Origin of the sequence: Salegentibacter tibetensis, assembly GCF_020164485.1 — a bacterium.
GTDB classification, from domain to species: domain Bacteria; phylum Bacteroidota; class Bacteroidia; order Flavobacteriales; family Flavobacteriaceae; genus Salegentibacter; species Salegentibacter tibetensis.
The window spans coordinates 1-51,449 of sequence record NZ_JAIQZA010000030.1 but is presented as its reverse complement, the minus strand read 5'-3'; the positions used below and the strand labels follow the sequence as shown (position 1 = coordinate 51,449).

Below are 51,449 nucleotides of genomic sequence, written 5' to 3'. Positions count from 1 at the left end.
AAGAATTTAGCCGAATTAAACCAGTTTCCCGGTTTGTACTTCCTCTCATTTCCGGTTAAGGTTTGCGCTAGGGTTTCGCCCATCATTCGCCCGGCATACCAAACGGCTTCAATAGGTTTTCGATGTGCTGGAGGCTGCTTTAGCTGCGTACAATCGCCAATGGCATAAACATCTTTAATGTTGGTTTGTAAAAATTCATTTACCAAAATTCCTTTGTCGGTTTCCAGGGCAGAGTTTTTAAGCAAATCTATATTAGGCCTTACCCCGGCGCAAAGCCCCACGAGTTGGCATTCAATTTCTTTTCCAGAATTGGTGATTACCGATTTTACCCTTCCGTTTTCATCTCCAATTATTTTAACGAGTTCAGTTTCATGGTGCACAGTGACCCCATGAGATCGCACATGTTGAGAAATTAGTTTAGCATCCTTTAGCGGCAAAACATTATGCCAAAAAGCTTCTTCCCGGATAAGGAAAGTGACATCAATATTTCGGGTATTGAGCATTTCGGCGAGTTCCACACCAATTAGTCCGCCGCCAATAATCACCGCTTTTTTACAGTTTTGGGTATTTTCTTCCAGCAATTCCAGATCCTGTTTGGAAACCAATCCCTGCACACCTTTTAGATCCTGACCTTCCCAACCGAATTTATTATAAACAGAACCCGTTGCTAAAACCAGTTTATCATAATTCATAGTTTCTTTCGAAGAAAAATGAAGTGTTTTTTCTTCAAAATCTATGTTTGAAACCCAGGCTTTTTTAAGTTCGATACGGTTTTTCTCCCAAAACCAGTCTTCATAGGGTTTAAGATGTTCCCATTTCATGTGGCCCATATACACATACATCAGGGCAGTTCGGGAAAAGAAATAATCGCTTTCCGCAGAAATCACGGTAATTTTTGCATTGGCATTTTTCCTGATATGCCGTGCGCAGGTAATTCCTGAAATCCCGTTGCCTATAATAACGATGTGTTTCTTATTTTGTATATTCAAAATAGTTTTTAAAGTTTTACTGGGCAAACGCCTAAAATGGCTGTGATAAATTTGAAGGTATAGTTTCTGTGATTTCAATACTCCAAACTTTTCAGACCCCCTAGTCAGGATCTACTTTTTCTGATTATCTAAGTGTACCAAATAGAGATAAAATTTAGGAGGAGAAAACTAATCGGCATTTAAATACCCAGGAATAACATTCCTTATAACTTGATTATTGCTCATTTAAACGCCAATCATAGTCCATATAATTAATATCTATATTCTCAGCAATTTGAACATCGCTATAATTATTAATAAAAGCAATCAAGTCCCCATTTGGAAAATCTTTTTTATACCAGTCAAAAATTTTTGACAACTCTACCTGTTCTTTACTGATGTTGTTCTTATCAGAATTAATAAAGTCATCCGTTACTTTGTGAAGTTGTTTTTCTAATTCAGCAGCTGTATAAGCTTCATTAAGTAACCTTGGACAAGAGAATGAAGCACAATTTATCGCAAAATGAATTCGTGGCTCCTCCATTTTTCTTAAAATACTATGCTCTATAGTTCCCAGGGAAACCTTTTTATCCCCAACTTGAATAAAATCCTGCCGCCAGGGCTTTTTAATATCTTTAATGCTTGTAACAGGATAATTTTCAACAATTAGTAAAACAGTGCCTGCATTATATAAATTAATATAATAGGCGAGTTGCTCCTCAAGGGGCCAGGATTCCTGAGGTCGATTTTCAGACAAATAAGAAAGATATTTTTCTAATTCTTCTTTCTCTTTCACAAAACCTTTGTAATTAACATCTCCATCATCCGCTACATATTTTTTTAATAAATTATCCCAGCTTGTATGATCTAAAATAGGATCTAACGTAGTTTCAAGTTCACTGCTTTTTTCATCCCAGTGTAAACCGCCATCGTTCAGGCCGGCCATTCCAAGCAAACCGGAATTTCCAAATTTTAAGAAGCCAGCAAATATCAATACTAAACCAAGAAAAGAAAAAACGAAATATTTCATTTTTGTTGTCATTTTTTAAATGATAAAAGTATGTTAGATTATGACAGAATCCCATCTATTTTTCAAAATGAGTTTCTCCAAAAACAAGAAGATTCTCCTATCTATTATTTACAAATTAACATTATAAGTAAGACCAAGATTAAAATTATTGGAAATGGCGATATTCTTTCCGTCTACAACCGTGCTAAAACCGGCACTAGCACCAAATGCTTCTCCGAAGGGAACATAAGCGGTAAGTCCTAAACGGGTGAAATCGACCTCAGTTTCTGGAAATTGACCAGCAAAATTAGGGTCATTTATTGAAATTCCGTCTACTGAAGATTGATAATCTGCCCAGCCTTCTATATAAAATTTAGACGACGCGTACCCTATCTTACCTAATAATAAAAACGCATTGGGCACGTCAAAATTGTTCCCGTTATTGATATCCAGGTTATCATCGGCCTCGCCCCTAAAACTATACCCGGAAATTGCACTTGTAAAAAACCCTGTACTATGTTGATAATGAAGCCCTGCATGAAGGTCTGTGGAAAAAGCCCCCGAACCTATAGATAGAATACCATTTGGCTCATACCCAAGAGGGAAATTAAAGCCCAAAGCGGTAACAATGTCCAAATTACTGTTTTCCAAATCAAAACTGGCAGGCCTGTATTTGGCGAATAAGCCCAAGTCCTGAAAATCCTTTTGTTCGGTGGTGTTATTAAAAGGATCCGGTTGTCCTTCTCCCTGGGCACTAACATAAGGCAAATTCATTATTAGTGTTAAATCATTAGTCAAACCGTATTTACCATACAAACTGTAAATATTCTGTTTTACCTCGTTATGGGCCGGGACCGGCGACATTTTTTCTTCACCAACGTAAAATTCATCATAATTTGAACTGGTATAACTGGCTGTTAAGGAAAGTTCATTTTTTGGGCTAAAGAAACCATCTACAGGGCCCTGCGCGTATGTACTGCTAAAAAAGGCGAAAACGATCAAAAGAAAAAAATAATTTTTCATAATGGTTATGTTTTTAAATAAAATTTTTTCCAAATCTAAATAATGAAATGAAAATTAAATGTCATAAAAATGACGTTTTCCGGTGTTTTTATATTCTTGGGAAGAGTAATGTCCGATCAAAGAAAATAGACCCCTCTGCTACAAGAGAAAAGGAAAAAGACTATTTTTAACCATTGAATCGTTTTTTTGAAAACGAGTTTTGCCATGCATGAAGGAACCTCAAAAGCATTCTTACAAAAATTGTATGAAAAATGTAAAACATCTGAATTGACTTTCAATTTTCCTATTTCGTGAAATCAAAATAATATAAAAACTCGAGTTTAATTAGTTAATCATTTTCTGAGAAAAATGGATGATCTTTCTGAAAGGTGGTAAAACAATATAAAAGAAATTATTCAGTAACGTTATTTATTAGCACATTTGTTGAATGAGGTCTAACATAAATAAAACAGCCTTAATTGTTTTTTCACTTTCTGCGGAAAAAGAAATCCATAGAAAGAACATTTTTGGTAAAAGGCACCATAAAGAAAATTCTGCGTTTTTTCGCCAACTTATTTTACAAACCAAACATCTTGCTGATAAAAGTGGAGTTGAAGTATTTTGGGTAGACGAAACCAAACAACAAGGTTCCAATTTTGCCTCACGTTTTGCCAATGCTTTTCAGGAACTTTTTGATTTAGGTTACCAAAATGTACTATCTATAGGGAATGATTGCCCGGAACTAACTATAGAAATTTTACAAGATGCTATTACCCAATTACAGTCAAAAAAATTAGTGGTTGGCCCTGCTTGGGATGGTGGTATTTATTTACTTGGTCTAAATCGTGCTATTTTTGACCAGGAACAATTTTTGAATTTACCCTGGCAGTCTTCAAGCCTTTATAGCAACATAATAGAACAGGCGGCTTTAGGAAGTGTTTTATTCCATAAATTAGAAACACTTAATGACCTAGATTCCGGCCAGGACGTTTGTGTCTTTGCCAAAGAATACAAGTTCACCTATTTAGGTAAGTTTATACGCCTACTGAAATCTTTACTAAACAAGGTTTTCCCCACCTTAGACAATATTTTTTTATCAAAATTAAGATATATCCCCCTTAATTTAAGGGCACCGCCCCAAATTTATTCTCTCCTTATTAAATCTTAAACTATAATTTTCTCAAGATTTCAAGAAAATTACACCTTTTGTTTATATTAAAAAATTATCATGAAAATAATAATAATAGCTGCATTCCAGCTATTTGCAGGTATGGCTCTATGCCAAACAATAAATTATACTTCTACTGTAATAGATAATGAAAAACAACCTGTTGCTTTTGCTACTGTGCAGGAACTAGGGTCTGAGAACTATACTACTACCGATAAAAATGGGGAATTTAGTCTTGAGACAAATTCAAATAACTTTACTCTCAGAATATCTTCTATAGGTTTTGAGTCTACTGAAATAAAGATTACTAGTGGGGTTTTCCCGGAAGAAATTATAGTTCAACGCTCATCTGAATCTCTGGATGAAGTGGTAGTAACCGCCTTGGGAATTAAAAAAGAAAAACAAGCCTTAGTTTCAGCGGTATCCAAGGTTAATGCAGAACAATTAATTAATGTTCCGCAAACTAACCTGATAAATAGTTTAGCAGGTCAGGTACCGGGAGTTCAAATTACAAATGGCTCTAGTGGGGTAGGATCTTCTTCCCGCATTGTTATTAGGGGTGAAAATTCTCTTAGTGGAAGTAACCAGCCACTTTTTGTAGTAGATGGTGTGCCAATAAGCAACGAACAGATAACGAGTGATTTAGTAAATAATGGAGCACTGCAGGAGGTAGATTTTGGTAATGGTGGCTCAGAGATTAGCCCCGATGATATTGCTTCAATATCTATTTTAAAAGGTGCTGGTTCGGCTGCACTTTATGGAGCACGGGCAGCTAATGGCGTGGTTCTTATCAGCACAAAAAGAGGTGATAGAGAAAAAGGCTTTGGAGTCAGTATCAACAGTAATTTTACCGTAGAAACCCTACTTACACTTCCCGAATATCAAAATAAATATGGTTTAGGCTCCAATGGGGAATATGCTTTTCAAAATGGTGTTGGTGGTGGAGTTAATGATGGTGGCATTAGCAGCTATGGTCCGCAGCTTGATGCAGGTTTTATGATTCCACAATTTGATAGCCCTTCTGTAGATATAAATGGAAACCCGGTGCGTGGTGGCGATATCATTGCACGTACTTTACCTGACGGAAGTTTGACAGAAATCACACCTACTCCCTGGATCTCCAGACCAGACAATGTGCGCGATTTTTTTAAAACCGGTATCACCTACCAAAACAATATCTCCATAAACAATAGTGGAGAAAGTGGTAGTGCTAGACTTTCGTATAGCAACTTGCGTAATGAAGGAATACTTCCCAACACCGATTTAAAAAGGGATGGTATTGCGGTGAGTTTAGATCAAAATTTAAGCGAAAAACTAAGGGTAACTACTTTTGTGAACTATATTAATACCCGTAGTGGGAACCGTCCTAATTTAGGGTATGGTTATGAGAACGTATTATACGGTTTTAACTGGACAGGGCGACAAACCAATATTGCCGCCCTTAAGGATTACTGGCAGGCGGGACAAACAGGAAGGCAACATTTTGACATAAATTATTTATGGCTTACTAATCCATATTTAACACTTTTTGAAAACACCAATAGTTTCGAGAAAAACCGGGTTTTAGGAAACGTTTCTGTAACCTATGATTTGTCAGAAAATTTGAGTTTTAAAGTGCGTACTGGTATGGATATGTATAACGATGATCGTGAATTTAGACGTTCGGTAAGCACAAATGCAAATCCGTTTGGTTCGTATCGGGAAGATAACATTAGGTTTACCGAAATGAATACCGACTTTTTAGTAACCTATAAAAATGAAATTAATAAGAGATTAGATTATACATTAACCATCGGCGCAAACCGCTTTGACCAAAAAATTCACTATGCTTTTGCTGAAGCTTCTCAACTCGCCTTACCGGAGATTTATACATTGGCTAACTCTAGAGCACCGTTAAAAGGAAGCAGCGAAAATTTCAACAAACGTATTAATAGTGTATATGGTACCGCAAATTTGGGTTTCGAAAATGAACTATATATAGATCTTACTTATCGCAATGATTGGAGTAGCACCCTACCTAAGAAGAACAATTCTTTTGGTTATTACTCTGCAGGCTTTAGTTATGTGGCTTCAAATGGTTTTAACTTACCCGAAGACATTTCATTTTTAAAATTCAGATTGAGTGCTGCTTCAGTGGGTAATGACACCGATCCCTTTCAAAGCAGGCAAATCTTTCAATTTAATGGTAATTATGGTTCAAATTTTAGAGTAACTAATGAGAATGTTCTTAAAAATATAAACTTGAAACCAGAACGGCTTAACGCCTACGAAGGTGGTCTTGAAGCCTGGTTTTTAAAAGGAAGGATACAGTTTGAAGCTTCTGTTTATCAGAATCTAAGTAAGGATCAAATTATTTCCAGACCAATTTCTAATGCCAGTGGTTTTGGGAGATTTAATGAAAATGGAGGAAAAGTTAGAACTCGTGGCCTGGAATTAATGTTAAGTGCTTCTCCAATAAAAACTTCAGCGCTTACCTGGAATACTTCGGTGAACTTTAGCACTTTTAGAAGTGTAGTTACCGAACTTCCCGAGGGAGTAGACCAGTTTGTAACTGCTACGGCAAATATTTTTAATGGTGGCTCTAACACCGTTTTATATATCGCTCGTGAGAATGGGCGTGTGGGAGATATGTATGGTACGGGCTTTGTCCAGGTAGATGGTCAGGATCTGTATGACACCAACGGATTACCGGTACAAGATGGCGATTTACGGCTGCTGGGCAATTACAACCCAGATTTCTCTATGGGGTTCAGCAATAGTTTTTCCTATAAAAACTTTGATTTAAATTTTCTTTTTGACTGGCGCCAGGGTGGTACCATTGTATCGCGAATTAAAGCTCTAGGTAGTACCTCTGGAGTTTTAAAAGAAACCTTATTAGGGCGTGAAGGAGGCGGACCAAATACGCAATTTGTGGACGGGAACGGGATTATAGGTGATGGTGTTGTTAACATTGGAACCGACGAAAACCCTCAATATACCCAAAACACTACTCCTGTGCCTGCAAGCACTTTTAATAATGCCTACTATGACCGTGGGAACGAAGCAAGTGCCTTATACGATGCTTCTTATATAAAATTAAGGCAGGTGAGTATCTATTATACCTTCTCGAAAAAAACTGCAAAATATATAGGAGTAGAAAATCTAAAGCTGGGGTTAATAGGCAGTAATTTATTGTTGTTTACTGAAAACCCGCATTTCGATCCGGAGCTGAATGCTTTCCAGGAACGTAATATTGTGTATGGCGTAGACGATTTTTCTTATCCCTCAACAAGAAGTTTTGGTGTTAGTCTGAAAACAAATTTTTAAGAAGTCAGGAATGAAAAATATACAATTCATTATTGCCATTATTGTTATGCTGCACTTAGCAGGTTGCGACAATGATTTTGAGGAAATTAATGATAATCCTAATGCTCCTCAAGAAGTAAGTCCTGAATTTTTACTGACCAATGTAATTGCTTCAGAACTTAATGAACATACATATAATCAAGGTTTACGGCGAAATAACTATTTAGCACAATTCAATGCCGATGTAGAATTTGAACGTATAGATCGTTACGAATTAGGCAGTAATAGTAATTATTGGAATTTGATATATAGCCTTTTAGCCGACCTGGAATCGATGAAAAGTTTATCGGGTTACAATGAAGCCTACGATGGCGTAGCTCAAATCATGCGAAGTTATCTATTTTCCCAACTTACCGATATCTGGGGCGATGTTCCTTATACCGAAGCCATCCAATTTGGCGAACTTAATTTCACTCCTGTTTATGATACCCAGGAAAGTATTTATACCGACCCCGAAACCGGTATTTTAGCTAATTTAGAGCGTGCCGCTTCACAACTTGAAAATACAAATGAAAGTATAAGGGGAGATATTATGTTTGGTAATAATTTGGAGAAATGGATACGCTTTGCCAATTCCCTGCAGGTTCGTTTTCATTTACGCATTAGCAAGCGTATTACAGATTTTAGCAAATTGCAGGATCTTGCAGACTCTGGAAGTTTGATACAGTCTAATGCAGATAATGCGGTACTACCCTACTTAGACGCTGCACCGAACCAGTTTCCTTTATTTAGTGCTTCTACAGGAATTTATCGGGGCTTAAAAATGAGTAAAACTGTAGAAGATATTTTAAAGACCTGGGAAGATCCCCGAATCAGTGTCTTCTACCAACCTACTCCAGAAAGTATTCTTGCCGGAAACCCTCAATTTAAAGGTTTACCTAACGGACTAAGTACCCAAACAATTAGTGAAAGAAATATTGAGCTCAATGATCTTTCCATTATGTCTAATCGTTTTAGAGAAATACCTGACGGGGTTGACGCTCAAATAATGTTGTATTCAGAAGTACAATTTGCTTTAGCTGAAGCAGTGGAACGAGGGTTTATAAACGGGAATGCAGATACTTACTATAGAAATGCTATTCAGGCGCATTTCGATTATTATTCGGTACAAATCCCTGCTGATTATTTTTCACAGGAATCGGTGGCTTTAACCGAAAACAGCGAGGATAATCTTGAAAAAATACTAACCCAAAAATGGCTAAGTTTATTTATGATAGGTCACGAAGCCTGGTTTAATATTAGGCGTACCGGAATTCCGGAAATAAGTCCCGGGCCAGATAACTTTAATGACGATAAATATCCTGTACGTTACCTCTACCCCGAATCGGAACAAGCTGTAAATAATACCAATTACCAGGAAGCAGTGGATCGAATGGGCGGCGATAATATTAATATAAAAAACTGGTGGGAAATGGATTAACAATTGCAAAAGGCTAACAAATTGCGTCGAACTTTTAATTGAGGTAAACTACCTCGGCGCACGCTCACGAGGCATTCATTGAGAACCATTGTTTAATTTTCGAGGCAAGCCTCGGAGCATTTAAATCTCGATAATCGAGTATAGTTCTCGAACTAAATCCAAAAAAAATAAATATTGCTAAACTATGATTAATAAAACCAAAATATTCCTAAGTATAATTCTTATCGGAATAATTGCTGCGTGTGGCTCTGATTCAAAAGAAGACGATGATTCGCCTAAAATTGCCAAATTGGAAACCATTTCAACGAAAGATTTTGGGAAGACGACTGAAAGCGCTGCTTTGGATTACAAAGAAACCCCTCAAAGTTTTTTTCCAACAAACAATGATGCAAAAAATTCTAAAAAAAATATTTGGGTAGATGCAGACCTCGCTGTGGGTATGAAAAGATACCATCGTGATGGGTATAGCGATGTAGATGATGCCTACGCCCTTTTACAACTTTTTAAAGCAGAAAATATAAACATAAAAGGAATAAGTGCTGTTTTTGGAAATACTAAAATTGATGATGCCTACCGCCTAAACAAGGAAATGGTAAGCGAATTTGCTCCTTACGAAATTCCGGTTTATAAAGGAGCAATCGACAAAATTAACCTGGAGAATGTAGAAACTAACGAAGCGGTTGAAGCTTTGGCGAAAGCTTTAAAGAAGGAATCATTGACCATCCTGGCAATAGGACCAGCGACCAACATTGGAACCTTATTGTTAATCTATCCAGAACTTAAATCGCAAATTAAAGAAGTTGTCCTGGTTGCGGGAAGAAGAACTGACACTTCTTATTTTGAAATAGGAAAACCTACAGCCCATCATGCGCCAGATCTTAATTTTGACCTTGATAACGCTGCATTTAGAATTTTGTTTGAAAGCGGAGTTAAAGTTGTTCTTTGTCCGTTTGAAATTTCAAATAAAGTCTGGGTAACAGGTGAAGATTTAGAAAGGATGAAAAAAGGAGATTCTGCTACAAGCTGGCTGGCAAAAAAATCTAAACCCTGGCTACAGCAGTGGGAAAAAGTTGGCGAAAATGGGTTTAACCCTTTTGATCTATTAGCAAGTCATTATCTCATAGCACCTGAAGATATAATTTCAGAAGAGCTAAATGCTCATTTAGAGATTCACGAAAACGATATGCTACTGGATACACCTGAAAATAATTTCAAGCAATATTTAATAATTAATTCAGAAAATGGTTTTCCAGTAACATACTGTTATGACGTTGCAGAAGACTACCACGAAAAGATGATGAAAAGTCTAATTAATAACCAGTAAAAGCTTCGATTTTTAAAAAATATGGTCCATTTAACAGCTAATATAAAAACAGTAGAAAAATACCTGGAGGCTCGGTCCTGGTTAGAAACAGGTGAAAAAGTAACTGCAATAGAAGTCCCAGGCGATGGAAATATGAATTTCACCCTTCGCGTAAAAACCAATAGAAGAAGTTTTATAATAAAACAAAGTCGGGATTATGTCGAGAAATATCCGCAAGTAGAAGCCCCGATTACACGATCTTTAAGAGAAGCTAAATTTTACGAGCTCGTTTCTGGCTACAGCAGTTTAAAAAAACAGATGCCTAATCTCCTGAAGATTGATAACCAGAACTATGTTTTATATCTTGAAGATCTAGGTAACGCTACCGACTATACTTTTTTATATAAAAACGGACAGGTTTTAAATGAGGATGAATTATTTAAGATTATAAGCTTTGCTGCCGATTTACATACTAATCTCACCCGTGAAAATTCAGAAATTAACCTGCCCAACCGGAAAATGCGGGAATTAAATCACAAACATATTTTCATATATCCTTTTTTAGAAGAAAACGGTCTGGATTTAGATGCCGTACTGCCAGGTCTGCAGAGCATAGCAGCGCCTTATAAAAACAATGATGATCTTAAAGGTAAAATTGAGAAATTAGGAGAACGCTATTTACAGGACGGAAACAGCCTTTTGCACGGTGATTATTTTCCGGGGAGTTGGATAAAAACAAAAGGCGGAATTAAAATTATTGATCCGGAATTCTGCTTTTTCGGAGAACCGGAATTTGAAATTGGGGTTACTATCGCGCACTTAAAAATGGCCAACCAGCCTGAAGAAATTGTTAGTAAAGCCTTTAGATATTACACCGAAAAGGCTCTGCTAAATAAAGAATTGTGTCAGCAATTCACGGCGATTGAGATATTTAGAAGAATTCTGGGATTAGCCCAGTTACCTTTAGCCATAAATTTACAAAAACGAAAAGATCTGCTAACCCAATCATTTGAAATATTGAGCACGGCCGATTATTAATACTTTGCGTCAGCAATTTCCCGCTAATAAAAATTCAATACCTATGAAAGAGAAAACCTATGATTTAATCGTAATTGGAGCGGGTTCAGGTGGTCTGGGCGCTGCATTGGGAATGCAGCAATTGGGAATGGATGTTTTGCTTATAGATCGCAACGCTAAAAGTATTGGTGGAGAGTGTTTAAACACCGGGTGCGTTCCCAGTAAAGCCTTAATTCACTTAGGAAAACAATTGCATCAGGCAAAACTGTCTACAGCATTGGGCTTAGAGATTTCCGGAAAAGTGGATATTAAAAAAATAAAGGCTTACATAAAAGGAAAACAAGATGTTATAAAGGAGCACGAAAACATTGATTACCTTAAAGAAAAAGGGCTGGATATAGCTTTGGGTGAGGCATCATTTAATTCGGAAAATTCAGTAAAACTTAATAATAAGATATTCAAAGGAAGAAATATTGTTATTGCTACAGGGTCTTCTCCTAGAATAATTAATATTCCTGGCACTGATGATATTCCAATATTTACTAACGACTCTATTTTTGAGATCAATTTTATTCCAAAGAATTTTGTCTTTATAGGTGCTGGCCCAGTAAGTTTAGAATTAGGCCAGGCTTTTTCAAGATTAGGTTCTAAAGTATACATTATAGACCGTGGAGAACATATTTTAAAAAAGGAAGATTCCAAAATTTCCACCATTCTTAAAAATAGACTTAAAAAAGAAGGCATTCAATTTTTTTTCAATGCTGAAGTAGCGAAAGTCGAAGGAAAATATGCTATTCTCAAAAAGAGTATTGGTGAAGAAGAAAGCATTCCTGTTGATGCTATTTTTATGGGTCTGGGACGCATTTTAAATTTTGATTCCCTCGCACTTGAAAAAGGGGGAATAAAAACAGAAAAAGGAAAAATAATAATTAACAAAAAACTCCAAACTACCAATAAAAGGGTTTTTGTAAGTGGAGATGCAGCAGATAATCTTAAATTTTCCCACGCTGCCGAGATGCATAATATGCTTTTAATAAATAATTTTATTTCTCCACTTAAAAAGAAGCTGGACTTTAAACATTTTCCCTGGGTAACTTTTACCGATCCCGAAGTAGCGACTTTTGGTTTTAATGAAAATCAATTAAAAAAGCAGAATATTAAATACATACGTTTAGAATCCAATTTTAAGGAAGATGATCGTGCTATTACTGATGATTACGAGTATGGGCAGTTAATCGTATTTATAGAGAAAAAGCGCTTTAACCTTGGGAATGCCAAAATTTTAGGGGGTAGTATGATTGCTCCAAATGCCGGGGAAATCATACAAGAATTGATACTTGCCAACACAGCGGGAATTAAACTGAATGATTTTATGAACAAAATCTATCCTTATCCTACCGCAGCTAACATTCATAAATCACTATTTAGACAAAGTCTCGTAGAACAGTTAAAACCCTGGATGAAAACAATCATTAAAAAATGGTACAGGTTCAAAACATAAAAATAAGTATAATCATCCCATGTTTGAATGAAGCCAGTTTTTTAGAAAAAACAATTGGAAATTGCCTAAAGCTCCAGGGTAATTTTGAAATAATTGTTGTTGATGGCGGAAGCGGCGATAATACGGTTGGTATTGCCAGGAGTTTTTCAATTGTAAAGATTTTTACGTCCAAAAAAGGCAGAGCCAGCCAATTGAATTTTGGCGCCAAAGAAGCTGAAGGAGAAGTTTTATTGTTTTTGCACGCTGATACGTTCCTGCCGGAAAACACCTATAGCTTAATAACAGAACAGCTTGAGAAATCCAAACATATAGGAGGTAGCTTTAGGCTAAGAATTGATAAATTACATCCCTTACTTAATTTGTATAGCTGGTGTAGCCGTTTTAGCCTGGAATTTTTCACCTATGGCGATCATGCAATTTTTGTAAAACAAGAAATATTTAAATCAATTGGCGGCTTTAAAACAATTTCATTTATGGAAGATATTGAAATTCAACGTCGACTTAGAAAAAGAGGCAAATTCAAAAAAGTAAAAGATTACGTTCTTACGTCGGGAAGAAGATTTGAAAAAAATGGAACTTTCAAACAATTAGCGCTTGATGTATTTTTAGTGTGCCTCTACAACCTATCTATACATCCAAACCATTTGAAACGATTTTATAGCGATCACGGTTAATCTTCTGAATTTCTCTCTTATCTCGGAAGCATTTGCCTGGATTTTTGAATAATTTCTTCAAGTTTCGCCACTATTTCCATCGGTTTCTCTTCCTGTAAAAAGTGACGTGAACTTAGTTGATGAATTTCAGACAGTCCCGCTACTTTTTTAATTTCCTGCCCATGGTGATCAAGTGTAAGAAACGGATCATCGGCGCCCCAAACTGCCTGTACAGGATAAGGTACATTTTGTACTGCCCTATAGCATAGACTTCTAAATTCTTCTGAATCATCAAAATTTTTCATCAGTTTTAAGAATGCATCCCCTCCGTCACCACGCTTTAAAATATCTATATAAGCGTAAATCTCATTCTTAGGAATTTCCGAACTATCATTCACCCCCATTTTATTAAACATGATTTGCCAGGTAAGATGTTTTAGGGTTGCCAGTTCTATATCACCTAACACAGGTTTTTCAAAAGGTCGCATTGGCCATGGTTTTTTAAAGTTTACCACATCTATCCAAGTATTGAGAATAGTAAGTGACAAAATCCTATCCCGGTTTTCTGCAGCTAGCGCAAATCCTACAGGCCCGCCAATATCATGAATTAGTAGGTGATATTTATCCAAACCTAAACTTTTAGCTACTTCGGCGCAAAATTTGGCTAAAGAAGGAAAAGAATAATCAAAATCTTCCGGTCTGTCAGAAAAGCCCAAGCCCGGAAAATCAATAGCCACTCCCCTATATCCTTTTTCGGCTAGTGCCGGAACGATTTTCCGGTATAAAAAAGAGGAGGTGGGTACACCGTGTAGACAAAGTACAGCTTCTCCATTACCCTGATCAAGGCCAAAGCATTGAAGGCCGTTTACATTAAAATATTTCCCGGAAGCTTCATGCCTCTCAATAACCGCTTCAACAGATTTCTTCTCGCTCATAACATAAGGTTTATTCTAATTTACTAAAAATGAACACTCTGTGCAGAATTTCCGATTGAAATTGATCTACTAGACAATCAATTTAGGAAGAGTTTGTGAATTGGATTAATAAAATTAACCATCTCTTCTGAAAAATAATATAATTGTCATTTAACAGTAACCCCGATTTTTAATACAGATATTAAAGATATTTTCTAAAAATTATGCTCACCTACTTCTTCTAACTTTATCAGTTTAGCATTCCAGGTAGTTTCCAGTTTTCTGTAAACAGATTTTCTCATTAATCTCCCCATCCAATTAAATTGCAAATAGTTAAGAACTTTCATTCTGGTCGTATTATGATCTAACTTATCTAAGAGAATATAAAATCTGTAATTTTTAGCCATTGGTAAATTAGAGGTCTTTTCACCATAAGAAAGGTCTGCCTTACTATCTATTCCCACAGTTTCAAACTTCATTTTACGACTTCCAATGATGCAGGTATGATTTGACCCAGACCTGTTTACCTGGGCTTCATCAAAAGTAATCCCAGTTAGTGAACTGTCCCAAAGTTGTCTGTATTTAAAATTACTTATAAGTTCGAAGGCTTTTTCAATGGGCAGCTTAATATCCCGTTCTATAATAAAATCGGATTTTTCATCTATCGGAATGCTATTTTGACTGGCTTTCTTTTTAACCGGAGTTTTATAAGTTTTTAGGTCTTTATAATAATAAGGAAGAATATGAATGTCGTATGCACTTTCCATTTTATTGAAACCAGATACTTCCAGTTCTAGTTTCAAATCATTAAACGTTGGATTTGAAAGTAGTAGATATTCATCAAGAGGAACATCATTTTTAAGCAAGCGATGTATACGATTAACATCCTGTCCATAAGGCTTCTTTATATTTTTCACTTTAATAAAATCTAACCTTCCCTTATGTAGCAAAAATTTGATTCGAAGATTAATTGCTGTAGAACAAGCTCCACAACTGCAAATTCTTTGATGTTCATATTTATAAAGATGCTCCCTAAAAGCATTTAACATGGAAGTTACCTGATTTTCGACTTCTGAAAATGATAAATCTTTTTCCGAATACATAAAAAGTGCATCGCCTTCCACCTCTGCCAATTCCATATTCAGCACATTATTGTCTAATAAAATCTCCAGTAACTCTGAAATGATATGAATGCTATGTTCAATAGCTGTATTCTCCACAAATTGAGAAAACCCACTAATATCAGGAATAAAATAGAAAGCCTGATTTTTTTTAATCCCCGGGTAATTTTTTTTCATCTTCCTTTAACTGGGTATGGTAATTTATCACTTCAAGTAACGGAAAAAATTAAAGTAATGAATATCCTTTTAATTATTGAATTTCATTAGCCGCTAATTTAATTGAAAGCTTACAATGGAGATTTTCAAAAACCTATAGAAAATCTAAGGATTTACTCAAAAGAGACTTAAAAGAAAAGCTACCTGCCTCTTTTTAATCATTTTCAAAATTAAATGAAATTATTCCCAAAAGCTTTTTGATTTTTCATCTCCTTTTAAAAAATCATTTATTTGCTGAAATGCTTTATCTGCCCGTTTAACCGGCAGTTTGCAGGTTCGGTTTCGGCATACATAAATATAGGTTTCATTTTCAACTAACTTAGCTTCCAATAATGGAAGGTCTTCTTGCTCTCCCCCCATAAACAAAGAAATAGGAATGTATTTTTTTTGTAATTCCAGATTCACCTTTACTGCATCCTTCCCCATTGTTGCGATTTCAAAAGGACTAAATACTAGCATTCCCATTAATTTTGTCCAATTTGCATAATAAGGTCCACCTTGCAGACTTCTTTCTTTCACCTGTGCCAATATTTGCTCTGAATGGACCAGATATTCTTCCTTCTGAAAATAATTTCCCAATTTAAATAAAACCGTAGCCATTTCGGAATTTGATGCCGGTATAACATTGTCTGTAATTTCCATTTTTCTGGCTATTAGTTCTTCGCTGGCTTCCGAAGTATAATAGAACATTCCAGATTTTTTATTAAGAAATTTACTCCTGCTATAATCTACAAGTTTTTTGGATTTAACCAGCCATTTCTTGTCTAAGGTTACTTCGTACATCCTCATATAGGCACTTGCCAAAAATGCATAATCATCCAAAAAAGCATTTATACTGGGTTTTCCATCTTTAAAATTTCTAAATAAACCTCCGTTTTCCTGGATGAGGTTATTTTCTATAAAGCGCAAAGCTTCTTTTGCTTTGGATTTATATTTCTCTTCCCCTAAAGCGGTATATGCGTCAAGATATCCAATAATCATTAGAGAATTCCAGGAAGTAAGTATTTTATCGTCTGTTGAAGGTCTAATCCGACTGTTCCGCACTTCCATCATCTTTCCTTCTGCAGATTTTAATTTTTCTAAAAAACTTGAATAACAATAATCATTTAATTGGGCGAAGACTGGTTCTATATTTTCTCTAAATAGAATATTCTTATTATCCTCCCAATTTCCTTTGGATTCTACTCCGTAGAACTCAGTAAATATTTCTGCTTCTTTCGGGCTTAAGTGTTCTTCTATTTCATTTTTTTGCCATATATAGAACTTTCCTTCTTCTCCTTCAGAATCAGCATTTAGTGAAGAGTAGAAGCCTCCATTTTCTGCAGCGAGTTCCCTTTCTATAAATTCCAGCGTTTCTCTCACCACTTCTTCATATTCTTCATCCTTAGTTTTTTTAAAAGCCTTGGAATAAAGGCTTACCAATTGGGCATTATCGTACAACATTTTTTCAAAATGCGGCACAAACCAATCTTCATCAACAGAGTACCGGGAAAAACCTCCACCCAATTGATCGTAGATCCCTCCTCGTGCCATTTCTCGTAAGGTACTTTCCACCGCTTCCATTGCTTCCTCATTTCCCGTGATAGAGGAATATTGAAGAAGAAAATCATATCCAATCGGCAATGGAAATTTAGGAGCACGTTTAAAACCACCTTTTTCAAGGTCAAGAAGAGGTTTCCAGGTTTGCCATAATTCAACATAATCTTCTTTAGCAAACAAGGCTTTGTTTTCCAAAGGTGTATCAATGATATCCTGTTGCTTCACCCCTTCGGTTACTGAATTTGCGGCTTCCACCAACCGTTCAGGTTCGTTTTCATAAGTATTGGCTATCTGATTTAAAATATCCTTCCATTCTTCGGTCGGAAAATAAGTTCCTGCATAAAAAGGTTTTCCATTTGGCAGTGTAAACGCATTTAAGGGCCAACCTCCCCGCCCACTGATAAGGGTTGCAGCATTCATATAAACCTGGTCTATATCTGGCCTTTCTTCCCGGTCTATTTTAATTGAAATAAAATTTTCGTTCATAATTTTTGCAACGGTGGTGTCCATAAATGTTTCACGTTCCATAACGTGGCACCAATGGCAGGCAGCATAACCTATACTAATAATTATGGGTTTATCTTCTTCCTTCGCCTTTTTTAAAGCTTCTTCTCCCCATTCATACCAATCTACCGGATTATCGGCATGCCCCTGGAGGTAAGGACTACTGGCATTAGAGAGCCTGTTTTGATATACCCCTTTTTCTACAAGGTTTTTTTCTTTTTCCTGGGCACAGCCGCTAAGGCTAATACCCAGGATTATTATATATAAATTAATTAAAGTTTTCATTTCCATTTTTTTTAAAGATCGTTTCCAAGTGCAACGTATAACTGGTATTGGACAGTATTATACTGACTAACTACCATAAGATAATCCAGCCTGCTACGTAAATAATATTCCTGAGCCTGAAATACTTCAAAGGGTGCAGCGGTTCCGGATTTTTGCCTTTCTATACTTTGAGAAAGTGCTTCTCTTGCAAGCTCTTCTGACTCCTCTGCAATTTCAAGCTGTCGCTTGGAGTTTATAAGTTTGGCTCGCGCCGATTTTACTTCCCGCGTAACCTTATTTTCAAACTGCTCCCGTTCATTTTTCTGTAAACCAATAACGGCATCATAGCGTTTTGGTTCTCCCTTATAGAAAATCTGTCCAAGTGGAATATCCCATATCAAGGAAGCTTGTATAGCTGTGGTAGGATATAAAGACTGCGGACTGGGCTCCTGCTCCGCCCGCATAGGTGTAACAGTTTCAAAAAAGCCCCCAAAGTAAGAAGTATACGCTCCTATACTGAGTTTTGGCAACAGAAGCCCTGTAGTGACCTGTTTTTTCTCTTCTTTGGTGGCCAGTATCCTATTATCTATAGCCTCAATCCCGGGCCGTCGCCCCACCGCGCTATCCGGTGTTATGTTCATTAATTCATCTTCCGAAATAAGTTCCAAAGGCAATAATAAATCGTCGGCAGCTCTCAATTCTACAGTAGCGTTTACATCAAGGAGTTCCCGTAACTCTTCCTGTTTTTCAAGAAACTCTTTTTCAGATTCCAGGCTTTGTATTTGGAGGTGCTTCGTATTGCTCTGGGAAGTTAAAACCTCAGATTGATATCGGAAACCGGCATCAACCTGAATTTCCAGCTGCATCGAAACAGTATCGGCAATTTCCGCCATTCGATCATAAGCCGTGCGAGAAAGCTGAGCATTTTTAAATTCATAATAAACCTCAATACCTCGCAGTATTGCCTGGTTTTTTTCCTCCCGAGTTTCAAAATCTGCAGCTCTGAGTTTTAATTCTTCAGCTTTCAGCTTATAGATATCTTTACCGAAATCCCAGCTTAAATTCATTTCGGGACCCAGCCAAAGATTATTTCTTTCCACCTCCAGGAAAAAACCACCATCGGCATTCATTGCAGCGCCCCAGAGATGTTCACTCCGAACGCCTAAGCTAAGGTCTGGTAACCACCAGGATTTCGCTTTTAGATAATTGGCCTCGGCAAGCTCTTGCTCTTTTTCATAGCGATCAATACTTAAGTTATCGGCGCCTCCCACTTCCAGTACGGCAGGTAAATCTAATTCAACGACTTGTTCCTGTGCGCTGGTAAACCAGATGCTTGAAAGTAACAATATGCAACACCAACATAATTGTTGAATTTTATTCTCTTTTTGTTTCAAATTCTCCATTACCGTTCAATTTCTATTGGTTCTACTTGCATTCCGGGGTCTACCTGTCTTTTGCCACTTACAATTACTTTGGTAGAAGTATCTATTTCGTCGCTTAACACCTCAAAATAATCCTTGTTCTGAATTCCCATAGCTACTTCTCTTAACTGCACTATATTATCCTCTGAAACCACGTAAATATGCATTTTTTCATCCCTTACAGCTAATGCGGTATTAGGAAGGGAAAGTGTATTTTCAGTGCTTTTGACTTCGAAATTTGTTTGGGCATACATTCCTGGTTTAATTTTGAGATCTGGGTTCTTTATATCAATTTCCAGGCTCATAGATTTGGAACCGGAATCTAAAGCCCCCGAAACACGGCTAACTTCACCCTGAAAATTTTCATCAGGCAATTCGGGAAATTTTATACTTACCGCTGTCCCTTGCTTCACAAATTTTACGTCAGATTCTGGCAGAGGTACCCGAACCCTAATGATTTCTGTATCCATAACTTCAAATAATGGTGTGCTGCCGGGATTCGCTATACCACTTTGCACCGTAGCACCTTTATCAATATTACGTTCAGTAACAATACCATTGAAAGGACTTCTAATTTGGAGAAAACCTACTTGCTCCCTACTGGCGTTATATTCTGCAAGCGTACTCTGGTAATCGGATTTCGCTGATTCAACCTGACTTAGGGAAGTAAGCGCCGGGGTTTTTTCGTAAATATCGTTTAAGCGTTCATATTTAGATTTTGTAGCTTCCAATTTGGCCTCTAAAACGTTTAAATTACCAGTGATTGCCGGGTTTCTCAAGCTAGCCAACACTTCTCCTTCTTTTACCTTGTCGCCAATATCTTTGTATAACCTAGCCACTGCACCATTTTCCAGTGCGCGTAGTTTTACTATTTGATTGGGACGGGCTTCACCCACAATTTCCAGGGTTTTTAAGAAGGTTCTTTCTTTGGGGGTAACCACTTCAACCTTAGGTGTTTTTTCAGCGTCTTTTATTTTTGAACTGGTTCCCTGTTCATTTTTATCTGAATCGTTACAGGAAGACAATATTCCTGCTATAATGACTACTAATATTCTTATAAATTGTTTCATATCTTTTATTTTGTTTCCACTATTAAATAATCTGGCTTTATCCAATCTTTAGAGCTGGTAGAATGCCGGTTCATTTCTATTTCGTTTTGGTTGTAAATGAATACAGTATAGGTATTATGAAAAAGGTTAGCAGGGTAGCTGCTAAAGTACCTCCAATCACCGCTAATGCCAGGGGCTGATTAGCTTCTCCCCCATCACCCATTCCAATTGCGGTTGGTAATAGCCCTAATACGGTAGTGGCCATGGTCATTAAAACCGGCCTAAACCGATCTCCAGCACCCATTACAATAGCCCTGGCTATACTATTACCTTTATAGGCAAGGGCATTAATTCGGTCTACCAAGATATTACCATAAGAAACAGCAATACCTACCATCATGATAATCCCCATCATCGATTGAATATTTAGGTTAGCTCCAGAAAGGAAAAGAATAATCCCTACTCCTATTATGCCCAAAGGAAAGGTTAGAATAATTATTAATGGCTGCTGAAATGATCGAAACAATGGCGTAATGATTAGAAAGGACATAATTACCGCCAGGCCTAAACCAACTCCAAGATCCCCTAGGGATTCCTTCATAGTGGCAATTTCACCTCCAAAAGTTACTTCGTAACCTTCAGGGATATCTTCTTTAATAACATCAATTCGATTTTGGATTTCTGCGGAAACCGAACCAATATCAGCATCTTCAACGTTAGCATACACATTAAATACTCGTTGCAGATTGTAATGATTTACCTCTACCGGCTTTTCTGTTCTTTTAATAGTCGAAAAATTCCTAAACGGAATACTTTGTTGAAGCCCATCCTCTGGTGCTACGGTAACATTCCCAAGAATTCCTTCTGTATTAATAGCAGATTCCGGATAGGTAACCCCAACAAAATAATGGTTCCCGTTATTTTCATCGATCCAGAAAGCTTTATCATAGGTTACCGAAGAATTCAAGGCCGATACCATATTTTTAATTCCATCTACAGGTTCAATTCCTAATTCGGCAGCTTTAATTCTGTCAATTTGAATTTCTTTGGTGGGTTGGTCTATACGTTGTAATACTCTTACATCACGGGTGTTTGTTATCTCATTAATCGTATCCCGAAGACGACCTGCAATTTGTTGTAAAACTTCAAAATCATTGCCAATTACCTGAACATCGATAGGAGAAGGTTTACCCTCATTAAGGGCAGCAGTAATAAGACCACCGGTATTAAAGCTCACTTCTGCTCCTGGATAAGCATCAGTTAACCTATCCCTTAAGGATGTAACATACTCTGATGTCGGCTTTTCATGGCCTTCTTTCAGCTGCACTTTCATATAAGCATCCTGGGTTCCAGAATTTGGAGTATAAACGGCCGGTAGGTCATAGAAAACACCAATATTCGATACTAGTTGTTCTACATCATCTCCCACTTCATCATTAATAATATCTTCCATCCCAGCAATTACAGATTCGGTTTTCTTTAAGGGACTTCCGGAAGGTAAACGTACCTGGATTTCCATTTGGCCTACATCAATAGTCGGGTAAAGTTCATAACCAGTATTTGCCAATAAAAATAAGGATCCAATAAAAGCAGCTACTGTAATTGCTAAAACCGTAGCTCGATACCGTATCGCTTTTACAAGGCTACGTTGGTATTTTAAGCGCAGGCTATCAAGAAATCTATGAAAACGACTAAAAAAAGTCTTTTTTGGTTTACTCTGAGAAGAGTCCGGTAATTTATTGCGAAATAAATAGGCAGCAAAAACCGGTATAAGCGTTAATGAAAAAATGTACGAACCAATCATTGCCATCGCTACAGTAATAGCGAGAGGAGAAAAAAGAGATTTTGCAATTCCTGACAGGAATAATACTGGGAAAAACACTACAATAATAACCAAAGTAGAAGCCAATACTGGGGTGGCTACTTCCTGAGCTCCATCCAGAGCAGCCGTACCGGCTGGTTTTCCCATTTTTAAATGTCTGTCTACATTCTCAAGCACTACAATAGAATTATCTACAATAAGGCCCAGAACCAGAGCCATTCCACCCAGCGTGATACTATTTATAGACTGCCCGGTAAAATATAATCCTATAAAAGCAAACAATATGGAGAGTGGAAGACTCACCGCTACCACTGCGGCCGATCGAATGTTTCCCAGGAAAATAATAAGTACAATAATCACTAAAATTAGTCCACTAATTCCTGCACTCATTAATCCAGAAATAGCATTTCTTACATAAGTAGACTGATCGAATATCACATTTAATTCCACATCGTCTGGCATTCGCTCCTTTAGACTGGGAATAGCAGCTTTAACTGCTTCTACCGCTCCAATGGTATTTGCACCTGGTCTTTTGAAAATGGGCAGGTAAACCTGCTCTTTTCCAGAAACCCTGGCTATATTGGTTTGAATTGCACTGGCATCTTTAACCTCACCTATATCTTTAATATAGATAGGATTACCATTTTTATGTGTAATTACAATGTCATTAAAATCTTCAACATCCTGAATTAAACCCTGGGCCTCCACACCATAATTAATATCTCCAATTTCAGCAATACCGGAAGGAATCATCGTGGTATTCTTCTTTATGGCATCCATAACCTGGGTTTGTGAAATACCTCGCGCTTCCAGTTTATCGGGTTCTACGTAAACGTAAATTCTACGCAAAGATCCTCCATAAGCTGCAGGAGCAATAATGCCTTCAACCCCGCTTAACATTTGTCTTAAATTTAAATAAGCAATATCATACAATTCCTTTCCAGATTTCTCATCACTACTCGCTGTAAGAAGCATCAATGGTTTAGAGGCTGTGGGGTCAAATGGTTGTACCATTGGAGGCATAGTCCCTGGAGGCTGATAATACATATCAGACATCGCGTAGGAAGAACTATTAGCCATAGCTTCTGCAGCAGTAACATCTTCATCGTAAAAATTGGTGACGATACTGGTACCCATAATACTCTTGGATTCCTGTTTAGCTATCCCGGGAGACTGCCCTGTCCATCGTTCCATTCTACTGGTTATATCCTTTTCTACCACTTCGGCAGGCATACCCGGATATAAGGTTAGTATCTGCATAGCAGACTTTTTAAATTGTGGCAGGATATCTACTGCCATTCTTGGAATTAAAACCCCCGCCAATACCATTACAGCAATAGAAAATACTATAATGAGATAGGGGTTTCTGAATGATTTTTTGATCATTTAGAATTTTTTTAAAATAGGATAATACTTTGAAAAGCGAGAAGGGGTTGCTTTTCGTTAGTGGGAAAGTCTAACTATAATATATTAAAAAGCACTGCTGCATTAGAATTATTATCAATCACAAAAAATGTGTGCTGAAATAGCTTCTAATTAGCATAATAAAAAAATATAAAATATTAAACCTTCTGAGAGAAGAAGGTAGATGGTGGGCCGCGTAATGGATTTATTGCTGCGGGAGGTGCTAGATTATGATAGAGGATTTCCTGTGACTCAACACTTTTTTGAGCCGGAGGTAAGTATGCCACGTTTAGAATAATCGCAGCTAATAGAATTGTTTCAGAACTTATAGATTGCTTATCATTCGTTGGTTTTTCAAAAGAACCTGTTATCAATTCCTGATTTTCGCAATCCATAGGAGGCCAAACTACTGCTTCCTTGTCAGTGTAGTTCCTTCTAAGATCACAGATACTTGGCTTATCCGCATCCTTATCGTGATGTTCAGGATGTAATAAATGGGCAGAACAAATTCCTTCCCAGGGAACAATAAGAAGAACCATGAGAATCAAAAAGAATATTGAAGAGGAATTCCTATTCATATTTCAAACTTAGAGAAATAATATGAGCTTGAAAAATATCGGATCAAAAATAAGAAGGACTATTAGATTTAGAGAATTGGGTAGTTTGAATTTGAGCTAATACCCTTATAAGGATTTTAAATTTTTACAATTAGTTAGAATGTATTATTTAAAGAGTAAAATAGAGAACACGGGCAAACAATGTTAATTAACGTTAAATTTTATGAAATTTTGGTTTTCCAAAAATGTTGTACCTATGTTGTACCCAGTTCATAAAAAAAGGCTTCACATTTCTGTGAAGCCTTGTCTTTGCTAGTAGCGGGAACTGGACTCGAACCAGTGACCTTCGGGTTATGAGCCCGACGAGCTACCTACTGCTCTATCCCGCGATATCGACTGCAAATATACAGTCATTTTTTATTTCTCCAAAGCTTTTTTTAAATTAAATCATTACCCAATTCATAGCCTCCACCCGATCCTTTCTTTTAAAGGATTTTACCTCCGCAGGAACAAACAAATCTTTCATCTCCATGGATTTCTTAAACAGCTCATCATCAGTAACGATAGCTATTTTTTCCAGGTCTCTGGAATGGGAAAAATGAAATTCAACAGCTTTCAAAAAACCTCCAATTGATATTCCCTCATCCGATTCATCCTCCAGGTACAGGCAAATAGGACTCACCTTTTGCAAACGAGCTTTTATTTTTGAAAGAATTTCTTCCATTTTCTTTTGACCGATTTCCTTGTTGACCATGAATCCAACGACGTTTTCGGAAAATTCGAAAGTTTTTTCCATTGTACGAATGGGTTAGTATGTTTCCGAAGTTAAAAAAAGAAAATGAAACCTGAAGCTAATTGAGAATAATACAGCCTTCTTTTACTGTTCAATATTCACAGCTTGATAAGAAGTTAATATTCCATTCTCAAATGAAACCGTTATTTCTATAGGATTACAACAATTCTCACAGTCCTCAATATAGGTTTGCCTGCTTACTGAGGGATCTAACAAGACAGAGATTTCTTCCCAGCAATAAGGGCATTGAAAAAAATGTTCAAACATAGCTATAATTGAATATTCAACAATTGGCCAGTGAGCTGCAACAGCTCTAATTCAGCAATCTTTGCATCATATTTTGCAAGATTTAGACTGGTTTTCGCATCTATTAGATTAACCTGCGCCTGCCTGAATTCAATAGAGGTAATTCTTCCAAGATTAAATTGTTCTTTTGAACGTTCAAAATTATCCTGGTTGGTAGCTACATTCTCTTCCTGAACCCTTAAAATATACAATCGGTTTTCATAATTTCCAAGAGCATTAGCAATATCCCTTCTAATTCCAAGCGCTACCTGTTTCTTTTGCAACTCCTGATTTTCGTGGTTTATTTTAGCATTCTGAATCTGCACAGAAGTGGTTCCGCCATCAAAAAGATTCCAGGTTAAGCTTACTCCTCCAGAAATACCATCACTATTTTGCCTACTTCCGGGAAAGAAAGCTGTGGCAGCGCTTCGGTTGTAATTCCAGCCATAAGATCCGTTTAGGTCTATTGTAGGTAAATAACCAGATTTGCTTATTTTAATGTCATAATCTGTAATTGCCAGGTTCCTGTCCAGCTGAAGCAAGGATACATTATTGGCTTCGGCCACTTCTATATAGGCTTCCAGTTGTAACTTCGGAATAAAATTAACCGTGGTATCTACCGCAAAGTCCTTATCGGTTATTTGGCGGTCCACCAACACATTTAAATCCCGCTTTGTATTATCCAGTTGCTGGCGTGTTTGAAGCAGTGTAACACTATCGTTATTTACATCTACCCTGGCATTAAGTACCGCCAGGTTATTGCTTTGCCCGTAATCAAACTGATATTGCGCTCTCGTCACACGATCTTTCGAAGTTTGCAGGACATCTTCCAGTACCTCCACATTTTCGGTAAGCCTTGCAATTTCATAATAGACGGACAATAATTGCAGCATGGTATTTTCTATGGTTTCCCTCGCCTGAAGTTTAGTTAGATCGTATTGTTCTTTAAGACTTTTATAATTGTAAAATCTTCCTAAACCATCAAATAATGTATAGTCTATATTTACTGAAGCATTATAAGTATTGCTTTCTATACCACGCTGGTCTAAAGGGTCGCCTACTTCAGGCTCTGTAAACCTATTCCTAAGATCGTAAACAGCACCCGCACGACCAGTAACCGATGGTAAATAACCGGAATTAAGAATTCCCTGGTTATTTTCTGCTATTTCCACATCATTATTAGCCATTTCTATACCGTAATTACGCTCTAATGCCAGCGCTATAGCTTCTTCCTTCGTTATAACTTCCTTTTCCTGAGCCGCAACAGCGCCCATAAAAAGAAGAGTGATCATAAGCATTAAATTACCCGATCTCTCCATGCGCTTTTTCTTCTTTTTGTTCTTTAATAGCTCGTTCAACTTCTTCATGAGTCACTCTGTTGCCGCTTGCAAGCCATTTCCCGCCTACTTTAATATTATTACTGATCGATAAAAGTAATGGCAATAAAAGCAATGTTAAAACCGTAGCGATGGCGATTCCGTAAGAAATAGAGATTGCCATTGGTTTTAAAAATTGCGCCTGCCTGCTTTTTTCCAGAAGTAAGGGTGCCATACCTGCTATAGTGGTCAGGGAAGTAAGGAAAATAGCCCTGAATCTCGCCCGGCCGGCTTCGTATAGTGCATCTTCAAATTTCATCCCGTCTCGCAGGTTTCCGTTAAATTTACTAATAAGCACCAACCCATCATTCACCATAATTCCCACCAGGGCAATAATACCCAATGCAGAAAGTACATTTACCGGGAAATCGTGGATCCAGTGACCCCAGGCAACGCCAATAATACTAAAAGGAATCATAATCATTAATAACAATGGCTGACTATAACTTCTAAAAGTGAAAGCGATCACCGCATAAATAAGGAATAAAACAATGGGTAAAACACCTTCAGCGGAACTGGTCAATTTGTTGGCTTCCCTGTTTTGTCCTTCATAAGAAACCGAAAGACTAGGATATTTCGAAAGCAAATCAGGCATTACGTCGCTTCTAATGTCTGCGAGAATATCTGTAGAACTACCGTTGGGATCTTCCATATCTGCACTTACCCTAATTTCCCGAAGCCCGTCTAAGTGACTTATAGACTCGGTTCCTCTAACAATTTCATAGTTGGCAATTTCATCAAAGGGTACGCGATCTCCACCTGGGGTTGTTAAACGCATATCGTCTAAATCGTTAATAGAAGAGCGGTTTTTTAAATCGTAGCGCACCCAAACTCTAATTTCATCCTGACCACGTTGAAAACGTTGCACCGGGGTTCCAAAAAATCCGTTTCTAACCTGTCGCATCACTTCGCTAAGATCAAGACCAAGAGCATAAGCACTCTCCTTCAATTTAATATTGATCTCTTTTATTCCCTGCGGATCGTTATCTTTTACATCCTTTAATAGTGGATTATTTTCAAAATTCTCTTTTAATTCTTCTTTCGCCGCTTCCAGCTCCTGAAGATTATTCCCCAACAATGAAACCGAAACAGGATCTCCTCCAAAATTACCTCCAGATCCAAAAGTAAGGTTCTCTACCCCATACACGGGGCCTACTTCATCTCTTATGGCATTGGTGATTTCTGGCGAACCAAAATCCCTTTCTTCCCCGGGAAGTAAATTTACCTGTAATGAGGCTTTGTTGTTACCGGGACCAACTCTTTTTATAGTATTTTCTACCACTTGCTTATTACCACTTTGGCGGCTGGAAAAATCTTCATTTACACGCCAGGCAGCATCTTCAACCATAGAGATAATAGAATCTGTTCTCTCCGGGTTTACGCCTTCCGCCATTAAAAGATCTATACTCACGCGATCACTTGCAATACTAGGGAATAGCGTTACCCTAATCCAATTGCCACCAATAGCTCCAATAGTAAGAATTAAAACGGCTACCAAAATACCTAAAGCAAGCATTTGTTGCCTAAGCACAAACTTTAGGGTAGGGCTATAAAATTTATCCCTCAAGAAAGTCATTACACGATCCCCGATTCTATTTACCACCCGCATTTTAACAAAGAGCTTTGCCAGACCTTTTTTCTTCTTATCCTCTTCAGGATTTCGAGCCTGTAAAGCTTTGGAATGGGCAATGTGGGCCGGCAAAATGATAAGTGCTTCTACCAGCGAAACCACCAATGTGAGTATCACGACCGTGGAAACCTCTCCAAAAAATTCCCCTATCCTACTATCCAGGAACAAGAAGGTGGAAAATGCCAAAACCGTGGTTAAAATAGCAGAAATAATTGGCGGAATCACTTCCATAGTACCATCTAACGCCGCCTGAACGGGAGTTTTCCCCATTTCGTAATGCTGATAGATATTTTCACCAATTACAATCCCATCATCTACCAGGATCCCAATTACGATAATCATCCCGAATAACGAGAGGACGTTTATAGTTACTCCAAACTGCCCGGCAAACATAAACATCCCAAGGAATGCCACCGGAAGCCCGAAAGCTACCCAAAAAGCCAGTCTGGTATTTAGAAAGATAGAAAGGAACAACAAGACAAGAAATATTCCCATCGCACCATTTTCAAGCAGCAACTGAGTTCGCTGACTTAATGTAATGGAGGAATCTGAAACAACATCCAATCGAATATTGCTGCTTTTCGAGTTATAATCTTTTATGTACTCCTTTACCGTCTTCGCAGCCGATAAAAGATCTTCATTATTGGTATTGCTAATTGCTACATTAACAGCAATATTTCCGTTGAAATAGGAAGAGTTGGAAGTCTCCCCAAATTGATCCCTTACTTCAGCGACATCGCTTAAACGGGTGGTTTGGCCGGTAGCCGTAGACCTTATTACCAGATCGTTTAAAGCATCGGCATAATAACTTCTGCTATTTGCCCTAATCAGGTAATCTTCGGCTTCGGTTTTAATAGTACCGCCGGTGCTTAAAATATTTGCTGCGCCAACCGTCCTGGCAACTTCTTCAAAACTTAGGTTATAAGCTAAAAGATCGTCCTGGCTAACCGCTATTTCAATTTCTTCTTCAGGAAATCCGGAAATCTCGATTTGTGAGATCCCGTCAAGCTGCCTTAGGTCGTTCTCAATTTGCTCGCTAATGCGCTTCAGCGTCACCAGCGGAACACCTTCGCCGCTAATGGCAAAACTGATAGAAGGCCTAACCCTCTCCTCTTTTGAGACCACCAAGGGCTCCATTCCGCCGGGAAAAGTGGGCACGCGATCTACCGCATTTTTCACTTCGGTGAGCATCACATCTATGTTTTCGCCCTGCTCTATTTCAACAGTAATTGAACCACCACTTTCACGCGCTGTAGATGTTACCCGGTCTATACCTACCAGGCCTTTAAGGTTATCTTCTATTTTTAAAATAATCCCTTCTTCAATCTCTTCAGGAGCTGAACCGGGATAATTTACATTGACGTTGATGATACGGGAATCTTCTAACGGAAAAAATGAAGAATTTAAACTGAATACCCCTACCAGGCCAAAAATTAAAAATGCGAGGATTACCACATTTACGGCTACCTCATATTTTATAAAATAACTGATTAATTTTCTCAAAATTCCTCGACTTTAGCGGTATCCTTTCGTTGCTGTATTTGCACTTTCATTCCCGGATATGCCCCGGGCACAGGAGCTGAAACCAATTTATCTCCATCTTCAAGCCCCTTAATCACCACTTTATTACTAGAAAAATAAACAGGGTTAATTTCTTCTAATACCAACAAGCTATCCCTTACCAAGTAAACCTTTGAGCGGTCTATCAACAGTTCCCTTGCAATTTCTATAGCATCTTCTTCGTCGCGGGCATCTAATTTAGCCTCCAGGTACATCCCTTCCCGAATGTTTGGATCTTCAATTCTAATAAAAACCTGAATGGTTTGTGAAGCCCGGTCTACTCTTGCATTTATCCTGCTTACCGTACCGGAATAAGTTTGATTCCCGTCAAGATCCTGAAGGGCTACATCCTCCCCTATTTCCAGCAAATCTGAGAATTTTTTTCCAACGGCTACTTCCAGTTCGTAAACCGAAGGATCTATAAATTCACCAAGTTTTTGTCCGGGTCTCACTAATGTACCAGGATTAACAGCAGCCTCAGTTAAAACTCCATCAAATGGCGCTATTATATTAAATTTTCTAAGGCGTTCTTCAAGGTTTTTTATTTCGTAATAAGCCGATTGGATTCCGCGGCCGGTAATAAAATATTTCTCTTTATCTGAATCTGGCTCAGGCAATGGTTTTGTCGTGCTGTTTACATCGAAATTATTGAGGTAATCCTGCCATTTCTGAAAGGAATCTGGATAATCCATTCTAAGGTCTGGCATTATAGAAGTAATATTATTGAATAATTCACTTTTAGCCGAACGCACACTTGCTGAGTATTCTTCTGAATTGATACTTAAAAGCACCTGGCCTCTATCGTAATGCTGGCCGGGTCTAAAATCTTTACTGCTACGCTGAAAAATTCCTTCTACTTCAGAAAAAAGCTCCATTTTTTTAAGCGCGGTAACATTCCCATTAGCGGGAACCACAATGGGCACTTTTCGGTTTTCCACGGTTCTCACAAACACATTTTTAATTACTTTGGTGTTTTCGGGCACCTCTTTTACATTGCTATCAATAATTGCTTTGGCCCCAAAAACAGCTAAAGCAATAAGTAAGACTCCCAGAATGGAAAGAATGATTTTGCGTTTATCCATGTCTATAGGACACCTATTAGTCCGTTTGGTTTAATTTGAAGTTGAAATTATAAGAATTGTTTATGCTAAACCATCCAGGTTTTCCTGAATTTCTTCCCATTCTTTCATCAGGGAATTCAGCTCTTTCTTTTTTGTTTTATACTTATCCAGGTAACCAGGTTTGGCAGAAACTTCATCATAATTTGTTGCTAATTCCATATCACTCGCTTCAAGGTCCTTCTCCAGCTTGGTGATCTTGGATTCGGTATTGCTTAACCTGTTTTTTAAGGATTTTACTTTCTTCTGATCTTTGTAGGCTTTTTTGTTGTTGGAACCGGCAGCATCTTTTTGAATTTTGGCCGCTTTTTCCTTTTTCTCTACACTACGCATATCCTCCAGCTTACGCTGATCTAAAAAGTAATTAATATCGCCCAGGTATTCTTTGATTTTGGTATCCTTAAATTCGTAGACTTTGTTCCCAAGTCCCTGAAGGAAATCTCTATCGTGCGAAACAATTATTAAAGTCCCTTCAAATCTGTTCAAGGCTTCCTTAAGTACGTTCTTAGACTTAATGTCAAGGTGATTGGTAGGCTCATCCATAATAAGCACATTAAACGGCTGTAACATGAGTTTACAAAGCGCCAGGCGGTTCCTTTCACCACCAGAGAGTACTTTCACCTTCTTTTCAACTTCATCGCCTCTAAACAAGAAAGACCCCAACATATCACGAACCTTACTTCTGTTCTTTTCGTTGGCGGCATCGATCATAATATCGTGAACGGTTTTTTCACCATCCAGGTAATCGGCTTGATTTTGCGCAAAATAACCTAATTGAACGTTGTGGCCCAGTTTTAAATTTCCTTCATAAGAAATTTCGTTGATTATAATTTTTGCAAGCGTGGTTTTTCCCTGGCCGTTCTGCCCCACAAAGGCAATTTTACTTCCGCGTTCTATTAAAAGGTCAATATCTTTCAACACCTGATTATCGCCGTAGGCTTTACTAATGCCTTCTGCTTCAATCACCACTTTTCCCGGTTGAATAGAAATTGGGAAACTTACATTCATCACGGCATTATCATCTTCATCAACCTCAATACGGTCTATCTTATCCAGTTTTTTGATAAGTGACTGCGCCATAGAAGCTTTTGAGGCTTTGGCCCGAAATTTTTCAATCAGTTTTTCGGTTTGTTCAATTTCCTTCTGCTGATTTTTTTGCGAAGCGAGTTGCTGCTCCCTTAACTCACCTCTAAGTACCAGATACTTTGAATACGGTTTATTGAAATCGTAAATTTGGCCAAGCGAAATTTCTATGGTCCTATTCGTTACATTATCCAGGAACATTTTATCGTGCGAAACAATTATTACACAACCGGCATAATTATTCAGGAAGTTCTCTAACCAGATGATACTTTCTATATCAAGATGGTTGGTAGGCTCATCCAGAAGAAGAATATCATTATTCTGAAGTAAGAGTTTTGCCAGTTCTATACGCATTCTCCAACCTCCGGAAAAAGTCTCGGTAATTTTATCAAATTGATCCCGCTGAAAACCAAGACCGAGCAAAACCTTTTCGGTATCGCCTTCATAATTATAACCCCCTATAATTTCATAAGTATGGGTTATCTCGCTTAAATCCTGAATAAGCTGGGTATAAGATTCACTTTCGTAATCGGTTCTGGTAGCTAATTGATGGTTAATTTCATCGATTTGCTTTTCGAGTTTCTTTATTTCAACAAAAGCCTGTTGTGCTTCTTCCAAAACAGTTCGGCCTTGCTCAAAATCAATATCCTGTTTTAAAAAACCAATATTAAGTTCTTTATCACGCGCAATCTGACCTTCGTCATACTCCTGCTCTCCAGCAAGAATTTTCAGCATTGTAGATTTTCCGGCACCATTCTTTCCTATCAAACCTACGCGATCTCCGGCGCCAAGTCTAAAGGTTATTTCCTCAAAAAGATATTCTCCGCCAAAAGAAACAGAGAGATTATGAATATTAAGCATTTGTAGATTTTATTTTTGCAAATATGCCTAAATTTACAACGTGAAAAAAATATGTTCGCTCCCAATATAAAGCCGCAGCAAAACTTATAACTCCCTGACAACCAATTATGAAATTTTTAAAAGGAACCAAGCTTTACAGCATACTCACAGGAACCTGCCCAGTTTGTCACGAAGAAAGTATGTATCTTGAAAGTAATCCTTATAAATTGGGGCGTATTTTTGATATGCACGAACATTGTTCTAGCTGTGGCTCCAAGTATAAAATAGAGCCATCTTTCTTTTTTGGAGCTATGTATGTGAGTTATGCGCTGGGAATCGCATTTGCCGTAGCTGCTTTTGTAATCGCCTATTATTTTTTTGGTGGCGGCTTAATGACTTCTTTTTGGGCCATTATAGGAACGCTGGTTGTATTTATGCCTTTTATTATAAGACTTTCCCGAAATATCTGGATTAATTTATTCCTGCATTATAAGCCCAATGCCGGCAAAAATTAAGCTTGATAATGCTTCCTATTGAATCTTTGTAAATCAATTTCCGGCGGAAGTTGCAAATCGTCTTCAACAAACGCGATTAATTGTTCTGAAACCATCGGGGAAATAAGAACACCCCGACTTCCAAACCCATTACAACAATAAAGGTTTTTATATTTAGGATGCCTTCCCAAGATAGGCTTTCGATCTTTACTGGCCGGTCTAATTCCAGCAGATTGGTCTACCACCTCAAACTTACAGCTAATAAGTTTTTCGATTTTCTTTTCCAATTCTTCCCTGGCTTCTTTACCCGGTTGTGGATCTTTATCCTGATTATTATAAGTTGCCCCTACTTTATATAAATTATTGCCTAACGGAATAATAAAAACCGAAGACTTCACCGCTTCCTCGAGCTGTAATTCTTCAGAATAAATGGTAATGTATTCCCCTTTATTTCCGCGCAGCGGAAGGTAATTAAAGAAAGGGTTATGCTGCATTCCAAAACCTTCACAAAAGATGATTTGCTTTGCTGAAACCCCATTATAACTTACTGAATCCTCATTAATCTGGAGAGCATCATACTCAAATCTTTCAAAATGAATTATAGATTCATTTTCCAGGTAATTTCGGTATTCTTTTATGAGAACATCGGTATTGATCACTCCGGTTTTCCGAACCCTGCCGAACGAGAATTCAGACGGAATATTAGGATTGATATCTTTAACGAGATTGGTGTCTAAATATTCAGAAAGCAAAGGTTTATCGGCTGCTTCAAACCAGTTGTTTTGCTCTTCGGCTGAAAAGAATTTTCTATAGATCTCTATGGGATGTACAATTTTAGCCTGTAATTTCTCCTCCATTTTTTTATAAAACGGAATAGCAATTTTCATCTGCTTATTGGCGTTCCAGGCTAACGTAAAACGTTTTAGAATTACCGGATTAAATAACCCGCCTGCAACCAAAGAAGACTTTTGAGAATTATCTTCAAAAACCATGAACTGTTTATTTCTTTCTTCCAGTTTCCGGCTAATTGCAATTCCGCTTAAACCCAATCCAACTACTATATAATCTAACATAGTTTAAAATAAAATTTATAGTTTAACCTGTTGTCTTAAATAGAAAAAGCGCTCCTACTGGAACGCTTTTTTCTTAATTATTAAAACTTAAGGACTTTAGTAATTCCACATATCCAGTTCAAAGTTTCTTATTTGTTCTTTTATACGTTGTGCTTCTAAAAGTTCCATAAAAGCATTATCTACAATATAATCATCTACCTCACGATCGCCATAGACATTGTCTTCTTTGTATATCATTGCATCAAATCTTCTTGAATTCAGCAGATGATCAAAAGTTACGGTTTGTGCAGAACTGCTTCCAGTAAAGGCTTTATTCTCGTGTAAAACTCCTCTTGCGTCGGGAAACCAAACCCAGAAAAGCTCAACAAGATCGGTTTGACCAGAGTCTATAAAATTAACATCAGGAGCTACAGGAGCAATCCCAAGTAACCTATATTTCATTTCGGCCTGGCGCTTGTCAAAATACCACATTCCACGAATATGATATGCAGCAATATCAGCAGCACCAAGATCTCTCCTGTCAATAAATTGCTGATCTACTTCCTCACCTGCATTATACTGCTCAATACCAAGATCTGTAGTATCCACCTTGGATATAGTTGCCTCAATGTCTTTTAGCGTACGTTTTTCAGTGAAGTAAGAATCGGCGTAAATATTTTGGATTTCACCGCTTTGAATGGCAGAAACCAAAACATCATACAGTGAACGTCGATTGTTACCAATATTATTTTTATCTATTGGGTAGTACAGAGGAAAATTAACCCTTTCATTGAGGTCAATTTTTTCCCATATATTTTTAGACCATAACACATCACGATCTTCAATGTATCCATATTCCAGTGGCTTATCGTTTTTACCACTTTGAATCTGGGCTTCGGTCTTTTTACCGATATCATCCGGATCTTTGGCATTTAAAATATTTGTCTGCCCGTAGGATGCTACCGTAAAAACCAGCACCAAAGCATTCAATAAAAATCCTCTCCAACTCATCTTCTAAATTTTATTAGTTTGTCAACTCAACAATAACAGGAGCCACCTTTTTAAGTTTGTAACTGGAATTACCAGCGATACCTGCCTGTATATCGAAGATCTGAACAGTTTCTCCCCTTCCGGCTCTTCTTAAAGCGGCTTTCGCATTGTTATCCAATTTACTTCCATTAACCCTTATCGTAGGTTGTCCAGGTACTTTAAAACTGAATCCTGTAACATTAAGATCAAGGTTAAAGTCAAAGTCCGGAAGGCTGGCACTAATAGTAGAAATCTCTAAACTATTACGTTGCATCTGCAATGACCCATTTTCTCCCCTTACTGTTCCCACAGGTTGAGGAATATCCTTAATTCTAAATGTTTTACTATCTGAAACAGTCTCTCCACCAGGAAGTTTACCGCTTACATTAATAGCAACTTCTCTAGCTTGCAATGTTGTAACATTCATCATATACTGGCCTGCACCACCTGCAGGAGAAAGTCCCGGAGCCTGAGCACTTATACTTCCAACACCCGGAATGGAAATCGTCATAGGATTTTGAACCCCACGATAAAGTACATTCATTTTATCGGCAGAAATAACTGCAGAATTAGGTTTTGGAATTACCGCGTAGGAACTATTAATTGGAATCCTAACAATTGAATCTCCTTCTTTAAACTGAAGCTCTCCATCAATCTCTCTTTCTCCTACATTTCCAGCAGGGAAATCCAACATTACCTGACCGGCCTGTGTGCTTTCCACCTTATTACCGTTTACAGTAACGTTTTCAAATTTAAGGGTAGGGTCTACTCGACCTAAAACAATTTTACCCTTAAAGTTTTCACCACTAAAAAAAGCCGTTTTATCCGGTACCACTATCGCCTGATAGTTGGTTAAAGAAACATCACTTTGTAGCTGCCCTTCAAGCATTGATGATAAGATATCATTCTCTGTTGTTCTAATATCCGATTGTATCTGCGTTAGCTTTGTAAGAGAAGCTATTAATGGAAACCCTTGATAATTGTACATTAACCAGGGCTTGGTTACATTTTCGTTATTGGTTACCTCTTCCGTAGAAAAATCTTTAGTTACTTTCCTTCTAATCTCAGGAAAATCATTTCCAAGGATAGCAAGTACCTGATTTTTATATTCATCTATAGCCGTTGTAAATTCTTCTCCTCTTGGAGTCACCCTTCCACTCGCAAAAAACAAGTTATCAAGCTTATCAGAACGGTCCATAGCTTCATAATTGCTTCTATCTTCCTCATCGACATCTCCCAATAATTCATTCTTTAAATTACCAACTGTTGCATAAAGATTATCAGAAAGCGTCCCGATTTGCTCGGCTTTAGCTTTTAATTCTTCATATTTTGCAGGTTGTTCTTCAGCTTTGGCGGCCAAACCAGCCATTGCCATTTCGTTACGTTGAGATGTAGTTATGTTAGATTCCTCAAGATCTTCATTCATTTGACCAAAGGCCGTAAGAACCTCTTTAGACATATTTAGTGCCATCATTGCGATGAAAACCAGATACATCAGGTTAATCATCTTCTGTCTTGGTGTTTGTTGTCCGGACGCCATGTGCTAATTAGTTTTGTTCTTTAAAAATTTAGGTTTTCAGGATAATGCATTCACTAATTAGTCGCCACGCTACTACGGGTGCCGTTCATAGCAGTAAGCATACCACCATACACACCGTTTAAAGAGGAAAGGTTCGCTGCAAGCGATCCCATTTCCTGGTTTAATTTACCAGCATTTTCAGCAACCTCCTGGTTGATTTCTGCCTGACGTGAGGCCGATTCTACCTGAGCCTTATAAATATTGTTTAATGTTTCCATTTGCGTAGCAGCTGTTGTAAGCTCTTCGCTGTATTTCTTTTGAGAAGCCATAGCATCTATGGTTGGAGCAATCCCTTTAGCTGCACCCTCAAAATTACGAATGCTGTCTCCAAGACTATGCATTAAACTAGCATCTATCTTAGCTTCCTTAAGCATTTCATCAAGTTTTTTAGAAAGTTGTCCCTTAGTTTCTTTTTCATCCTCAATTACTGTGGCACTACGGTGATTTGCCTGCCCTCCGGCCAATTCAGGATATACCAAAGACCAGTCAAGATCATCGTCTGTAGGTTCAAATGCTGAGTACGCAAATACAAGAGCCTCTACTACAAGTCCTGCAATAAGCATTGGATTTGCACCTGGCCAGTGCATAATTTTGAAAAGCGCACCTAATATTACTACTGATGCACCTAAACCGTACACCATGTTTGTTATTCTCTTTGTTGAATTTGATTTTGCCATAATAATAAAATAGATTTAGATTTTCTACTGGTTAAATAGGTTTTGTTAATTATCTGTTTGGTTGATTTAGGGTAACATCTGTTCCGAGGTAATCCTGAACTGTTCTAAAGCCAATATAGCTTCTCGCAGAATCTGCATATTCATAATCTCTTGAGCTTACCTGTAGGAAATAAGCCACATCTTTCCAGGAACCTCCACGAACTACTTTTCGCATATCATCAGGATTGTTTACAGTAGGGTTCATTGAAGACATATATTCATAAGAAGCAGGATCGTAAGAAGAATCTACCCATTCTGCAACGTTTCCGGCCATATTATATAATCCGTAATCATTGGGATCGTAAGATTTTGCCTCAACGGTATATAAGGCCTGGTCTGCTGCATAATCCCCTCTTAATGGTTTAAAGTTTGCCATAAAGCATCCTCGATCGTTTTTGGCATACGGCCCACCCCAAGGATAAGTAGCTCCTTCTAAACCGCCACGGGCAGCGTACTCCCATTCACCCTCGGTTGGCAAACGGTAAGAAGGCACATTGTGTTCTCCTTTTTCTCTTCGGTAATAGTTATGATATAAAGTTCTCCACTGGGTAAAAGCTCTTGCCTGTTTCCAGGTAACGCCTACAACAGGATAATCATCAAAAGCACTATGCCAAAAATAATCGTTGTGCATAGGCTCATTATACGAATAATTAAAATCTCTTATCCAAACTGTAGTGTCGGGATAAACCTGAATTTCTTCTCTTTGAATGTATTCACTTCTATTCCCCTGATTTTTTGCAGCACCCTGCATATCCATCCAGGAGTAAGTAAATTTAAGTTTCTCAACATCTATGGTACGTTGACCATTATAAACCTCTTCCATTGGGATATACATCATATCCATCACCTCGGCATAATAAACATCTGGATAATCATTTGTATCCCATATAATATCTATGTCTTTATTTAATCGACGGTTCTCGTAGGTATCTGAGGGACCTCCCTGGCCGTAAGTATTCAACATATATTCCTCATAAGGCGTCATATTACCTTCATCGGCATCCATAAAAGCATAATCACCGATCCCGCCTGAACCTTCAGCCTCACCCATATTTTCGGCCATAATTGCTAATTCGGTTCTAACAATAGAATCTTTAACATCATTGACAAACTGGCGATATTCGGCATTGGTGATTTCAGTTTCATCCATATAAAATGAACGCACTGTCACCGTTTTAGGTGGTGCATTGCGTTGGCCCGCGATGTCATCATCAGACTTACCCATAATAAACGCACCCCCCGGAATTAATGTCATCCCAAGCGGTTTCTCCGGATTCCACTTCTCACCTTTCGCACCAACCAGCTGACCACGATCTCCACGCCCACAGCTTGAAAGCAAGGCTAGAACAGCTATTAGCGAAATAAATTTCTTCATAGTTTCTCTTAGGTTAAGACATCTCAATTTACGGCAGTAAACCTATCTAATTATTTTTTAAAAAACAATATTTTAGGTAAAAATACAGTAAATACCAAGAATGCCTGAAATTATTTTAAACTTCGTTTTTTCTTTTTGCTTTATACCATCTTTCCGGAATCACCTGGTTACACGCCTCCAGGTAATCTTCCTCGCTGCAAGGTAATAACGTACTCCTTTTCAATTTAGTATCTATATGTGCAAGAAACGGAATTTCTATCCACCATCTCCCACTCACAGGACTTTTATAGAACACCAAAACCTCATCATCTATAGGAACCTGATACTTTATAAACTCTTTTTTTGCTGAAATAGTATTTTCATTAGTACGGTAATTTATACCTTCTGCAAAATACCACATTATTTGGGCCATTAACATGGCGCCCAAATTTCCGAATTTTAAATTATCATATTCATAAATTCCGAAGGAACTCACTTTATCGCTAATCCCGGCATACCTTGAGAGTGCGCAAATTTCTTTACCGTCAAATCCGTTTGGTGAAGCTATATCCCGGGAACCCGATGAAGGCGCACTTAAAGCCCCCAAATCTATGGCCACCATATTTGCATCCCGCATCACCGGTTCTACCAATTTGATATTATTGGTCACCTCCCCTAAACGATAAGCATCAAAGAACATGCGCTCCATTAATTCAATTTCATCTTGCGAATTAAAATAGGTCTGATACCCGATATTAGAATAATTGAACAAGTTATACGGCTGGTTCACAACCACCTTACCAACGTAAGACCTGTTGCTAATTGGTTTTTCAGCGTCACCAAGATCAAAACGGCTATCTATATTCACGAGATTTACCATTTGATCTAAAGTATCGTAAGCCCGGTATTGTGCGTAAACTAAATCCTGGCTTCCGCCCAAAAGCACCGGAATCACATCTTTTTTCACCAGTTGAGCCACCAGTGTTTGTAATGCAAAATAAGTATCTTCTACCGTTTCCCCTTTTTCAATATCACCAAGATCGGCAATATTAATATGCCAGTTTCCTGGGAATAGACTATAAAATGCTTTTCTTACATCTATAAAATCAAGAAAGTCTATTTCTTCTCCCAGACGGTTTTCTTTAACACCAACCACCGCCATTTGTATGCCATCTAAATCTGGCAAACCTTGGGAGGCGGTATGTTTTTTTACTGAATTTCCCAGGGAATGCTCACCAAAACCGGTGATCTCCTTAAGCAAATCTTCAGAAAGGGGACTCAGAAAATCTAAATCCATAAATTACTTCTTCTTTTTTGTAGCTGTTTTCTTTTTCGTAGTGCTTTTCTTGGCGGCCGTCTTTTTTGCAGGAGCTTTCTTTTTTGTAGTCTTTTTCTTCTTTTTAGACTTCTCTTCAAGAATTTCCTTCACTTCCTCTAAACTCAAACTCTCCGCATCGGTGGTTTTTGGTAATTCAATTTTGGTTTTACCCTTAATGATATTAAACCTTCCCCAACGTGCTTTTTCTACTCTAATTCCTTCTTCTTCCCAGTTATGGATCAATTTTTCGCGCTCTTTGCGCTTTTTATCCTCGATTAGGGTTTCTATATCTTCAATAGAAAGGTTATCAAAATCGTATTTCTTATTCACGTTAATGAAAATACCATTCCATTTTAAGAAAGGCCCAAAACGACCTACCCCTTTTTGAACCGGCATATCTTCATAATGGTGAATTGGCGCATCAGCCTTTTCCTTTTCCTTAATCAACTCCATCGCCCTATCAAAATCTACGTTTAACGGGTCTTCTCCTTTTTCCAGGGAAACATATTTCTTGCCGAATTTCACATAAGGACCAAAACGACCGTTGTTTACCTCAACTTTTTCATCTTTATACTCTCCCAATTCCTTCGGAAGCTGAAAAAGATCCATCGCCTCCTCGTAGGTAACAGAATCTAAAGTTTGGTCTGGTCCAAGACTGGCGAATTTTGGTTTTTCATCATCTTCTACCGAACCAATCTGAACCATTGGCCCGAATTTTCCTAAACGAACACTAACCGGTTTTCCGGTTTCGGGATCTTCACCCAAAATCCTTTCTCCAACTTCCCTGTCGGCATTTTTGGCAACATCTTCTACCTGCGGATGAAAGTCTTCATAGAATTCCTTCATCATATGTGTCCATTCCTCATTTCCTTCAGCGATATCATCAAAACTTTGCTCAACTCTCGCGGTGAAATTATAATCCAGAATATTGGAAAAATGATTCACAAGAAAATCGTTCACTACCATTCCCACAGCAGTTGGCACTAACTTCCCTTTATCACTTCCAACGTTTTCCGTTAGTTTATTCTCTTTAATGTTTTCGCCTTTTAGCACAAACTGCAAATACTCGCGTTCTGTACCATCTACCGATCCTTTTTCAATATAATTCCTGTTCTGAATAGTAGAAATTGTAGGCGCATAAGTAGAAGGTCGTCCAATTCCCAATTCCTCCAGTTTTTTCACCAAAGAAGCTTCAGTATATCTATATGGTGGCCTTGTAAATCTTTCGGTTGCGGTTATATACTTGTTATTTAAAGGCTGATTTTCCTTTAAAGCCGGTAACATTCCGTTTTGCTCTTCTGCCTCATCATCATCATCATCGGTGCTTTCCAGATAAACTTTTAAAAAGCCATCAAACTTAAGCACTTCCCCATTTGCAGTAAACTGCTTATCGTGTTTAGAAGCTTCAATTTTCACGTTTGTACGTTCTAATTGGGCTTCACTCATTTGTGAGGCAATTGATCGTTTCCAGATCAACTCGTATAAACGCTGTTCGTCACGATCTGCCCTTACCGAATGACTGGCAAAATTTGTTGGTCTAATCGCTTCGTGAGCTTCCTGCGCACCTTTGGTTTTTCCTTTAAACTGTCGGGATTTTGCATATTTATCTCCGTAGGCTTTTAAAATTTCCTCGTTTGCACCTTTTCTCGCATCTTCTGAAAGGTTTACCGAATCTGTTCTCATATAAGTAATATGACCGGCTTCGTATAAACGCTGCGCCATGGTCATGGTTTTACTTACTGAAAAATATAATTTTCTCGCGGCTTCCTGTTGTAAGGTTGAAGTGGTAAATGGCGGTGCCGGAGATTTCTTTGCGGGTTTGGTAGTAAGTTCTGCAACTTTAAAATCTGATCCCAAATTTTGCTGAAGAAATGCTTCGGCCTCTTTACGGGTATCAAAATTCTTGGGAATTTTAGCTTTAAAAGATTTACCATCTTCAGTAGTAAATTCGGCATCTATTCTAAAAGAAGCTTCCGCAGAAAAATTTTGAATTTCGCGTTCCCTTTCTACAATAAGTCTAACCGCTACAGATTGCACCCTACCAGCTGAAAGACCTCCCTTAACTTTTCGCCATAAAACCGGCGAAAGCTCGTAACCTACCAACCTATCTAAAACCCTACGGGCTTGTTGGGCGTTTACCAGGTTATAATTAATATCTCTCGGATTATCTATCGCTTTAAGAATAGCCGATTTAGTGATCTCGTGAAAAACAATTCGTTTGGTTTTATCACTCTTAAGGTTAAGCTCTTCGGCAAGATGCCAGGCAATAGCTTCTCCTTCCCGGTCTTCATCACTTGCCAGCCATACCATTTCTGCATTTTTTGCAAAACCTTTGAGTTTTCTAACTACATCTTTCTTGTCTTTAGAAACTATATATTTTGGTTTGAAATTACCTTCGGTATCAACACCTAATTCTTTTGTAGGCAGGTCGGCAATATGTCCAAAACTGGAAGCCACCTTATAATCCTTTCCTAAAAATTTTTCGATGGTTTTCGCCTTGGCAGGGGACTCTACAATCACTAAATTCTTTGCCATAACTCTATTTTTCTAGCTGCAAAAGTATATCAATTTTTTTTTAACAGCCTACATGATTTCACAAAACAACTTGAAATAGCTTGCAAAACAGCCACATTCAAGACTTCCCGCCTGAAAAAATTATTTTACCCAAAACCTATAAAAAAGCCCCGCGAAGTTGCGGGGCACCCTTAAAAAACCAAACAAAATAAAATCAATTAAGACTGAAAGTGCTTAGTAAATTGATCTCATTACCTTTATAAGTATATTGGTAAAGTGTATTATCCCCAACCATTAACAACACATCTTCTAAAGGGATGACGTCATAGGTGTTAATTTCCTGAAAATGGTCTATTAGTTCCAGGTTGGGGGTATTTTTTGTATCATATATTTTTAAACCGGCGATACCGTCGCAAACAAAAAGCCAATCGTCTTTTACTCCAAGTCCATAAGGATTTTCCATTGGATAAGTTTCCAATAACTTCGGATTAGATTTATCAGCTACATCAATTACATCCAGCTGGCTCCATTCCTGCCCGCAGGCGTTTCCGCCCCGAATGGTCACATAAGCAATATCATCTTTTACCACCACGGGATCACAGCCCAGGATGTGGCTAAACATAGACCTGTATTGTGGTGAAGCAGGATCTTCTACACTATAGATATACATCCCCGAAGAACTTCCCAGGTATAAATGATCTTCTATATAAAAAATAGTTTCAATATCCGGACCTACCCATTCGGTTTTTAATAATTCAGGATTTGTTAGTCCGGCAATATTGAAAACGGATAAATGGTTTTGATCTACCACATAAAGAAAATCCTGATGAATATTAAAACGTGCTAAAGAACCACCGGTTCCGGTTCCGCCCGCTGAATTTGCACCTGAACTCTCAAAAGAAACTCTATCCCAAACATCTGGCCCACTTGCCATTTCAATCTTTCGGGTTTCCATTACATATCCCACTACTACTTCGGTTTCAGCATTAAAATTATCGCTATCTACAAAAGAAGCACCTGCAGGGATCCGGCTGTTATGATTAGGAAAAACGTTTTTCAATCTTTCTTCCTCCTTCATATTATTCATATCGCTTATATCAAAAACCACAAGATCCATCGCTGAATTTGCAAACAGCATATTATCTTTTACCGCGATATCGGTATTCTGCGGAATTTCAAGGAATTTAATTTTTACCGGAGCGCGATGGTCGCTGTTATCGATAATATGTACTCCTTTCTGGTCGTCGTTTATAAAAACGTAATCGCCATAGGTATATATTTTTCCGGCTTCAGAGATAGCTCTGGGTTCAGATATCTTTACCATAGCCCTGAATTCTTCGATAGGCTGTACAACGGGAACCGCAACATTATAAAATTCTTCTTCCGTAGCATCTTTCTCGCAAGAAGTGAATAAAGCCATTAAGGCCAGGAGCAGCAACGTAATTAAACTGTAGAAAAATCTCATAATTATCAGGTTGGTTACTATATAGATGCAGCAAATACAAAAAGGTTGCGTGGGGAAATTAAAAAAATTGCTGTCACTTTGTCAGAAGTTCGTTTTACCCTTATCTTTGCATTTCTTAATCCTGAAAAGGAAGATTTGAAATATGGAGAAGACAATAGACGAGAAACAACAGGGAAATACGCTGGTGATGGAGCCCAGGCCAGAAAACAGTCGTAAACTTTTTATTGAAAGTTACGGTTGTGCGATGAATTTTAGTGATAGTGAAATTGTAGCTTCTATCCTGGTAAAAGAAGGTTTTAATACTACTCAAAATCTTGAGGAAGCAGACCTTGTTTTGGTAAACACCTGTTCTATTAGGGATAAAGCCGAGCAAACCGTTCGTAAAAGACTTGAAAAATATAATGCCGTAAAAAGAATAAATCCCGGAATGAAAGTGGGCGTTTTAGGTTGTATGGCCGAACGTCTTAAGGAAAAATTCCTGGAAGAAGAAAAGATCGTAGACCTTGTAGTTGGCCCGGATGCCTATAAAGATCTTCCCAATCTTATAAATGAAGTTGAAGCAGGCCGGGATGCAATAAATGTGCTCCTTTCTAAAGAAGAAACTTACGGCGATATTTCTCCCGTTCGTTTGCAATCTAATGGGGTTTCAGCTTTTGTTTCTATAACCCGTGGTTGCGATAATATGTGTACCTTTTGCGTGGTACCTTTTACCCGAGGAAGGGAACGAAGCCGCGATCCACAAAGTATTGTAGAAGAAGTAAACGATCTTTGGGACAAAGGTTTTAAGGAAATTACGCTTTTAGGCCAGAATGTAGATAGTTATTTATGGTACGGCGGCGGACTCAAAAAAGACTTTAAAAATGCTTCGGAAATGCAAAAGGCTACGGCCACCGATTTCTCAGCACTTTTAAGACTGGTTGCTGAAGCACAGCCAAAAATGAGGATTAGGTTCTCAACATCAAATCCGCAGGATATGACGTTGGAGGTGATTGAGGTTGTGGCCGCATATCCTAATATTTGTAAACATATTCATTTACCGGTTCAAAGCGGAAGCGACAGGATCCTGAAAGAGATGAACAGGCTACACACCCGCGACGAGTATTTTAAACTTATAGACTATATAAGGGAATTAATGCCGGAATGCTCGATCTCACAGGATTTAATTGTTGGCTTCCCCACAGAAACCGAAAAGAATCACCAGGACACATTATCATTAATGGAATATGTGAAATATGATTTCGGATATATGTACGCTTATTCTGAAAGGCCAGGCACTATGGCTGCACGAAAGCTGGAAGACGATGTTGCTCCAGAAGTAAAACAACGAAGATTAGCCGAAATAGTCAAAGTTCAGCGGGAACATAATCATTTTAGAACGCAAGGATACCTGGGCAAAACAGTAGAGGTTTTGATAGAAAAGGAATCTAAAAAATCTAGCGAACAGTGGAGCGGACGAACAACACAAAATACGGTTGTGGTATTTCCGAAGGAAAATTACAATATTGGAGAGTTTGTAAACGTAAAAGTAAATGACTGTACCAGCGCCACTCTAATTGGAGAAGCGATTGGGTATAGTGAAAATAATTAAAAACGGTAGTTATTTCTTAACGTGGAGAAATTAGATTTTATCCTCGGGGAAATAGCAGAATTCATATATGGAATCAATTCAGGCAGTAAAACAGCGGTTCGGCATAATTGGCGACGACCAACGCCTTAACCGCGCGATAGAAAAAGCAATCCAGGTTGCACCTACAGATATTTCGATATTGGTAACCGGAGAAAGTGGAGTTGGGAAAGAAAGTATCCCAAAAATAATCCATTCCTTATCACATAGAAAACACGGAAAATACATCGCGGTAAACTGTGGCGCAATTCCCGAAGGAACCATAGATTCTGAACTTTTTGGTCACGAAAAAGGCGCTTTTACCGGGGCCACCCAAACCCGAAACGGTTATTTTGAAGTTGCCGATGGCGGCACCATTTTTTTAGATGAAGTTGGAGAATTACCGCTTCCTACTCAGGTGCGTTTGCTTCGGGTTTTAGAAAACGGGGAATTCATAAAAGTAGGTTCTTCTAAAGTCCAGAAATCTGATGTTCGCATTATCGCGGCTACCAACATTAATATGCAGGAATCTATTAAAAAAGAACGATTCCGGGAAGATCTTTATTACAGGTTGAGCACGGTAGAAATCAACCTTCCGCCATTGCGGGAGCGTAAAGAAGATATTCATTTATTATTCAGGAAATTCGCTTCAGATTTTGCTTTAAAGTATAAGATGCCCACCATTAAACTTCAGGATGATGCGGTAGGTTTACTGCAAAAATACCGTTGGGGAGGAAACATCAGGCAGCTAAGAAATATTGCTGAACAAATTTCAGTCCTGGAACAGGAGCGCATCATCGGGCCCGAACGTTTAAAAGAATACCTGCCTGATATTGGTAGTAATTTACCCGCGGTAATTGCAGATAAAAAGAAGGAGAGCGATTTCAGCAATGAACGCGAAATTCTTTATAAAGTGCTTTTTGATATGAAAAGCGACCTTACCGATCTCAAGAAACTCACCTTAAAACTTATGGAGAGTGGTAATACCAAGAAAGTTCAGGATGAGAACGAAAGTCTAATTGAGAAGATTTATGGCGATGATGACGGAGAAGACGTTGATGCGGAAGAATTGGAAGCTTTAAACGATGAAAGACTGGAAGTTTTACAGATTCCGCAAAACAGTCCCAAATCTGATCTTAGCAGGGAAAAGGACAAATATTATTTTGCAGAAGAAATCCAGGAAGAAGAAACCCTTTCTTTGCAGGACAAGGAATTGGAACTTATTAAAAAATCTTTGGAGAGACACAGCGGAAAACGCAAAGCTGCCGCTGAAGAATTGGGCATAAGTGAACGCACGCTTTATAGAAAAATAAAACAATACAACCTGTAATTTTAGCACCCGATTTTATGAAAAAACCTGCATTTCTTTTATGCTTTGTACTTTTGCTTTGTACGCAATCCTGCGGAATTTATTCCTTTACAGGAGCCGATACCGGTGATGCCGATTCTTTTCAGGTGAACTTCTTTCAAAACCAGGCCGATTTGGTAGAGCCAGGAATAGACAGGACGTTTACCTTAGAATTGCAAGACCTCATCCAGAACCAAACAAGTTTAAGCCTGGCAAACAACAACGCCGACCTTATTTTTGAAGGAGAAATTATCGATTTTTATGTAGCCCCAATTACTGCTACCGCTGAAAATACCGCTGCAGAAAACCGACTTACCATCGCGGTAAACGTACGTTACTATAATACCCTGGAACCGGAAAAGGATTTTGAAAGAAGGTTCTCTTTTTATTACGATTATCCTGCCAATGCGCAATTGGTTGGGGATGTATTGGCCACTGCCTTAGATGAGATTTACACACGCCTCACCCAGGATATCTTTAATGCCGCTTTAACCGATTGGTAATATGGAAGCAAACGAATTCATAAAATTACTGCAAGAACCCGCCGGGATTACTGCCGGGCAAACCAGCGCACTGGAAAAGCTTATTCAAAAAGCACCCTATTTTCAGGCGGCGCGTGCAGTAAGGCTCAAAGGTTTAAAAGAGCACCAGGAATTCAGTTACAACAGCGCGCTTAAAAAAACTGCTGCTTATACCACCAACCGCAGCGTCCTTTTCGATTTTATTACTTCAGAAGAATTTAATCAGAATAAAATTGCCAGACAAATCCAGGACCAGGAAGAGCAATTGCGCAATATTACGGTTTTTGAACCTGAGGAAGTTTTTGCCAAAAGAAGTATGGCTATAGACGAAGCTATTAAAATGCGGCAGTCTGAATCTGAACAGGTAATGGATCCCGAGTTGTTTTCTGAAAAACCTACAGAAACCGAAGATCAAAAAGGAGATGATTCAGCTGAAGATCGATTAAATATGGGGCAACCTTTGGAATTCGATTCTTCAGAATCACATTCCTTTTCAGAATGGTTGCGACTTACTTCAGCAAAACCTATAAAACGGGAAGAATCAGAAGAAGAATTTCAAAAAGATGATGTTCAGCATAAAAAATTTGAACTTATAGACAAGTTTATATCCAAAAGTCCGAAGATAAAACCCGGTAAGCCTACCAACAAATCCAACCTGGCAGAAGTGAGCACAACCCCGCCTGAGTCGTTAATGACAGAGACTTTAGCAAGGGTTTATTTAGAGCAAAAAAATTACAAAAAAGCCATTCAGGCTTATAAAATATTAATTTTGAAAAATCCCGAAAAAAGTGGTTTCTTTGCTGACCAAATTCGGGCAATCGAAAAATTACAAGAAAATAATACAAAGCAAGAATGAGCACATTCACGATTTTTTTAGCATTAATAGTTATTGTAGCCTTTTTACTGGTAGTAGTAATTATGGTACAAAATCCTAAAGGCGGTGGTTTATCTTCCTCTTTTGGCGGTAGCGGACAACAAGTAGGTGGCGTTAAAAAGACCGGAGACTTTTTAGATAAAAGTACCTGGACTTTAGCTACGCTTTTATTAGTCCTTATTTTACTTTCTAACGTAACTATTATGGATGATGCAGGTTACGGCGAATCAAGGGTTTTTGATGAAGATGCAATGCCTGAGAACACCACTACCCCACCGGCACAAATGCCAGGACAGCAACCTCAATCTGACAACGATCAATAAAGGCTTATTTCTTTATAAATTTACAAATGCCAGCTTATGACAAGCTGGCATTTTTTGTTGGTAATTGGCAGTAAAAGCGGGGTGGCATAATTTTAGAAATAGGCTTAGTCGCTTATTTAAAGATTAATTAACCTAAATAAATTTATAAAAAATGGGACTAAACATTAAACCGCTCTCAGACAGGGTACTTATTGAACCTGAAGCCGCCGAAACTAAAACGGCATCTGGAATTTACATTCCCGAAACAGCTAAAGAAAAACCACAACGTGGAAAAGTTGTAGCTGTAGGTAAGGGAAATAAAGACCACGATATGACTGTGAAAATTGGTGATACTGTACTTTACGGAAAGTATTCCGGTACAGAGTTGAAGCTTGAAGGCACAGACTATCTAATGATGAGAGAAGACGATATCCTTGCAATAGTATAAGACTTCTTTTCCCCAATCCCGGGGAGATTTTCAAAATAAAATATTAATAATTCAATTTCCGCTCATGCGGAAATGACAAAATTAACTAACAATGGCAAAAGATATAAAGTTTGACATTCAAGCCCGCGATGGAATTAAACGCGGTGTAGATGCATTGGCAAATGCCGTAAAAGTAACTTTAGGTCCTAAAGGACGTAACGTAGTAATAAGTAAATCTTTTGGTGCACCAACCGTGACTAAAGATGGTGTTACTGTAGCAAAAGAAATTGAGCTGGAGGATCCCTTAGAGAATATGGGAGCTCAAATGGTTAAGGAAGTTGCTTCCAAAACCAACGACCTTGCAGGAGACGGTACTACTACCGCTACTGTACTGGCCCAGGCTATCGTAAAAGAAGGCCTTAAAAACGTTGCAGCAGGCGCAAGCCCAATGGACCTTAAAAGAGGTATAGACAAAGCTGTAAAGGCAATCACTAAAGATTTGGAGAAACAAACCAAAGAAGTTGGTGATTCTTCAGAAAAAATAAAGCAGGTAGCTTCTATTTCAGCAAATAACGACGAGCATATTGGTGATCTTATCGCCAAGGCTTTCGGTAAAGTTGGAAAAGAAGGTGTAATTACTGTAGAAGAAGCTAAAGGTACCGAAACTCACGTAGAAGTAGTTGAAGGTATGCAGTTTGACCGTGGTTATCTTTCTCCATATTTTGTAACAAACTCAGAGAAAATGACTGCAGATCTTGAAGATCCGTACATTTTATTGTTCGACAAGAAAATCTCTTCAATGAAAGATTTGCTTCCTGTTCTTGAGCCGGTTGCACAATCTGGAAAACCACTTTTAATTATTGCTGAAGATGTAGACGGCGAAGCCCTTGCTACTTTGGTTGTAAATAAACTTCGTGGTTCTCTTAAAATCGCTGCTGTTAAAGCGCCAGGATTTGGAGACCGTAGAAAAGCAATGTTAGAAGACATCGCTATCCTAACCGGTGGTACCGTTATTTCTGAAGAAAGAGGATTTTCTTTAGAAAACGCTACTATTGATATGTTAGGTACTGCTGAAAAAGTAGCTATCGATAAAGATAATACTACTATTGTAAACGGTGCTGGCGACAATAAGCAAATTGAAGAACGTGTAAACCAGATCAAATCTCAGATCGAAACCACTACTTCAGATTATGATAAAGAAAAACTTCAGGAGCGTTTGGCTAAATTAGCCGGCGGTGTTGCCGTACTGTATGTAGGTGCAGCCTCAGAAGTTGAAATGAAAGAGAAAAAAGACCGTGTAGACGATGCACTTCACGCAACCCGTGCGGCTGTAGAAGAAGGTATAGTTGCCGGTGGTGGTGTTGCTTTTGTAAGAGCACAGGCCGTTCTTTCTAAAATAAAGGCTGAAAACGACGATGAAGCAACCGGAGTTCAAATTGTATTTAGAGCAATTGAGTCTCCGCTTAGAACAATCGTAGAAAATGCAGGTGGTGAAGCTTCTGTGGTGATCAATAAAGTTCTTGAAGGCAAGAAAGAATTTGGTTACGATGCGAAGACTGACAAGTTTGTAGATATGATGAAAGCCGGAATTATAGATCCTAAGAAAGTAACGAGAGTAGCTCTTGAAAACGCTGCTTCTGTTGCCGGAATGATCCTTACTACAGAATGTGCCCTTGTTGATATCCCAGAGGACGACAAAGGTGGCGGAATGCCAGGTGGAATGGGTGGAGGTATGCCCGGAATGATGTAATAATCCAAAGTACGAAGTTAAAAGTACAAGGTTATAAATAGTAAAATCCCGCTTCCATTTGGAGGCGGGATTTTTATTTAAAATATTATGCTTGCGTCAAGCTGAGACCTGCGGTAAAAAAATTACCTAGCGTAGGATTTTGACGTAATTTTAATGGTAAATATAATGAACCACGAGTTAACCGATATAAGTATAGTGTTTCATACCTGTTGCTGAGTATG

General features: G+C 38.1%; 39 protein-coding genes and 1 tRNA gene. 15 read left to right on the top strand and 25 right to left on the bottom strand.

Going from position 1 to position 51,449, the window contains the following annotated elements; all coding sequences use genetic code 11:
* From LB467_RS14365 to LB467_RS14355, 3 genes are all read right to left on the bottom strand, one after another.
* A partial coding sequence (locus tag LB467_RS14365) for an NAD(P)/FAD-dependent oxidoreductase (protein ID WP_224474743.1) occupies nt 1-989 on the bottom strand: 989 nt, incomplete at its 3' end.
* A gap of 214 nt (nt 990-1,203) precedes the next feature.
* Nucleotides 1,204-1,998, bottom strand: coding sequence for a DUF547 domain-containing protein (locus LB467_RS14360; RefSeq protein ID WP_224474742.1), 795 nt, complete (start codon nt 1,996-1,998; stop codon nt 1,204-1,206).
* Nucleotides 1,999-2,106: 108 nt separating this feature from the next.
* Nucleotides 2,107-3,000, bottom strand: a complete 894-nt coding sequence (locus LB467_RS14355) for a transporter (RefSeq protein ID WP_224474741.1) — start codon at nt 2,998-3,000, stop codon at nt 2,107-2,109.
* 427 nt (nt 3,001-3,427) lie between these two features.
* Here LB467_RS14355 and LB467_RS14350 point away from each other — a divergent pair, with 427 nt between their 5' ends.
* The 7 genes from LB467_RS14350 to LB467_RS14320 all read left to right on the top strand — a co-directional run bounded on the left by LB467_RS14350 (nt 3,428) and on the right by LB467_RS14320 (nt 13,407).
* Nucleotides 3,428-4,147 carry a TIGR04282 family arsenosugar biosynthesis glycosyltransferase gene (locus LB467_RS14350; protein ID WP_224474740.1) on the top strand — a complete coding sequence of 240 codons (720 nt, stop codon included), beginning with the start codon at nt 3,428-3,430 and terminating at the stop codon, nt 4,145-4,147.
* A 60-nt stretch (nt 4,148-4,207) separates the two neighbouring features.
* Nucleotides 4,208-7,453: a SusC/RagA family TonB-linked outer membrane protein gene (locus LB467_RS14345; RefSeq protein WP_224474739.1), complete on the top strand. Its 3,246-nt coding sequence runs from the start codon at nt 4,208-4,210 to the stop codon at nt 7,451-7,453.
* 10 nt (nt 7,454-7,463) lie between these two features.
* The gene (locus LB467_RS14340; protein ID WP_224474738.1) at nt 7,464-8,912 is read left to right on the top strand and encodes a SusD/RagB family nutrient-binding outer membrane lipoprotein; all 1,449 of its coding nucleotides are present in this window, start codon (nt 7,464-7,466) and stop codon (nt 8,910-8,912) included.
* Nucleotides 8,913-9,096: 184 nt separating this feature from the next.
* Complete coding sequence (locus tag LB467_RS14335; RefSeq protein WP_224474737.1) at nt 9,097-10,236, top strand: nucleoside hydrolase; 1,140 nt, start codon at nt 9,097-9,099, stop codon at nt 10,234-10,236.
* A gap of 21 nt (nt 10,237-10,257) precedes the next feature.
* On the top strand, nt 10,258-11,253 hold the full coding sequence (locus tag LB467_RS14330; RefSeq protein ID WP_224474736.1) for a phosphotransferase: 996 nt from the start codon (nt 10,258-10,260) through the stop codon (nt 11,251-11,253).
* Nucleotides 11,254-11,296: 43 nt separating this feature from the next.
* Nucleotides 11,297-12,733, top strand: a complete 1,437-nt coding sequence (locus tag LB467_RS14325; protein WP_224474735.1) for a dihydrolipoyl dehydrogenase family protein — start codon at nt 11,297-11,299, stop codon at nt 12,731-12,733.
* On the top strand, nt 12,712-13,407 hold the full coding sequence (locus LB467_RS14320) for a TIGR04283 family arsenosugar biosynthesis glycosyltransferase (RefSeq protein ID WP_224474734.1): 696 nt from the start codon (nt 12,712-12,714) through the stop codon (nt 13,405-13,407). Before LB467_RS14325 ends, LB467_RS14320 begins: the two co-directional genes overlap by 22 nt.
* A gap of 17 nt (nt 13,408-13,424) precedes the next feature.
* Here LB467_RS14320 and LB467_RS14315 read toward each other — a convergent pair whose 3' ends face one another.
* From LB467_RS14315 to LB467_RS14250, 14 genes are all read right to left on the bottom strand, one after another.
* Complete coding sequence (locus tag LB467_RS14315; protein ID WP_224474733.1) at nt 13,425-14,321, bottom strand: alpha/beta fold hydrolase; 897 nt, start codon at nt 14,319-14,321, stop codon at nt 13,425-13,427.
* Nucleotides 14,322-14,515: 194 nt separating this feature from the next.
* Nucleotides 14,516-15,598 carry a DUF2652 domain-containing protein gene (locus tag LB467_RS14310; RefSeq protein ID WP_224474732.1) on the bottom strand — a complete coding sequence of 361 codons (1,083 nt, stop codon included), beginning with the start codon at nt 15,596-15,598 and terminating at the stop codon, nt 14,516-14,518.
* A gap of 219 nt (nt 15,599-15,817) precedes the next feature.
* A complete protein-coding gene (locus LB467_RS14305; protein ID WP_224474731.1) occupies nt 15,818-17,965 on the bottom strand; it encodes a thioredoxin domain-containing protein in 2,148 nt (715 codons plus the stop codon).
* A gap of 11 nt (nt 17,966-17,976) precedes the next feature.
* The gene (locus tag LB467_RS14300) at nt 17,977-19,347 is read right to left on the bottom strand and encodes a TolC family protein (protein WP_224474730.1); all 1,371 of its coding nucleotides are present in this window, start codon (nt 19,345-19,347) and stop codon (nt 17,977-17,979) included.
* Nucleotides 19,347-20,435: an efflux RND transporter periplasmic adaptor subunit gene (locus tag LB467_RS14295; protein WP_224474729.1), complete on the bottom strand. Its 1,089-nt coding sequence runs from the start codon at nt 20,433-20,435 to the stop codon at nt 19,347-19,349. The genes LB467_RS14300 and LB467_RS14295 overlap by 1 nt, the downstream gene beginning before the upstream one ends.
* Before the next feature lie 76 nt (nt 20,436-20,511).
* Nucleotides 20,512-23,622 (bottom strand): efflux RND transporter permease subunit, encoded by a 3,111-nt coding sequence (locus LB467_RS14290; RefSeq protein ID WP_224474728.1) that lies wholly within the window; start codon nt 23,620-23,622, stop codon nt 20,512-20,514.
* 176 nt (nt 23,623-23,798) lie between these two features.
* Entirely contained in the window at nt 23,799-24,218 is a 420-nt protein-coding gene (locus LB467_RS14285; protein WP_224474727.1) for a hypothetical protein, read from the bottom strand.
* A gap of 295 nt (nt 24,219-24,513) precedes the next feature.
* Nucleotides 24,514-24,586: transfer RNA gene (locus LB467_RS14280), tRNA-Met, on the bottom strand.
* Between the two features lie 53 nt (nt 24,587-24,639).
* Nucleotides 24,640-24,993 carry a SpoIIAA family protein gene (locus LB467_RS14275; protein WP_224474726.1) on the bottom strand — a complete coding sequence of 118 codons (354 nt, stop codon included), beginning with the start codon at nt 24,991-24,993 and terminating at the stop codon, nt 24,640-24,642.
* A gap of 81 nt (nt 24,994-25,074) precedes the next feature.
* Entirely contained in the window at nt 25,075-25,257 is a 183-nt protein-coding gene (locus LB467_RS14270) for a CPXCG motif-containing cysteine-rich protein (protein ID WP_224474725.1), read from the bottom strand.
* A gap of 2 nt (nt 25,258-25,259) precedes the next feature.
* Complete coding sequence (locus tag LB467_RS14265) at nt 25,260-26,573, bottom strand: TolC family protein (protein ID WP_224474744.1); 1,314 nt, start codon at nt 26,571-26,573, stop codon at nt 25,260-25,262.
* Nucleotides 26,574-26,577: 4 nt separating this feature from the next.
* On the bottom strand, nt 26,578-29,784 hold the full coding sequence (locus LB467_RS14260; protein WP_224474724.1) for an efflux RND transporter permease subunit: 3,207 nt from the start codon (nt 29,782-29,784) through the stop codon (nt 26,578-26,580).
* Nucleotides 29,781-30,923 carry an efflux RND transporter periplasmic adaptor subunit gene (locus LB467_RS14255; protein ID WP_224474723.1) on the bottom strand — a complete coding sequence of 381 codons (1,143 nt, stop codon included), beginning with the start codon at nt 30,921-30,923 and terminating at the stop codon, nt 29,781-29,783. Before LB467_RS14255 ends, LB467_RS14260 begins: the two co-directional genes overlap by 4 nt.
* Before the next feature lie 60 nt (nt 30,924-30,983).
* Nucleotides 30,984-32,903 (bottom strand): ABC-F family ATP-binding cassette domain-containing protein, encoded by a 1,920-nt coding sequence (locus LB467_RS14250; protein WP_224474722.1) that lies wholly within the window; start codon nt 32,901-32,903, stop codon nt 30,984-30,986.
* 107 nt (nt 32,904-33,010) lie between these two features.
* Between LB467_RS14250 and LB467_RS14245 the strand changes: the two genes are divergently transcribed.
* Nucleotides 33,011-33,397, top strand: a complete 387-nt coding sequence (locus tag LB467_RS14245; RefSeq protein WP_224474721.1) for a DUF983 domain-containing protein — start codon at nt 33,011-33,013, stop codon at nt 33,395-33,397.
* Here LB467_RS14245 and LB467_RS14240 read toward each other — a convergent pair.
* From LB467_RS14240 to LB467_RS14205, 8 genes are all read right to left on the bottom strand, one after another.
* Entirely contained in the window at nt 33,394-34,449 is a 1,056-nt protein-coding gene (locus LB467_RS14240) for an NAD(P)/FAD-dependent oxidoreductase (RefSeq protein WP_224474720.1), read from the bottom strand. The genes LB467_RS14245 and LB467_RS14240 overlap by 4 nt on opposite strands.
* Before the next feature lie 96 nt (nt 34,450-34,545).
* A complete protein-coding gene (gene porN, locus LB467_RS14235; protein WP_224474719.1) occupies nt 34,546-35,439 on the bottom strand; it encodes a type IX secretion system ring subunit PorN/GldN in 894 nt (297 codons plus the stop codon).
* A gap of 13 nt (nt 35,440-35,452) precedes the next feature.
* The gene (gene porM / locus LB467_RS14230; RefSeq protein ID WP_224474718.1) at nt 35,453-36,997 is read right to left on the bottom strand and encodes a type IX secretion system motor protein PorM/GldM; all 1,545 of its coding nucleotides are present in this window, start codon (nt 36,995-36,997) and stop codon (nt 35,453-35,455) included.
* Nucleotides 36,998-37,050: 53 nt separating this feature from the next.
* Entirely contained in the window at nt 37,051-37,713 is a 663-nt protein-coding gene (gene porL / locus LB467_RS14225; protein WP_224474717.1) for a type IX secretion system motor protein PorL/GldL, read from the bottom strand.
* A 49-nt stretch (nt 37,714-37,762) separates the two neighbouring features.
* On the bottom strand, nt 37,763-39,127 hold the full coding sequence (porK, locus tag LB467_RS14220) for a T9SS ring complex lipoprotein PorK/GldK (protein WP_224474716.1): 1,365 nt from the start codon (nt 39,125-39,127) through the stop codon (nt 37,763-37,765).
* Nucleotides 39,128-39,242: 115 nt separating this feature from the next.
* Nucleotides 39,243-40,403: a formimidoylglutamase gene (locus LB467_RS14215; protein ID WP_224474715.1), complete on the bottom strand. Its 1,161-nt coding sequence runs from the start codon at nt 40,401-40,403 to the stop codon at nt 39,243-39,245.
* A 3-nt stretch (nt 40,404-40,406) separates the two neighbouring features.
* Complete coding sequence (topA, locus tag LB467_RS14210; RefSeq protein ID WP_224474714.1) at nt 40,407-42,959, bottom strand: type I DNA topoisomerase; 2,553 nt, start codon at nt 42,957-42,959, stop codon at nt 40,407-40,409.
* 193 nt (nt 42,960-43,152) lie between these two features.
* On the bottom strand, nt 43,153-44,403 hold the full coding sequence (locus LB467_RS14205; RefSeq protein WP_224474713.1) for an LVIVD repeat-containing protein: 1,251 nt from the start codon (nt 44,401-44,403) through the stop codon (nt 43,153-43,155).
* A gap of 142 nt (nt 44,404-44,545) precedes the next feature.
* On the opposite strand from LB467_RS14205, the gene miaB reads away from it, so the two are divergent.
* From miaB to groL, 7 genes are all read left to right on the top strand, one after another.
* Nucleotides 44,546-45,991, top strand: a complete 1,446-nt coding sequence (gene miaB / locus LB467_RS14200; protein ID WP_224474712.1) for a tRNA (N6-isopentenyl adenosine(37)-C2)-methylthiotransferase MiaB — start codon at nt 44,546-44,548, stop codon at nt 45,989-45,991.
* Nucleotides 45,992-46,058: 67 nt separating this feature from the next.
* The gene (locus LB467_RS14195) at nt 46,059-47,336 is read left to right on the top strand and encodes a sigma-54 interaction domain-containing protein (protein WP_224474711.1); all 1,278 of its coding nucleotides are present in this window, start codon (nt 46,059-46,061) and stop codon (nt 47,334-47,336) included.
* 17 nt (nt 47,337-47,353) lie between these two features.
* Entirely contained in the window at nt 47,354-47,857 is a 504-nt protein-coding gene (locus tag LB467_RS14190; protein ID WP_224474710.1) for an LptE family protein, read from the top strand.
* Between the two features lies 1 nt (nt 47,858).
* A complete protein-coding gene (locus tag LB467_RS14185) occupies nt 47,859-48,731 on the top strand; it encodes a hypothetical protein (protein ID WP_224474709.1) in 873 nt (290 codons plus the stop codon).
* A complete protein-coding gene (gene secG / locus LB467_RS14180) occupies nt 48,728-49,072 on the top strand; it encodes a preprotein translocase subunit SecG (protein WP_079735797.1) in 345 nt (114 codons plus the stop codon). The genes LB467_RS14185 and secG overlap by 4 nt, the downstream gene beginning before the upstream one ends.
* 151 nt (nt 49,073-49,223) lie before the next feature.
* Complete coding sequence (locus tag LB467_RS14175) at nt 49,224-49,499, top strand: co-chaperone GroES (RefSeq protein WP_224474708.1); 276 nt, start codon at nt 49,224-49,226, stop codon at nt 49,497-49,499.
* A gap of 91 nt (nt 49,500-49,590) precedes the next feature.
* Complete coding sequence (groL, locus tag LB467_RS14170) at nt 49,591-51,228, top strand: chaperonin GroEL (RefSeq protein WP_224474707.1); 1,638 nt, start codon at nt 49,591-49,593, stop codon at nt 51,226-51,228.
* The last annotated feature ends 221 nt before the right edge of the window (nt 51,229-51,449 follow it).

What these genes read in the sequence shown, in the direction of transcription:
- LB467_RS14360 (WP_224474742.1), bottom strand. Translation starts at nt 1,998, where the DNA reads ATGAAATATTTCGTTTTTTCTTTTCTTGGTTTAGTATTGATATTTGCT.
- LB467_RS14355 (WP_224474741.1), bottom strand. Translation starts at nt 3,000, where the DNA reads ATGAAAAATTATTTTTTTCTTTTGATCGTTTTCGCCTTTTTTAGCAGT.
- LB467_RS14350 (WP_224474740.1), top strand. Translation starts at nt 3,428, where the DNA reads ATGAGGTCTAACATAAATAAAACAGCCTTAATTGTTTTTTCACTTTCT.
- LB467_RS14345 (WP_224474739.1), top strand. Translation starts at nt 4,208, where the DNA reads ATGAAAATAATAATAATAGCTGCATTCCAGCTATTTGCAGGTATGGCT.
- LB467_RS14340 (WP_224474738.1), top strand. Translation starts at nt 7,464, where the DNA reads ATGAAAAATATACAATTCATTATTGCCATTATTGTTATGCTGCACTTA.
- LB467_RS14335 (WP_224474737.1), top strand. Translation starts at nt 9,097, where the DNA reads ATGATTAATAAAACCAAAATATTCCTAAGTATAATTCTTATCGGAATA.
- LB467_RS14330 (WP_224474736.1), top strand. Translation starts at nt 10,258, where the DNA reads ATGGTCCATTTAACAGCTAATATAAAAACAGTAGAAAAATACCTGGAG.
- LB467_RS14325 (WP_224474735.1), top strand. Translation starts at nt 11,297, where the DNA reads ATGAAAGAGAAAACCTATGATTTAATCGTAATTGGAGCGGGTTCAGGT.
- LB467_RS14320 (WP_224474734.1), top strand. Translation starts at nt 12,712, where the DNA reads ATGGTACAGGTTCAAAACATAAAAATAAGTATAATCATCCCATGTTTG.
- LB467_RS14315 (WP_224474733.1), bottom strand. Translation starts at nt 14,321, where the DNA reads ATGAGCGAGAAGAAATCTGTTGAAGCGGTTATTGAGAGGCATGAAGCT.
- LB467_RS14310 (WP_224474732.1), bottom strand. Translation starts at nt 15,598, where the DNA reads ATGAAAAAAAATTACCCGGGGATTAAAAAAAATCAGGCTTTCTATTTT.
- LB467_RS14305 (WP_224474731.1), bottom strand. Translation starts at nt 17,965, where the DNA reads ATGAAAACTTTAATTAATTTATATATAATAATCCTGGGTATTAGCCTT.
- LB467_RS14300 (WP_224474730.1), bottom strand. Translation starts at nt 19,347, where the DNA reads ATGGAGAATTTGAAACAAAAAGAGAATAAAATTCAACAATTATGTTGG.
- LB467_RS14295 (WP_224474729.1), bottom strand. Translation starts at nt 20,435, where the DNA reads ATGAAACAATTTATAAGAATATTAGTAGTCATTATAGCAGGAATATTG.
- LB467_RS14290 (WP_224474728.1), bottom strand. Translation starts at nt 23,622, where the DNA reads ATGATCAAAAAATCATTCAGAAACCCCTATCTCATTATAGTATTTTCT.
- LB467_RS14285 (WP_224474727.1), bottom strand. Translation starts at nt 24,218, where the DNA reads ATGAATAGGAATTCCTCTTCAATATTCTTTTTGATTCTCATGGTTCTT.
- LB467_RS14275 (WP_224474726.1), bottom strand. Translation starts at nt 24,993, where the DNA reads ATGGAAAAAACTTTCGAATTTTCCGAAAACGTCGTTGGATTCATGGTC.
- LB467_RS14270 (WP_224474725.1), bottom strand. Translation starts at nt 25,257, where the DNA reads ATGTTTGAACATTTTTTTCAATGCCCTTATTGCTGGGAAGAAATCTCT.
- LB467_RS14265 (WP_224474744.1), bottom strand. Translation starts at nt 26,573, where the DNA reads ATGCTTATGATCACTCTTCTTTTTATGGGCGCTGTTGCGGCTCAGGAA.
- LB467_RS14255 (WP_224474723.1), bottom strand. Translation starts at nt 30,923, where the DNA reads ATGGATAAACGCAAAATCATTCTTTCCATTCTGGGAGTCTTACTTATT.
- LB467_RS14250 (WP_224474722.1), bottom strand. Translation starts at nt 32,903, where the DNA reads ATGCTTAATATTCATAATCTCTCTGTTTCTTTTGGCGGAGAATATCTT.
- LB467_RS14245 (WP_224474721.1), top strand. Translation starts at nt 33,011, where the DNA reads ATGAAATTTTTAAAAGGAACCAAGCTTTACAGCATACTCACAGGAACC.
- LB467_RS14240 (WP_224474720.1), bottom strand. Translation starts at nt 34,449, where the DNA reads ATGTTAGATTATATAGTAGTTGGATTGGGTTTAAGCGGAATTGCAATT.
- porN (WP_224474719.1), bottom strand. Translation starts at nt 35,439, where the DNA reads ATGAGTTGGAGAGGATTTTTATTGAATGCTTTGGTGCTGGTTTTTACG.
- porM (WP_224474718.1), bottom strand. Translation starts at nt 36,997, where the DNA reads ATGGCGTCCGGACAACAAACACCAAGACAGAAGATGATTAACCTGATG.
- porL (WP_224474717.1), bottom strand. Translation starts at nt 37,713, where the DNA reads ATGGCAAAATCAAATTCAACAAAGAGAATAACAAACATGGTGTACGGT.
- porK (WP_224474716.1), bottom strand. Translation starts at nt 39,127, where the DNA reads ATGAAGAAATTTATTTCGCTAATAGCTGTTCTAGCCTTGCTTTCAAGC.
- LB467_RS14215 (WP_224474715.1), bottom strand. Translation starts at nt 40,403, where the DNA reads ATGGATTTAGATTTTCTGAGTCCCCTTTCTGAAGATTTGCTTAAGGAG.
- topA (WP_224474714.1), bottom strand. Translation starts at nt 42,959, where the DNA reads ATGGCAAAGAATTTAGTGATTGTAGAGTCCCCTGCCAAGGCGAAAACC.
- LB467_RS14205 (WP_224474713.1), bottom strand. Translation starts at nt 44,403, where the DNA reads ATGAGATTTTTCTACAGTTTAATTACGTTGCTGCTCCTGGCCTTAATG.
- miaB (WP_224474712.1), top strand. Translation starts at nt 44,546, where the DNA reads ATGGAGAAGACAATAGACGAGAAACAACAGGGAAATACGCTGGTGATG.
- LB467_RS14195 (WP_224474711.1), top strand. Translation starts at nt 46,059, where the DNA reads ATGGAATCAATTCAGGCAGTAAAACAGCGGTTCGGCATAATTGGCGAC.
- LB467_RS14190 (WP_224474710.1), top strand. Translation starts at nt 47,354, where the DNA reads ATGAAAAAACCTGCATTTCTTTTATGCTTTGTACTTTTGCTTTGTACG.
- LB467_RS14185 (WP_224474709.1), top strand. Translation starts at nt 47,859, where the DNA reads ATGGAAGCAAACGAATTCATAAAATTACTGCAAGAACCCGCCGGGATT.
- secG (WP_079735797.1), top strand. Translation starts at nt 48,728, where the DNA reads ATGAGCACATTCACGATTTTTTTAGCATTAATAGTTATTGTAGCCTTT.
- LB467_RS14175 (WP_224474708.1), top strand. Translation starts at nt 49,224, where the DNA reads ATGGGACTAAACATTAAACCGCTCTCAGACAGGGTACTTATTGAACCT.
- groL (WP_224474707.1), top strand. Translation starts at nt 49,591, where the DNA reads ATGGCAAAAGATATAAAGTTTGACATTCAAGCCCGCGATGGAATTAAA.